The sequence below is a fragment of the Atribacterota bacterium genome, assembly GCA_028717805.1.
GTDB lineage: Bacteria > Atribacterota > Phoenicimicrobiia > Phoenicimicrobiales > Stramentimicrobiaceae > Stramentimicrobium.
Map to the genome: position 1 here is coordinate 1 of JAQUNC010000015.1, position 45,166 is coordinate 45,166.

36 protein-coding genes, 1 pseudogene and 1 riboswitch are annotated in these 45,166 nt (G+C 34.6%); of the genes and pseudogenes, 25 read left to right on the forward strand and 12 right to left on the reverse strand.

All coding sequences use genetic code 11. From position 1 onward, the window contains the following. Positions 1–262 precede the first annotated feature (262 nt). From gyrB to wtpA, 14 genes and pseudogenes are all read left to right on the forward strand, one after another. Positions 263–2,206 (forward strand): DNA topoisomerase (ATP-hydrolyzing) subunit B, encoded by a 1,944-nt coding sequence (gene gyrB / locus PHD84_04705; GenBank protein MDD5637100.1) that lies wholly within the window; start codon positions 263–265, stop codon positions 2,204–2,206. A 54-nt stretch (positions 2,207–2,260) separates the two neighbouring features. Next, entirely contained in the window at positions 2,261–4,780 is a 2,520-nt protein-coding gene (gyrA, locus tag PHD84_04710) for a DNA gyrase subunit A (GenBank protein ID MDD5637101.1), read from the forward strand. Between the two features lie 366 nt (positions 4,781–5,146). After that, positions 5,147–6,448, forward strand: coding sequence for a homoserine dehydrogenase (locus PHD84_04715; GenBank protein MDD5637102.1), 1,302 nt, complete (start codon positions 5,147–5,149; stop codon positions 6,446–6,448). A gap of 117 nt (positions 6,449–6,565) precedes the next feature. Continuing rightward, positions 6,566–7,459 (forward strand): annotated as a pseudogene (gene thrB / locus PHD84_04720) (homoserine kinase). A gap of 30 nt (positions 7,460–7,489) precedes the next feature. After that, entirely contained in the window at positions 7,490–8,710 is a 1,221-nt protein-coding gene (locus tag PHD84_04725; protein MDD5637103.1) for an aspartate kinase, read from the forward strand. A gap of 4 nt (positions 8,711–8,714) precedes the next feature. Continuing rightward, positions 8,715–9,716, forward strand: coding sequence for an aspartate-semialdehyde dehydrogenase (locus tag PHD84_04730; GenBank protein MDD5637104.1), 1,002 nt, complete (start codon positions 8,715–8,717; stop codon positions 9,714–9,716). Positions 9,717–10,028: 312 nt separating this feature from the next. Beyond that, on the forward strand, positions 10,029–10,775 hold the full coding sequence (locus tag PHD84_04735) for a DUF4230 domain-containing protein (protein ID MDD5637105.1): 747 nt from the start codon (positions 10,029–10,031) through the stop codon (positions 10,773–10,775). 398 nt (positions 10,776–11,173) lie between these two features. Continuing rightward, complete coding sequence (locus tag PHD84_04740; protein ID MDD5637106.1) at positions 11,174–12,586, forward strand: ATP-binding protein; 1,413 nt, start codon at positions 11,174–11,176, stop codon at positions 12,584–12,586. A 13-nt stretch (positions 12,587–12,599) separates the two neighbouring features. After that, positions 12,600–13,286 (forward strand): response regulator transcription factor, encoded by a 687-nt coding sequence (locus PHD84_04745; GenBank protein ID MDD5637107.1) that lies wholly within the window; start codon positions 12,600–12,602, stop codon positions 13,284–13,286. Between the two features lie 122 nt (positions 13,287–13,408). Next, a complete protein-coding gene (locus PHD84_04750) occupies positions 13,409–14,854 on the forward strand; it encodes a TrkH family potassium uptake protein (GenBank protein MDD5637108.1) in 1,446 nt (481 codons plus the stop codon). Positions 14,855–15,104: 250 nt separating this feature from the next. After that, positions 15,105–15,317 (forward strand): molybdopterin-binding protein, encoded by a 213-nt coding sequence (locus PHD84_04755; protein ID MDD5637109.1) that lies wholly within the window; start codon positions 15,105–15,107, stop codon positions 15,315–15,317. 117 nt (positions 15,318–15,434) lie between these two features. Then, a riboswitch (molybdenum cofactor riboswitch) is annotated at positions 15,435–15,570 on the forward strand. Positions 15,571–15,709: 139 nt separating this feature from the next. Then, positions 15,710–16,513 carry an ABC transporter permease gene (locus PHD84_04760; protein MDD5637110.1) on the forward strand — a complete coding sequence of 268 codons (804 nt, stop codon included), beginning with the start codon at positions 15,710–15,712 and terminating at the stop codon, positions 16,511–16,513. 97 nt (positions 16,514–16,610) lie between these two features. Continuing rightward, positions 16,611–17,588 carry a molybdopterin-dependent oxidoreductase gene (locus PHD84_04765; GenBank protein ID MDD5637111.1) on the forward strand — a complete coding sequence of 326 codons (978 nt, stop codon included), beginning with the start codon at positions 16,611–16,613 and terminating at the stop codon, positions 17,586–17,588. A 44-nt stretch (positions 17,589–17,632) separates the two neighbouring features. Next, positions 17,633–18,715, forward strand: a complete 1,083-nt coding sequence (gene wtpA / locus PHD84_04770) for a tungstate ABC transporter substrate-binding protein WtpA (GenBank protein MDD5637112.1) — start codon at positions 17,633–17,635, stop codon at positions 18,713–18,715. A gap of 122 nt (positions 18,716–18,837) precedes the next feature. On the opposite strand, the gene PHD84_04775 is transcribed toward wtpA, so the two are convergent. The 4 genes from PHD84_04775 to PHD84_04790 all read right to left on the reverse strand — a co-directional run bounded on the left by PHD84_04775 (position 18,838) and on the right by PHD84_04790 (position 22,967). After that, the gene (locus PHD84_04775; protein ID MDD5637113.1) at positions 18,838–19,572 is read right to left on the reverse strand and encodes a hypothetical protein; all 735 of its coding nucleotides are present in this window, start codon (positions 19,570–19,572) and stop codon (positions 18,838–18,840) included. Then, a complete protein-coding gene (locus PHD84_04780; protein MDD5637114.1) occupies positions 19,565–20,155 on the reverse strand; it encodes a sigma-70 family RNA polymerase sigma factor in 591 nt (196 codons plus the stop codon). Before PHD84_04780 ends, PHD84_04775 begins: the two co-directional genes overlap by 8 nt. Before the next feature lie 480 nt (positions 20,156–20,635). Next, positions 20,636–22,132 carry a TM0106 family RecB-like putative nuclease gene (locus PHD84_04785; GenBank protein MDD5637115.1) on the reverse strand — a complete coding sequence of 499 codons (1,497 nt, stop codon included), beginning with the start codon at positions 22,130–22,132 and terminating at the stop codon, positions 20,636–20,638. Between the two features lie 136 nt (positions 22,133–22,268). Further along, positions 22,269–22,967: an amino acid racemase gene (locus PHD84_04790; GenBank protein ID MDD5637116.1), complete on the reverse strand. Its 699-nt coding sequence runs from the start codon at positions 22,965–22,967 to the stop codon at positions 22,269–22,271. 244 nt (positions 22,968–23,211) lie between these two features. Between PHD84_04790 and PHD84_04795 the strand changes: the two genes are divergently transcribed. Beyond that, a complete protein-coding gene (locus PHD84_04795) occupies positions 23,212–23,994 on the forward strand; it encodes a fumarylacetoacetate hydrolase family protein (GenBank protein ID MDD5637117.1) in 783 nt (260 codons plus the stop codon). Between the two features lie 120 nt (positions 23,995–24,114). On the opposite strand, the gene PHD84_04800 is transcribed toward PHD84_04795, so the two are convergent. The 4 genes from PHD84_04800 to PHD84_04815 form a co-directional block, all read right to left on the reverse strand. Continuing rightward, positions 24,115–25,554, reverse strand: coding sequence for a DUF4129 domain-containing protein (locus PHD84_04800; GenBank protein MDD5637118.1), 1,440 nt, complete (start codon positions 25,552–25,554; stop codon positions 24,115–24,117). Between the two features lie 19 nt (positions 25,555–25,573). Next, the gene (locus PHD84_04805; protein ID MDD5637119.1) at positions 25,574–26,815 is read right to left on the reverse strand and encodes a DUF58 domain-containing protein; all 1,242 of its coding nucleotides are present in this window, start codon (positions 26,813–26,815) and stop codon (positions 25,574–25,576) included. Next, positions 26,812–27,756, reverse strand: a complete 945-nt coding sequence (locus PHD84_04810) for a MoxR family ATPase (protein MDD5637120.1) — start codon at positions 27,754–27,756, stop codon at positions 26,812–26,814. The genes PHD84_04805 and PHD84_04810 overlap by 4 nt, the downstream gene beginning before the upstream one ends. A 161-nt stretch (positions 27,757–27,917) precedes the next feature. Next, a complete protein-coding gene (locus PHD84_04815) occupies positions 27,918–28,565 on the reverse strand; it encodes a cyclase family protein (protein MDD5637121.1) in 648 nt (215 codons plus the stop codon). A 281-nt stretch (positions 28,566–28,846) separates the two neighbouring features. Here PHD84_04815 and PHD84_04820 point away from each other — a divergent pair, with 281 nt between their 5' ends. Continuing rightward, complete coding sequence (locus PHD84_04820) at positions 28,847–29,677, forward strand: MBL fold metallo-hydrolase (protein ID MDD5637122.1); 831 nt, start codon at positions 28,847–28,849, stop codon at positions 29,675–29,677. Between the two features lie 104 nt (positions 29,678–29,781). Here PHD84_04820 and PHD84_04825 read toward each other — a convergent pair whose 3' ends face one another. Beyond that, positions 29,782–30,681, reverse strand: a complete 900-nt coding sequence (locus PHD84_04825; GenBank protein MDD5637123.1) for a LysR family transcriptional regulator — start codon at positions 30,679–30,681, stop codon at positions 29,782–29,784. A gap of 411 nt (positions 30,682–31,092) precedes the next feature. Here PHD84_04825 and PHD84_04830 point away from each other — a divergent pair, with 411 nt between their 5' ends. The 6 genes from PHD84_04830 (at position 31,093) to PHD84_04855 (ending at position 38,317) form a co-directional block, all read left to right on the forward strand. After that, entirely contained in the window at positions 31,093–32,799 is a 1,707-nt protein-coding gene (locus PHD84_04830) for a hypothetical protein (protein ID MDD5637124.1), read from the forward strand. A 113-nt stretch (positions 32,800–32,912) separates the two neighbouring features. Then, positions 32,913–33,959 (forward strand): TRAP transporter substrate-binding protein, encoded by a 1,047-nt coding sequence (locus PHD84_04835; protein ID MDD5637125.1) that lies wholly within the window; start codon positions 32,913–32,915, stop codon positions 33,957–33,959. A 93-nt stretch (positions 33,960–34,052) separates the two neighbouring features. Continuing rightward, a complete protein-coding gene (locus tag PHD84_04840) occupies positions 34,053–34,667 on the forward strand; it encodes a TRAP transporter small permease (protein MDD5637126.1) in 615 nt (204 codons plus the stop codon). 22 nt (positions 34,668–34,689) lie between these two features. Continuing rightward, positions 34,690–35,979: a TRAP transporter large permease gene (locus PHD84_04845; protein ID MDD5637127.1), complete on the forward strand. Its 1,290-nt coding sequence runs from the start codon at positions 34,690–34,692 to the stop codon at positions 35,977–35,979. Between the two features lie 133 nt (positions 35,980–36,112). Beyond that, positions 36,113–36,820 (forward strand): DUF554 domain-containing protein, encoded by a 708-nt coding sequence (locus PHD84_04850; protein MDD5637128.1) that lies wholly within the window; start codon positions 36,113–36,115, stop codon positions 36,818–36,820. Between the two features lie 57 nt (positions 36,821–36,877). Then, positions 36,878–38,317, forward strand: coding sequence for an FAD-dependent oxidoreductase (locus PHD84_04855; GenBank protein MDD5637129.1), 1,440 nt, complete (start codon positions 36,878–36,880; stop codon positions 38,315–38,317). 354 nt (positions 38,318–38,671) lie between these two features. Here PHD84_04855 and PHD84_04860 read toward each other — a convergent pair whose 3' ends face one another. Beyond that, positions 38,672–38,983 (reverse strand): hypothetical protein, encoded by a 312-nt coding sequence (locus PHD84_04860; protein ID MDD5637130.1) that lies wholly within the window; start codon positions 38,981–38,983, stop codon positions 38,672–38,674. A 369-nt stretch (positions 38,984–39,352) separates the two neighbouring features. Here PHD84_04860 and PHD84_04865 point away from each other — a divergent pair, with 369 nt between their 5' ends. The 3 genes from PHD84_04865 to PHD84_04875 all read left to right on the forward strand — a co-directional run bounded on the left by PHD84_04865 (position 39,353) and on the right by PHD84_04875 (position 43,417). Next, the gene (locus PHD84_04865; GenBank protein MDD5637131.1) at positions 39,353–40,666 is read left to right on the forward strand and encodes an NCS2 family permease; all 1,314 of its coding nucleotides are present in this window, start codon (positions 39,353–39,355) and stop codon (positions 40,664–40,666) included. Positions 40,667–40,917: 251 nt separating this feature from the next. Then, a complete protein-coding gene (locus tag PHD84_04870; GenBank protein ID MDD5637132.1) occupies positions 40,918–41,691 on the forward strand; it encodes a sulfite exporter TauE/SafE family protein in 774 nt (257 codons plus the stop codon). A gap of 115 nt (positions 41,692–41,806) precedes the next feature. After that, positions 41,807–43,417 (forward strand): gamma-glutamyltransferase family protein, encoded by a 1,611-nt coding sequence (locus tag PHD84_04875; GenBank protein ID MDD5637133.1) that lies wholly within the window; start codon positions 41,807–41,809, stop codon positions 43,415–43,417. Between the two features lie 141 nt (positions 43,418–43,558). On the opposite strand, the gene PHD84_04880 is transcribed toward PHD84_04875, so the two are convergent. Then, complete coding sequence (locus tag PHD84_04880; GenBank protein ID MDD5637134.1) at positions 43,559–44,002, reverse strand: Hsp20/alpha crystallin family protein; 444 nt, start codon at positions 44,000–44,002, stop codon at positions 43,559–43,561. A gap of 204 nt (positions 44,003–44,206) precedes the next feature. Next, complete coding sequence (locus tag PHD84_04885) at positions 44,207–44,482, reverse strand: RNA-binding protein (protein ID MDD5637135.1); 276 nt, start codon at positions 44,480–44,482, stop codon at positions 44,207–44,209. Positions 44,483–45,166 lie beyond the last annotated feature (684 nt).

Here is a 45,166-nt window from a genome sequence, read left to right on the forward strand (position 1 = left end):
AAAAGAAGGGTATTTGATGTGTATTTTAAGCTATCATAGTCTTTTCTAACCTGTAAGGTAGGTCTACCTGAAACCAGGAACATTTTGGCAGCAGAAAAAAGTACCCACAAAAATTTGACACAGACGAGGCAATTCGAATAATTGACAAAAACCCTTTTATATAGTATCATTTAATATGATTATATACTATATATAATGTTAGAAAGCCGTGGCCTTCAGTCACGGTTTAATTTTGCCTGATGGATTATGGAGCAGATGAAAAATGGCTAAAAATATATCTATTGATAAAATGCAATATACTGCAAAGCAAATTCAGGTCCTAGAAGGACTGGAGGCAGTAAGAAAAAGACCCAGTATGTATATTGGTAGTACTGGTAGTCGCGGTTTACATCATCTAGTAGATGAAGTTGTGGATAATAGCATTGACGAAGCAATGGCAGGATATTGTAATAAAATAAAGGTGATTATTCATACTGATAATAGTGTTACCGTAATTGATGATGGTCGCGGAATACCGGTAGATATACATAGCATTACTAATTTGCCTGCCGTTACTACTGTTCTGACTAAACTACATGCTGGTGGAAAATTTGGCAGTGGCAGCTATCAGGTTTCTGGTGGATTACATGGAGTGGGCATATCGGTAGTAAATGCCTTATCTGAATGGTTAGAGGTTACAGTAAGTAGAGATAAAAAAGTATATTGGCAGAGATTTGAAAGAGGGAAACCAGTTAGCGATTTAAAGGTGATTGATCGTACTACCAAGACTGGAACAAAAATAACTTATCGTTCGGATTCAGAGATTTTCGATGATATTACCATCAATTTTGATATTGTCGCTCATCGGCTAAAAGAGTTAGCCTTTTTAAATGCCGGGGTCAAGATTGAATTAATTGATGAACGAGAGAATGACAAAAATGCCACCTTTAAATATGATGGCGGGATTATTGAATTTGTAAAATATCTTAATAAAAACAGAGATGTTCTTTTTAGCAAGCCTTTTTATGTTAGCGGAAAGAAAGATGATATAGAAGTAGAAATAGCTATCCAATATAATACCGGATATTTAGAGAACATTCTTTCCTTTGCCAACAATATTAACACTGAAGAGGGCGGAACGCATTTAGCTGGTTTTAAAACTGCTCTAACTAAAGCTATTAACGATTATCTTAAAAATGATAGTATTCCCAATTCTAAAAAGTATTCTCTAAAAGGATTAGAACAGGGTCTTTCAGGGAACGACGTAAGGGAGGGATTAACCGCTGTAATTAGCGTAAAATTACTCAATCCCCAATTTGAAGGACAAACTAAAACAAAATTGGGCAATAATGAAGTAAAAGGTATTGTATCTTCTATTGTCAATGACAAACTGAGTACTTTTTTTATTGAAAATCCAGATACCATACAAAAGATACTGGCAAAATCTATCTCAGCTTATAAGGCTCGTGAGGCTGCCAGAAGAGCTCGGGAACTAGTCAGACAGAAAAATGGATTTAGCCTTGGTGCCCTGCCAGGGAAATTAGCTGATTGCTCAGAACGGGATCCATTTCATCGGGAGCTGTTTCTAGTAGAAGGTGATTCAGCAGGTGGTTCGGCTAAACAGGGTAGAGATCGTAAGTTTCAGGCCATTTTACCACTAAGAGGAAAAATTTTAAATGTAGAAAAGGCTCGTCTGCATAAAATTTTGACTAATAATGAAATAAAAGCCATTATTACTGCATCCGGTTTACAGATTGGTGATGATAACGAACTCGATCTATCTCAATTAAGGTACCATAAAATTATTATTATGACTGATGCTGATGTGGATGGAGAACATATTAAGACTTTACTATTAACACTCTTTTATCGTTACATGAGGCCGTTAGTAGAAAAAGGAAAAGTCTTTATTGCCAGGCCTCCTTTATATAAACTAAGCTATAATCAAAAAAACGAGTATTTTTTCAATGAAGAAGAAATGCAAAAAAAGATAAAAGAATTAAAAGGAAACTACACCATTCAACGTTATAAAGGACTTGGAGAAATGAATCCTATCCAATTATGGGAGACCACCATGAATCCTGAAACCAGAGTATTAAAGAGAGTTGAACTGGAAGATGCCTTAGAAGCGGATGAAATGTTTACCATTCTAATGGGAGGAAAGGTGGAACCAAGGAAGGAATTTATTTATCAGCATAGCGCTGAAGTAGTAGAATTAGATGTTTAGTGGCTTACCAAATATTTAAATATAAATACAATTTTACAGCAAGGTTTATTTATTATGAGCGAAGATTTAAAAAGAAATAATCAAGAAGAAAAAGAAAAGATAAAAGTAATAGGACCACAGGAAATTCCTACTGATATTACTGATGAAATTAAAACATCTTATTTGAATTACGCCATGAGCGTAATTGTAGGAAGGGCTATTCCTGATGTACGGGATGGATTAAAGCCGGTACATAGGCGTGTTCTTTATTCAATGTATAAACTGGGGAACACACCTGATAGACCATATAAAAAGTCTGCCAGAATCGTGGGAGATACTTTGGGTAAATACCATCCGCATGGGGATATGGCTGTCTATGATACCATTGTTAGAATGGCACAGGATTTTTCCTATCGTTATCCACTGGTAGATGGACAAGGGAATTTTGGTTCTATTGATGGTGACGCAGCAGCAGCTATGCGTTATACTGAAATTAGAATGTCACATCTTGCTCAGGAGATGCTTGCCGATATAAAAAAGGATACCGTTGATTTTATTCCTAATTTTGATAATTCACTGGAGGAACCTACCGTCTTACCGTCTCCTGTTCCTCAGTTGTTAATCAATGGTGCCTCTGGTATTGCAGTAGGTATGGCTACCAACATTCCTCCCCATAATCTGGGAGAAGTAATTGATGCCTGTGTTCTGCTAATTGAAAGCCCGGAGGCTACCTTAGAAGAAATCATGAAAGTTCTGCCTGGTCCGGATTTCCCTACTGGTGCCACAATATATGGTGTTTCTGGAATTAAAGAAGCCTACCAAACCGGAAAGGGTATTATTACTCTACAGGCTAAGGTAATTTCGGAAAATTTTGAGAAAAAAAGCAAACATGCCCCGGTACTAGTGGTAAAAGAATTACCTTATCAGGTCAATAAAGCTAACCTGGTTGAAGAAATAGCATCACTGGTACAGGATAAAAAAATTAATGACATCATTGCCTTAAGAGATGAATCAGATAGAAATGGGATGCGTGTTGTTATCGAGTTGAGAAAAAACGCCAATGTCAATGTGCTATTAAATAATTTATTTAAACATACTAATCTACAAACAACTTTTGGTATTAATATGCTGGCCATTGTAGATGGAAAACCAAAACAACTCAGTATTCGGGAGGCACTGGTCTATTTTTTAGCTCATCGCAAGACGGTTGTTGAAAGGCGTTCCCGATATGATTTAAAACAAGCCCAGGAAAGAGCTCATATTGTAGAAGGATTAAAAATTGCCCTGGCCAATATTGATGAAATTGTGCAGATTATTAAAAAATCAAAGGATGTTGATTCAGCCCGGCAGAACCTAATAAATCGATTCCAGCTCAGTGAAAAGCAAGCCCAGGCTATTCTAGATATGCGTTTACAGAAACTTACCTCTCTGGAGACCCAAAAACTGGAAGAAGAGTATCTGGAACTGATCAAAAGAATTGCCTATTTACAGGAAATTCTGGAAAATGAGAGGAAATTGATGTTGACTATAAAGGATGAATTATTAGATTTGAAGAGTAAATATGCTGATAATAGGCTTACCCAGATTGTTAAAGAAGAAAAAGAGCTAGAAGTAGAAGATTTTATTGCCGAAGAGGATATCGTTATTACCTATACCAAAGATGGATACCTGAAAAGATTACCCTTAAATACCTATCGGAAACAGCGAAGGGGGGGCAGAGGAGTAATCGGCATGGGAGTTAAACAAGAGGATCTGGTCGATAATCTTTATATTACCACAAACTTACATGACATCTTATTTTTCTCTAACAATGGGACTGTTTATAGGAGGAGAGCATATCAGATTCCAGAAGGGGGGAGAACTTCTCGCGGTATTGCAGTCGTTAATTTATTAGGCATTGGCAAGGGTGAGAGAATTACAACTGTTATTCCTATTCGTGAATTAGAATTTGAAAAATCTCGTGAGACTAATGATTTATTTCTCTATATGGCAACCAAACAGGGGAAAGTTAAGAAGGTTCCTCTTCACGCTTTTGCAAACCTGAGAAATAAAGAGATTATAGCTATCTCTTTAAATGAGGGAGATGAGTTAATCGGAGTAAGGATAGCCAACGTTGATGATAACGTTATTTTAACCACAAGAAAAGGAAAATCTGCTTACTTTTCTGGAAAGAAAATTCGTTCCATGGGTCGAACTGCCATGGGATGTCGCGGAATTTCTCTGGCTAAAGATGATTATCTAATTGACATTAGCTTGGTGAAATCCGATTCTGACGAAGAATTACTGCTGATTACTGAAAATGGGTCAGGTAAGAGAACTCCCATAAAATTTTATCGACTTTCTAAAAGCAGAGGAGGTAAAGGCGTTAAATCAATTCATCTAAGTAAAGAGAGGGGCAAGGTAATTTCTGTTAAAATAGTAAATGACAGAGATGAGTTGGTTGTGATTAGCCAAAAAGGAATTATTATTCGTGTTCCTGTTAAGGAGATAAGCACAACTGGCAGGAATTCTATGGGTGTTAAGGTTATGAATCTGGATAAGGATGACAAAGTAGCCAGCGTAGCTATTGTACCCCAATCTCAGGTTATAGAATAATGTATTTCCAATTCCTTTGTTTAACCAGAAAGCTTCTTTCTCAGAAGAGGTTAATGTTTAAATCCAATATTTTAACAATTTAAAAGATATTATAAAATTTCCTTTGACAAATAAAATTGCTAATGTTAAAATAGCATAAATTTATCCAGAAAGACCAAAGATGGGAAGAGTAGGGTAGATTAAAACACTTTTAGATATCCGAAGACCAGCCCGGAGGTTATTTATAAGATTAAAGAGTTGCTTAAACAATATTTTATTGTTTAAGAAGTAAAGTGGAACCGCGAAAAGAGAAGCCTTTCGTCTTTAGATAGAACGAAAGGCTTTTTTATTATATAGCAATAAATTTATTCGGCGAGGTAGAGGACAATGTGGAATAAAGAGATAGGTATTGGTATTTTGGGACTGGGGAATGTAGGAGGAGGCACTCTGGCAATTTTGGAGATGAATAAAGCTTTTATTGAGCAAGAAATATTTCCCTATAAAATAAAAATAGTTGGTCTGGCTGATTTAGATGCTAACAGGGAGCCTAAGTCTAAAGTGGACTACCTTTTTTTTACTACTGTAGCCCAGGGAGTTATTAAACATCCTGACATCCAGATTGTCATAGAAGCAATCGGAGGCGAGTACCCCGCCTATAATCTGATTAAACAAGCTTTAGAGAAAGGCAAACATGTAGTAACACCTAACAAGGAAGTGGTAGCAAAACATGGATATGAATTGCTCGAAATTGCTCATAAGAATAATGTTCAATTCTTATTCGAAGCCTCTGTGGGAAGTGCTATTCCTATTCTAGAAGTTATTTTGAATATTCTAACATCATGTCCACTTAGTGAGATTAGCGGAATTTTAAATGGCACCACCAATTACATTCTGGATTTGATGTGGGAACAGAATATAACTCAGAAAGAAGCGTTGAAAAAGGCACAGAATATGGGTTATGCAGAGGCAGATCCCAGCAAAGATATTAATGGATTGGATGCTATGTATAAGATGTTTATTCTGGCTACCCTTGGCTTTAGAGGAAGGTTGAATTTGAACCAGATTAATTATTCCGGCATTGGCCATATTGCCCTTGATGATATTCAGTTAGCAAAACAGCTTGGTTATCGTATTAAATTACTAGCCACAGCCAGAAAAAAATATAATGAATTAGATTTCCGGATTAGCCCTGTTTTAATTAAAGAGGATCATCTGCTTTCTAATATTCAGGGTGCCAATAATGGGATATTTTTATCTGGCAATGGCTATGGAGATTTATTCTTTTCTGGTGCAGGCGCAGGGGGCATCGCTGGGGCTAGCATGATTATCAGCGATATTATAAGAATTATCAGAAAGCCCCAGAACTTTGAATATAATTTTTTGCTTAAAGATTTTGAAGAATTGAAGATTGAAAAACTGGATCAGGTTGAGCATTCATATTTTCTGAAAATCAAAATAGGAAATAAGCAAGAAGATAGAGAAAATATAAGGAATGTTTTGTTAAAGAATAGTCTATTAGTGGATGGAGTTTCAGAGATAAAACACAAAGATAATACCTTAACCATAGGCTTTATCATTGATTCAATAGAGGAAAGGAAAGCAAAAGAGGCTATAAGAGAAATAAAAAAAGTTAATTATATTCAAGCAATAGATTATCTCGAGGTATATCAGAAGGCAATACAAAAATAGGTTTTTAACAATAGTTTTTATGACATTGTCCTGATTGTGTCAATCAATAAACCTGATTAGGCAATAATCAAGTTTATCTATTATCTTATGCCATGTTTATCTAAAGGAGAGGAAATAATGGTTAAAGTAAGAGTACCAGCTACAACAGCAAACCTGGGCTCAGGTTTTGATTGTCTGGGAATGGCTTTATCTCTTTACCTGGAAATAGAAATGGAGAAAATTGGGCAAGATTTTGTGTTTCAGGCAGAAGGAGAAGGAATGGAAATGCTTTCCTCTGATAAAAGCAATTTAATCTATAGAGCAGCCAGCGTGGTAATGGATAAAGCTAATATCAACCCGGTTAATAGGGGTATAAGGATTACTGTTAAAAATGAGATACCTATTGAAAGAGGATTAGGAAGTAGTGCAGCTGCCATTATTGGTGGAATCATGGCAACGAACCAGCTCTATGATCTTAATTTAAGCAGGGAAGAAATATTACAAATGGCCTTCAGTTTGGAAGGTCATCTTGATAACATCGTACCAGCACTTATTGGTGGTTTTACCATTTCGTATAGAGATCAGAGGGGGCAGATAAGGTGGGTAAAATTGGATATACCTCATGACATGAGAGCAGTAGTGGGGATACCTTCTTTTACCTTAAGTACAGAAGAGATGAGAAAAGTATTGCCCGAACAGGTTTCTCTTCAGGATGCTGTGGATAATCTAAGCAAATCTGCCTTACTGGTAAATGCCTTACAACAATCGAAATGGGAACTTATTCCTGAGGCAATGCAGGATCGTCTTCATCAACCGTTCCGCCTCCCCTTTATTAAAGGAGCTAAGAATATCTTTACAGAGGTGCAAAAAAGTGGAATAGCTGGTGTGGCGTTAAGTGGTTCAGGTCCTACCATCATTTCACTGGTGAAAGATGGCCTGGAAAACGAGATTATAAAAATCATGAGGAAAACCTTTTCCGCTGCCAGCATTAAAAGCCAGGTAAAAGTACTGGATCCCGATATAGATGGGGCTATTGTAATAAAGGGAGAGAAAGATTGTCCTATTATTGTGCAAAAATATGGAGGGAGTTCTGTTGCTGATATCGAAAAAATTAAAATGGTAGCTCGAAAGATTGTAGAACAAGCAAGACTGGGAAATCGTTTAATTGTAGTAGTTTCAGCTATGGGTAAAACAACAGATGATCTAATAAATAAAGCTCGCCAAATAATACCAAATCCTAGTGAAAGAGAAATGGATATGTTATTATCCACCGGTGAACAGGTATCAATTGCCTTAGTAACGATGTCTATTCAAGCCCTGGGGGAGAAGGCGATTTCATTTACCGGAGCCCAGGCTGGCATTAGAACTAATAATTCTTACACCAGAGCCAGAATTAATAGTATAAATGAACAACGTATCAAGAAGGCTTTGAATCAAGGAAAGATAGTAATTGTTGCCGGATTTCAAGGTATTGATGATGAAGGGAATATTACCACCCTGGGAAGAGGGGGTTCTGATACTACTGCTATTGCTCTGGCAGCCAGGGTGAAGGCGGCGTGTTGTGAAATTTATACTGATGTAGACGGTGTTTTTACTGCTGATCCTGGACTGGTACCCGAGGCAAGGAAAATTAAAGAAATTTCTCATGATGAAATGTCCGAAATGGCTATCTTGGGTGCTAAAGTATTGTATTATCGGGCAATTGATATTGCTCGAAACCATAGTGTAGAGATATTAGTAAAATCAAGTTTTCATAATGGTCCAGGAACAATCATTAGAACAGGGGAGGAGATATTAATGTTAGAGAAAGTAAATGTAAGAGCAGTAACATATGAGGTAAATGTTGGTAAAATAATAATCAAAAATGTTCCAGATATTCCTGGCATTGCTGCTAAATTGTTTAGAGCGCTAGCTAAGGAGGAAATTACTGTCGATATGATTATCCAGAGCGCTGAACATGATAAAGTTAATGACATTGCTTTTACAGTTGCTCAGGACAATCTGGAAAAAGCGCTTAACATAACCAACAAGGTTGAGTCTGAGATTGGTTCTCCAGAGGTACTTTCCGATAATGATGTTGCCAAGATATCCATTGTAGGAGCTGGAATTACATCTGATCCCCTCATTGCAGCTCGCATGTTTGAATCCTTGGCGCGTAATAATATCAATATTGATATGATTAGTACCTCAGGAACAAGAATATCTTGTCTGATTAACCAAAAAGATATTGAGACAGCCGTTAGAGCCGTACATCAAGAATTTCAATTAGAGGAGGAAGGTTAAAGAAATGAAATATTATAATGTAGCAATAATAGGTGCCACCGGAGCTGTGGGCGAAGAAATGACCAGAATTCTGGAACAGAGAAATTTCTCGGTAAATCAACTTTTGCTATATGCTTCACACCGTTCAGTGGGCAAGGAATATTATTTTAAAGGTGAAAAAATTAAAGTGAAAGAACTAAAGGACGATTCTTTTCAGGGTATTGATATTGCTCTCTTTTCTGGAGGAGATGAGGTTAGTAAATATTTCGCACCGCTTGCTGTTCAGGCAGGAGCAGTAGTTATAGATAATGGTAAATACTACAGAATGGATCCCAAGGTACCTCTGGTCATTCCTGAAGTTAATCCGGAAGATGTTAGACAACACCAAGGCATCATAGCCAATCCTAATTGCTCTACCATTCAAATGGTAGTTGCCTTAAAACCAATTTATGATGCAGTTGGAATTAATAAAGTAATTTGTGCCACCTATCAATCAGTATCCGGTACAGGGAAAGAAGCTATAGAGGAGTTAGCAGAACAGACCGATTCGTTTTTGAAAGATGAGAATATTAATATTAGTGTATATCCTCATCAGATTGCTTTTAATGTGCTGCCTCACATTGGCTCTTTTGATGAATATGGTTACTCCTCAGAAGAGATGAAGATGCTGCATGAAACTAGAAAGATTCTTCATGATGATCATATTAATATTTCGGCAACAACGGTAAGAGTGCCAGTTTTTCGATCTCATGCTGAAGATGTGCATATCGAAACCAAAAAAGAGATAAGTCCTGAACAGGCAAGGAAGTTTTTAACTAATTTTCCCGGCATTAAGGTAATTGATCAGCCCAATGAGTCTAATTACCCGCTTTCCTTGACGGCAGAAGGGAAAGACGATGTGTTTGTAGGGCGAATAAGAAATGACCTGGTATTTAATCCGGGATTGGTTATGTGGATTGTTTCTGATAATCTCAGAAAAGGCGCAGCTTTAAATGCGGTCCAAATTGCTGAGGTATTGATTAGATAGACATGGTGGAGTTTTCTTTAGTACAGTTAAAATGAAAGCAATCTCCCACTTTGCTTAATCCAGAACAACTCATTATTTGAAGATTTAGATAGGTAATGGATCAAAATCGTCAAAGGTTAATTATAAATAGTATCTAGTCTATATTTTCAGAAACGATAGGAGTAATTACCATTATTATGGTATACTTAGTTAAGATAGTTCTTATAGATTAGTTTATGAAATTATGGAATATATGTTTATGAAGAAAACTGAATAAGGAAAATGTTTAAGAGCATATCTTTATATAATGTAACAAAAAGGGGGATTTAGATAATGCCAGAAAATTTTATTTTTACCATTCTTGGTTTTTTCTTGGCATTTATTCTTTTTATAATCTTATGGTGGTTATTCTTTCGCCCTCGTGGTTCAGGAAAAGAGGTTCGTATATATTCATCAATTGAACAACTTCGTTCGGTAGGAGAATTGGTGGCTTTTAAGATGGTTACCAAGGAAATTGTTACTGCCTCTCAACATTGGTTTGGTGATACTGGCAAGAGATACTTTCAATGGTTAGTTTCTACCAAGAAGATGGCTATGATTTTTGAATTTGATATTGATTTCCGTTACGACCTGCGTAGTACTGATTTTAAAATCGAACAGTTAAATGAGAATAGATATACATTAAAAATGCCTCCCTGTCTTTATCAAGTGCATATTCGCGATATAAGTTTTTATGATGAACAGAATTCCAAATTCCTACCCTGGTTACTGCCTGATTTACTCAATCGTGCTTTTGGTTCCGGGTTCAGTGAAGCAGATAAAAATCTATTGAAAGAGGAAGCAAAAAATCAAGCTGCTAAGCTGGCTGAAGGAGTGGTTAATAAATTACAATCAGAAGTTGAAAATTCGGCACGGCAGACACTGCTGACTTTAGTTAAAAGCTTAGGAGTAGAAAAGGTAGCCATTGATTTTAGTCAGTCTAAAATTGTTCCCAGTACTGTTCAGACTAATGAACTGGAAGCCAATATGCAAAAAGCCAAAAACAAAATTAAAAGCTTGGTCAGTAAAAAAGAAGAATAGGCTTATAGAAATTTTTATCATATATTAGCAATTTTCAATAACCCCCCAAACTTCTATAGAAAAGCTTTCTAATAACAGCAAAAAACATATTATTTGATTTCTTTAAATTCCAGCTGAATAAAGTAAGAGGTAAGGATAAATTATCAAATATATTATAGGCTACTTTAGAAAAAAAATTATTAGGGTATGGATTGAATTAGTAAAAGTGATGAAAAAAACATGGACAGTAGTGCAGTAGACCTGTTTTTAAAATGTTATAATTATATAGTTTATAGGTAGCATGAACTGAGTTAACTCTTTTTTTAAATGTTTGATTGATATGTTTATTAAGTTACAATAATATATAAAGGTTATACAGTGTTAAACAATTAAAAGGGCAAATATTAAAAAATTTAACAATTACTCTTTTTCTAAATATATCAGCTACACTTTTGTCTCTACTTTTTCAACATTTAGGTTTTAAAGAAGTAAATTTTGTGGTTACATATATTTTGTCTGTCCTGTTAACCTCACGTTATACTATGGGATATGCTTATGGGATTATAGCATCGGTCATTTCCATGTTTTTCTTTAATTTCTTTTTTACTGAGCCCATATATAGCTTTAATGTGGATGATCCCACTTACATTTTTACCTTTATGGTAATATTAATTGCTGCTGTTTTTACCAGTGCATTGACCAGCAAACTAATCTTCTCAAAGGAACTTGCCGATAAACAGGAGAAACAAGCAAAAACGTTATATCAGATTACCAGCTCTCTGGCAAAAACCGGAGGTGTAGAAGAGGTTGCTGTTGTCTCGGTACAATGTTTGGTAGACCTGTTAAAAAGTGATGTAATTTTTATTATAATAAATCAAAAAGATAATACAGTAAAAAAATTAGCACCTGCATTATCTGGATATGGTATTATTGTGAAGGATATTAAACTAGATAATATTGAAGATATAATATTAAATCATTATACTTTCCCCATTATAGTTCGCGAAAGGTATGTCGGTTATATTTGCTTACCTAAAGAATTGGAGAATATAGAAAATGAAAACCGGTTTATTTTGGATTCAGTTATTATGCAAATTACTATTGCTATACAGCGAGAAATGCTTACTGCTGAAAAAGAAGCTGCCAAAGCTGAAACTGATAGAGAAAGGTTAAGGAGTAATTTACTTAGAGCAATTTCCCATGACTTAAGAACTCCACTTACCGGAATTATGGGGTCTGCCGAGATGCTTCTACAACAACTTGAAAGCAAAAAACACATTAAATTAGTACAGGATATATATGAAGAGTCAGGTTGGCTTATTCGTTTGGTTGAGAATATTTTAAGCCTAACTATGATTAAGGAAGGACGTTTGGCTGTTAATATTAAACCAGAGGCAGTGGAAGAAATAGTAGCAGAAGCTGTAAGCCGTGCTTCAAAATATACACCTAATAATAGGATTTCTATTTCAGTTCCAGAGGATGTATTATTTGCACCAATGGACGGGAAATTAATAGTGCAGGTTCTTATTAATATTATTGACAATGCAATAAAACACACAATACCAACTGATGAGATTCATGTATCAGTTCAAGTGGAAGATAAGAAAGCCTGGTTTGAAGTATCAGATAATGGGATAGGAATTAATGAAAAGGATTTACCAAAGATTTTTGATATGTTTTTTACTACTCGAAATTCTCATATAGATGCAAAGCACGGAATTGGACTAGGACTGGCTATCTGTAAAGTGATTGTGAATTTTCATGGTGGGGAAATATTTGCGAAGAAAAATAAAGAAAAAGGTTCTACCTTTAGATTTTATCTCAATCTTTGAAGTAAGGGTGGCAATGTTGTTTTTAATTATTGAAGATGATATTAAAATAAGAAAGTTCATTAATTTTTCACTTAAATTCCAGAAGTATGACTGTATTGAAGCAGCAACAGGAAAAGAAGCCATGAGTCTTTTAGCTACTCAACAGAATCTCAAGGCAATTATCCTGGATTTAGGATTACCCGATATGGATGGGCTTGATATCATCAAGCAGGTACGTGAGTTTTCAGATGTTCCTATTATTGTGGTATCTGCTCGAGATCAGGATAATGAAAAGGTGGAGGCGCTGGATGCTGGAGCTGATGATTATCTAACCAAACCATTCAGTATTAAAGAGTTACTTGCAAGAATTCGTGTAGTCTTTAGACACAGCAAAGATAATAAAAAAGAAGTAGTGACCTCCATTTATAAGATTGCCAATTTAGAAGTAGACTTAGAGAAGCATAGAGTAATATTAGATAGCAGGGAGATACATTTTACACCGATAGAATATCAAATACTCACTTTATTGATTAAAAATGCTGGTAAGGTTTTAACTCATAACTATATCTTAAGAGAAGTATGGGGAACTTACCTTGATACCGATATGCAATCTTTACGGGTATTTATGGCAAACATTAGAAGAAAGCTGGAGGAAAATCCAGCAAAACCTAGATATATTATAACTGAAGTAGGAATTGGATACCGTTTTAATGATGAGTAATGATATAACAAGGGGTAATGAATAACAAGCTAACATCTGATTATTTATACAATCTTTATATGAACCTCGATATAATATGTGTGTTTTGGAAGTAGATATTATCGAGGTGAATTTATTTATATATGAGTTTTAAAGTAATTGGAAATATGCTTGGGAAGTTATTGATGTATTTTAGTACATTAATGATTTTTCCTCTCTTGGCTGCGTATCATTATCATGAAATAATTGCAGTGATAGCATTTATATGGTCTATTATAATTACCTTTTTAACCGGTTTATTTTTACAAGTCTTATGTTCGTTTAAAAATTCTATTGGCAACAAAGAGAGCTACCTTATTGCTACTCTTGGCTGGGTATTTGTCTCTGGATTTAGTACACTTCCTTTTCTTTTCAGTAAAACCATTCCAGATTTTCTTAATGCCTATTTTGAACGTATGTCTGGATATACTGCAACAGGTGCAACGATATTAACCGATATTGAATCAAATCCACTTTCCATTTTACTTTGGAGAAATGAAATTCAATGGATTGGGGGAATGGGAATCATTCTCTTGGTGGTGGCTTTGTTACCTCTTCTAGGAGTAAGCGGAATGAGATTGGTGAAATCCGAATTTCCTGGATTTGAGTTGGATAAAATAAAACCGAGAATATTGGAAACCGCAAGGACTATTTGGCTAATTTATATTTTTATTACTCTTGCAGAGATTATATGCCTATATTTATTTGGCATGCCTTTATTTGATGCAATTATAAATACATTTGGCACTGTTCCTACTGGGGGTTTTAATCTCAAAAATAATAGTATCGCTTATTATAATAATGTTATTTTTGAAATTATTATCATGATTTTTATGTTTATATCCGCTGTTAATTTTAGCTTACATTATCGATTTTTTAGAGGTGATCGAAAAGTATATTATAAAGATCAAGAATTTTTATTTTTTATATCTATTATCTTGATTTCAATATTATTAGTAACTTTACAGTTGAGATTTTCTATTTATGATTCTATACACAATGCTTTAAGATATGCCTCATTTCAAGTTGTATCGATAGTTACCACAACTGGTTTTATAAATGCGGATTATGGTAATTGGCCACACTTTTCACAACTTATTTTAGTGTTATTGATGTTTTTAGGTGGTTGTGTGGGTTCAACTGCCGGAGCCATTAAAAGCGTTAGAATGCTATTGATGTTCAAACAGTTAAAACAAAGCTTTGATAAATTACTCCATCCTCATGCAATAGTGCAAGTTCGTCTGGGAGGTAAAGTTATTTCTGATGATATCATGCAAAGCATTAAATCTTTTTTCCTCATTTATATTTTTGTTTTCATAGCAGGTGTGATGATAATTACTGCTACAGGCTTAGATATTACTAGTGCTATAGGCGCGGTGGCTGCTACTTTAGGAGGCGTAGGACCTGGTTTAGGACTGGTTGGCCCTACTCAGAATTATGCCTTTACTTCTTCTATTGGTAAGATAACTTTAATTATTTGTATGCTTTTAGGTCGTTTAGAAATATACACCGTAATTGTTTTGCTTGTGCCAGAATTCTGGAAAAAATAGCTATCAATCAAAGCTTGATATTTTAGTCTAAAAAATAGGAAAGCTAAAATCAAATCATATTCTCTAGGGAATCTTTTAGATTTAACATTTATAATTTGCTTCCATTCAATTACCTTGGAAAATTAGTAAGCATATCGGTATAATGGGGACGCAAGAATGTTTAGAATATGAGTTATCAAAAAAACATAGAAGGTCTATAATAGATAGATAATAAATACTAGAAGAAAAAACCTGAAGGGAGGAATTTTATATGAAAATAAGCGCCAGAAATATGCTCAAAGGCAAAGTCAAAGCCATTACTGAAGGAGCCGTTAATGATGAGGTGATTATTGGATTACCCAATGGTTTGGAAATTACTTCTGTCATTACCAAATCTTCTGTCCATAACTTGGCATTGGAAGTAGGTAAAGAAGTATATGCAGTTATCAAAGCTAGTAATGTGATGATAGCGGTTGATGAGTAAAATTTGATAGATTTTTTCTTTTATATCATCTTCTGTTGAGTTGACAAAATACTAATATCATTTATAATTTACAGTGGCGTTAGAATGAAATTTCCGTAAAATGATATGTAGTATAATAATAATTAATCTCTTCGATTTGCCTGGTCTAAGGAGTATTCTATGACCGGTAAACACAAGATGCAAAAGGTCTTAAGGGCTTAGATAGAAATGTCAAAGCCTCCCGTGTTTGGAAAGGAGAGAATCATGAAGTTAAAAATATATAGCAGTACTTTTTGATCTAACTTGTTGTTAGAAATATCAAAAGGCGCTGCTATTTTATTTCTGGGGAAAATATTATCTTAGGGAAAGAGTATAAATGTCTATGAAAATAATAAAATGGTTTGCTTATTAAGATGAGAAAAAATATCGATATGTTCTATCTAATTTTTATTTTACTTGGGATCATTACTATCTTGTTTATACTTCTTCCACCACTAAAGACTATTCTCTATACCCCATTGTCTATATTGTGGAATACGATTTTAGACCCGGAAGTAAATTACTCAATCTATTTAACTGTGACAGCTGCATTGACAGCAACGACTATTGGTTTTTTATTGGGAGTGCCCTTGGCTTATCTATTGGCCAGGCATCATTTTTTGGGCAAAAAGATATTAGAGGCAATGATAGATATACCCATTGTAATACCGCATTCTGCAGCAGGAGTAGCTCTTTTATTTGTATTTGGCCGTAATTATTTTCTGGGGAGAGTTTTTAAAATTATCGGTATCGATTTTTTCCAGACCTTTGCTGGGATTGTCCTGGCTATGATGTTTGTTAGTGTTCCCTTTTTAATTGATTCAGCCAAGGAAGGCTTTATAGCCATTAATACTGAATTAGAAGAGATTGCCTATACCTATGGAGCGTCACATTGGCAGGTATTCTGGTATATATCCCTGCCTTTAGCCTTAAAAAGTATTTACTCCGGCTCCATTCTCATGTGGGGACGTGGTGTAAGCGAATTTGGCGCAGTAATGATCATTGCTTATAATGCTTCCTTTTTGGGCAAGAGTGGAAAGGCATTGCCAGTTTTAGTATCTGACCGCTTTAATTTTGGTCTTTCCTATGCTCGTCCTATTGCAGCTCTGGGAGTGTTAATATCGCTTATTATCTTTATAATTTTAAGGATTTTAATAACCAGAAATAAAAACAATTAATGAAAATATTTAATCAGGAAGGGGAGTGAAATTATAGTTTAACTAAAAATAATATGTGTTAAATTTTCAGCAAAATTAATAAATATGGAGGAATAAGTTGAAGATAAATAAATTTAAAGTAGCAATTTTATGGGTAGTGATAACTATAATGTTTTGTACAGTAAGCAGTGTTTTGATAGCGCAGGAAGATATTGCCTTAAAAATAGCTTCTGGTGATACTGTAAAAACACTGACTATGGAGGAGATTAAAGAGTTACCTGCTTTGGAAGGCTGGGGCGGAAGAATGCGCAGCACTGGTGCTATTGAGGGACCTTTTGAATTAAGGGGAGTCTCTATAATAGATCTATGTGATATGGTTGGAGGAATAAATCCTGATACCGCGGTTAAGTTTATCTCCAGAGACGGTTATGCCATGACCTTCAGCTATAAACAGGTAAAAGAGAATGATTTTATTACTTATGACCCAGTTTCTCTCAATGAAGTGCCTCATGGTGATCTACATATGATTCTGGCTTACCAGACTGATGGAGATGAAATGACTTTTGAGCTGGGAGGCCCACTAAGACTGGCTATCCTCAGTGAAAAGAACCAGGTGACTGATGGTCATTGGTGGAGTAAATGGGTTGAGCAGATTGAACTGGTTCCAGCTCCCAAAGATTGGATTTTACAGTTAAAAGGTGCCCGAGATGAAGATATTGATAGAGGTACATTCGAATCCGGTGCCTCTGAAGGATGCCATGGTGTTAAATATATTGACGATAAAGGTAGGGAGTGGGAAGGCATTCCTCTTTGGTTACTGGTAGGACGGGTAGATGATGATAATCCTCATGAAGGTAAAGCCTTTAATGATTCCCTGGTACAGGATGGTTATGAGGTAGAAGTTATTGCTGTAGACGGATTTATTGCTACTTTGCCTATTTCTTCTATCGCTCGCAGGAATCAAATTATTGTAGCTTATAAATTGGACGGAGAATCCTTACCAGAAAATTACTGGCCATTAAGACTGGTTGGAGAAAACTTAACCGGGAAAGAACAGGTGGGGCAAATCAAAGAGATTAAAGTAATTTTCCCATAAAAGGAATTGTGAAAATTCTCTGAATACCTAACAGGGGAGGAATAATGACAACAAAATTGTTCAGAAAAGCTGTTCTAGGTGCCTTTTTGCTTTTGTTAATTCTTGGTTTAGTTTTAACAGGATTTTGTCAGGAGAAAAAAACTGTCAAAATCCAAGCAGCTGGCAGCTTATTAATTCCTTTTGGAGCGATAGAAAAAGCATTTGAGGCAGAAAATTCAGATATTGATGTCCTTGTTGAAGGGCATGGTAGTATTCAGGTTATTAGGCATGTCATTGAACTGCCAGCTTTTTCAGGAGAGCCTATTGCTGATATTGTTGCAGTGGCAGATTATTCGTTGATACCAAAATTGATGTATGAAACAATGCTTCCGGAAAGTAACCAACCTTATGCTGAGTGGTGTATCCAATTTGGTACAAATACTCTAGGATTAGCTTATACCTCTAAGAGCAAATATGCTAAAGAGATAAACGTAGATAACTGGTATCAAATTCTAGCCAGGCCAGAGGTAAAGGTAGGAATTTCGGATCCCCGCTTTGATGCCTGTGGTTATCGGTCTTTGATGGCTTTAAAATTAGCAGAATTATTTTATCGAGAAGAAGATATACTACATAGTATAATTGGAAGATTCTCTTATCCTATCAAAGTGCAAGAAAATGATAGTAGCTGCACAATTCTGATTCCAGAAATTTTGGAAGCGGAAAGGCTTGCTATCAGAGATTCCAGTATCAAATTACTTTTCCCTATTCAGTCAGGCGACCTGGATTATGTTTTTGAGTATAAAAGTGTTGCCCAGCAGCATGAGGTCAACTTTCTGGAGTTTCCACCGGAAATTAACCTAGGTTCTGAGGAATACAAAACATTGTATCAGGATATGAAAGTCAAACTGGCTTTTAAAAGATTTGCTTCAGTCAATCCGGATTATGATATTTTACCTATTATCTATGGAATGACAATTCCCGGTAATTCCCCTCATCCGCAAGAGGCAGTCAGGTTAGTGGAATTTATCCTGAGTCAGCGTGGTCAGGAGATAATGGAAGAATCAGGGCAGGTTGTCATTAATCCACCCATTGTGGATATTTTAGATAATCTTCTCCAGCAATTAGCTGATATAGTAATCGAAAAATAGTAAAGAAATAAAATAACAGAATAGATACCTGTTTTAATGCCAGGTATCTATTCTGTTATAAGATTAGTAGAGTATCATAATAATTAGTTATTTAATTTTTACCAAGAGAAACGAGAGCTTAATTAAATATTAAATCCTGATTTTTTTCCTTTGCCTTGGAGTGAGCCCCTGGGAATCCTGATTTCAGTAGCTTTAAAAGTATCTTCAGATAGTTTCTGTCCCAATATCTTTATTTCTAGATTCTGAGTCAATGTTAACATTCCCTTTACTCTAACCTGACTGATATCAATTTTCCATTCCTTATCAAGATAGTCTCTTAGTTGCAACAAATTATTTTCTAATTCCAGGGAAACAACAATACCACTTAACAAACCCTTTTCAGGATGCATCCATTGATTTTCTCTGCTATAGACTAAATGATGATAGCCCGGTATTCTAATTCTTAGCTGCCTATCAACAGTTTCAGTCCAGCCGTATTGATAAAAGCCCAGTCCCATTAAACCGCTAATGATGAGACTAATAAAAAATATCATTATAAATCGGTAGCGATAACCAGTTCGGGTATGGATAAAATTATAGTAAGTGATAAACAAAAAAAGCAGTAACAAGACAATCCATAGGTAGGGAAGGCTCATTAGTAATGCTTTGGGCAAGCCGATACCAAGATAATGATAAATATCCCAATCCAGATCGCCGGTAATAAACATAATCATTCCAAAAGCAATACCACCCAGCACTGTAGTCAAAGCAAACATTAACCAGAAAAAGTAATTCCTGGTTAAAAAATACCAGCGTGGTTTGGGCTGTACTTTCCCCTTTTTTATTTTTTCTAAAGTATCTTTGCTGATATCAACCATATTTTATACCTGCTTTATACTTTTCAATTTCTTTCAATAGTAACTTTTTTGCACGATTAATTAGAGTACCGACCGTTCCTATGGGTTTTCTTACGATGTCACTAATTTCCTGATAATCCTTTCCTTCTAGGAATTTTAATAATAGTACCTCTTTATATTTTAATGGTAATAAATCGATTATACATAGCAAATTTTCATAATCAATTTTTTGTAAGAAGTTTTTTTCCAGATTAAAATCAGATTGTACCAACTGGTCTAAATCATGCTCATCCCAGGAGATATTCTGGTAGTATCTTGGCTTTTTACGAATCGTACTAATAGTATAGTTATGGGCAATACGATAAATCCAGCTGGAAAATTTGAAATCTTCATTATAATCATTCAAATTTTGATAAGCAAGGATAAAAACTTCCTGTAAAATATCCTGAATATCCGTTCTGTTCATTCCAGATAGTCTATAGATATAGTTCATCAAGGCAGATTCGTATCTTTTCATAAGACAATAGTAATATTCCTGATTTTTTAAAGTCAGGGCAACCAACTGGGAATCTGTTTTTTGCTCACAATCAGAAATATTGATCATAAAATCTTTCTTTAATTTGCAAAAAGTACTTTCTTTCAGAAAATAAAATGGTAAGAATATTAGCTTATCTATTATAATATATTATTATTGTGATTTATTAAATAGTTTCCATAATGCTGGACATGCCATAAAGCATGAAAGATACCAATGAGACCCATGGCCATAGAAAATTCGACATGCCAGAATAAACAATCAAAATTTATCTATTTGAACCAACTAAAATCTCTGATTGGTATCAATGTATCTACCGCATTCACCAGGGAAAGGATCTTTATATTCTTTTTACTGGATAAATGCATATATTTCCTCAATTCTTTAAAAGATTGCATTTTTATTGTCAATTATAATACGATAAAATTCCCATTTTTCTTTCATTCATTTAGTAGGAAAAATAAGAGGTTTATTTCAGGAAGTCATCCTCAAAAATAATTTGTTGGTTTTAAGGATTTACAAAGGAAAAATAGAGAAAAGCAATAGAAGCTAATGATTTTTTATGGGCAGTTCTTGAATGCCTTCTAATAATACCCGCATGGCAATACAGTCATCTTCATTATATTGCAGGATACGCTTTTTAATTTCCGGCCTTTCTAGTTCTAACCAGCGATGGTACCATTCAATGGATTCAGCACCAGAGGGATGTTCGTCCCGCCATCGAAAGCCAAGGTATTGCGCCAGGTCTTTTACCGAATAGCTATAAGTAGGCCATTCCGTATATTTTCTAACAATATCGCTATAAAGATCAATGACCAATGGTGATTTAAATAAAGCCTCTAACTCTGATGATGTTATAATCTCGGGATATTTTTCGTTTAATTTTTTCCAAATAGTCTTCTCATAAGGTGAGTAATAATAAACATTGCAAGGAAAATGTTGCTTAATATAATGCCAGGCATCAATAAATATTCTCTCTTCTTGTTTTTCATCAGCCTTATCAGCAAAAAATGGTACGTACTTTTCAGTTGCTGGATCCCGATGATGTCTTTCTACAAAACCATGCAGGTAGCAAAAATCACGCATGGGATCAGTTTCCACATCAAAGAATAATTCAGTATCTGTCTGGGGTAATTTTATTGTTTTTCTGATATAAGCCTGTTTATCAATGTGCGCCAGTAATCTAGCACGAGCATGATATTTATATAAGGTTGATATACCAATACCAGGGAAAATAGTCTTTTTACCGATAATAAGTTCCTGAAAGGATTTATGGGCAAAATCAGTAAATTTTTTCAATTTTTGATGCATAATTTCTCTTTTCTTACGACCCAGCTCCGGTATTAATGTCAAGTCTTTCGCTGTTATAAGAGATTTAAGACAATACGTTCTCCAGTGACAGAGTTTACAGGCTCCCTGATGCGCCGGTGAGGTAGTAATCTTTTTCTCTAAAACCTGTTGTACTTCTGATAGAGTTTGCAGGTATAGATCCCACCAGTTCATTTGATCACGTTTTCCTATTGATTGTACTAAATCATAGAAGACATCTCTTCCTTTAATATCATGAATAAAAGATGTTTTTGAGGAGGAGTAGTTTAGTTTTTCCAAAATGTCGGTGTATAAACCTAATTGAATAGCATAATGTATTTTTAGTTTTCCTTCCGATTCATTATTTTCCCCTTCTAGTGCTGAACCACTTTTTATATCTCCAGCGATATATCCACCACCCTGTTTTAATAAGAGATCTGGCTCACCAACCAGATTATCAGTACTTATCCGACCGCTATAAATTAATGTGACTCCCTGCCTAAGGGCTTCTCTTGTTCTGGCTTCTTTTTCTAAACCTGTATAAACGCTTAAATCCAGAAAAGGTTTTTTTAATTCAACCATTACCTGTTTTTCAAAATCAATACCTCTTTCCCAGAGCAATTTCATAAAAGCACTTTCTGGATCTCTCTTGCTCGGATCTTCGAAAATATCAAGATATAAACGATGAGGGCATTGAATATAATTATAAAGCATATCAGCTGAAATTATCTGTCTCATTTTACTAACTCCCAAAGATTCCAATATCACAAATCAATTAGCAATATTCTGACCAAAATACCTTTTCATAATAATTTATAACAGTTAGTAAGAATGATTACAAGTATATAAATAGTAAGCACAAAATAGATAGCGGTTATTTCGTCGCTTTTTCAATTGCCTTTTGAGCCAGAATAAAAGTAGGGTCAATAATCGGTATTTCTAGATCACCATCTTTTAATACTAAGGGTATTTCTGTACATCCTAAAATAACGCCTTGAGCACCCTTTCTTATTTGTAAGCGGGCAATTTCAATAATTTGCTTTTTTAAGAGAAAGAAATCTTGCCCTGCCTTAATCCCATAGATGACTTCCATTAATTTATGTTGCTCTTCTTCTTCGGGAATTAATATTTCAATATCAAGAGCATTAAGATAAGTTTGATAAAGTCCAGATTGATAGGTTCCCTTGGTGGCAAATAGGCTAACATTTTTCAGAAAGGGAAAAGTATGATGAATATATAGTGCTGTTTCCTGGATCATGTTTAAGATTGGGATATTAACCATTTTTTGTATTTCATGGTAATAATAATGAGCAGTGTTACAGGGCATAATTATAAAATCAACTCCTGCTTTTTCCAGGGTTCGTGCTGTTTTGATTAATTCTGGCAAGGGATTTTCATTACCATACAAGATTGCTTTAGTGCGATCTGGTATCTTGGGATTATTATCTATAATAATTCTAAGATGTTCTTGATCTTGTTGGGCCGGAGTTAACTGAACAATTTTTTGGAATAAATCTATGGTTGCTTCAGGTCCCATCCCGCCCAGGATTCCAATAATTTTTTCATTTGTCATAAAACACCTTTGATTTTAGTAAATAATCAGTGTAGTATTAATTTAATGTCATTACTATATAATAATTTAAAATATGAAACCTGATGAGTAAATATGTAATTAACATTATTAATTATATACTCATCCCAATAAGATTTATAGTGGTTTTTTAGTTTTAAATATCATAAAATCAATAGAAAAGATCATAATATGGAAATTATTTATTAATACATAATATTAAGTAAAGTTATAAAGGAGTGACAAAATGCGAATAGTAAGGTATCAAACAAATGGTGGAGTATTATATGGAGTGTTACAAGGAGATGAGATCAGGACAATCCAAGGTAATCTATTTGACAAAGTCGTAGTAGGTTCACTAAGAATAAAAAGAGAAGAGGTGAAATTGCTGGCGCCGGTAGATCCTCCTAATGTAATTGCTATTGGTTTAAATTATAAAAAACATGCCGAGGAAAGTGGTAACAGTTTTCCGGATAAACCGGTTATATTCCTAAAATCAACCTCCAGCGTAATTGGACCGGAAGATAATATCATACTGCCAGAAATAGCCCCTAATGAAGTTGATTATGAAGCTGAACTGGTCATTGTCATTGGCAAAAAAGCGAAAAATATAGAAATCGATGATGTTGATAATTATATCTTGGGATATACCTGTGGTAATGATGTATCAGCTAGAGATTGTCAACTCCGTCTCGATCAACAATGGGCTAGAGGTAAGTCTTTTGATACCTTTTGTCCCCTCGGTCCCTGGATTGAGACCGAACTCCCCAATCCCGATCAATGTAGGATTAGATCCAGATTAAATGGGAAAGTTATGCAGGATTCCAATACCTCTGACCTTATCTTTGGAGTAAGGGAATTAGTTAGTTATTGTTCTAAAAACTTTACCCTTTTGCCTGGTTCTGTTATTATGACCGGTACCCCGGGAGGTGTTGGTTTTACACGCAAGCCCCCGGTATATTTAAAACAAGGAGATATTATTGAGATTGGAATAGAAGGAATTGGCATATTGAGTAACAAAGTGGTTTGATAGATTGATGCCTACTTATTTTGTAATCTTTATTGGAAATAATAAAGATTTTTTAAGAAGTTTAACAGTTATTGTATATCAATTTTGACTAATAATTTTTCTAACTAATTGAGATTTTAGTTAAGAATGGGAGGATATTGCTTCTATTAATTTTGTTTTCCGGGAATAGATTATTTTAGTCAGTAATCGTAAAGGCCATTTGGAGGGACTAGATAGTCTTCTCCAGGCTTTTTTGATTTCTTCCAGTTCCTCAGACTGAATTAATTTATTTCCATATCTCTCTTGATTAAAACTATCAATAATTAGTTGTATATCCTGATAGCTGTCAGGAAAGAAAAATACCAGATGTCTACCGTATTCTAAAGGTGTTTGAAATTTTTTTCGTGAAATACCACTATTCTTACCCCAATGGCAAAGCTTCTGAAATAGAGCAGATATATTTTCTTTTCTTCTAGAAGCTATCAAAAAGTTGAACAATTTATCCAGAACTTTCTTAACTCCAAAAAAGATGTGCTTTATCCAGAGCCATAATTCTTCAAAGAACCCTTTTTTTTCAATATCTAGTGTAGTTTTTAAAGAGAACCATTTCCAGAGAGAAAATAATAACCAACCTATTGCTAAGGTAGTCAGTAATATTAGTAACGAGATTCCTCCCCAGGTAAGAATCCATTGAAGTATTTTACTCGACCAGGAAAGTTCATTGCTGTCTAGCAAAGATATTGCTGAGTCAGATGAATGGGTAGGGCTAATATCAGCAGCGCGATAACCGGACCCAAAAAGAAAAATGAGTATTTTTAGGAGGAGCTTCCCAATAGGATTAGAAACCACTTTTAAGATATTATAACTGGCTTGAGCAACAGAAGTCATTTGTGGTAAGAAGAATAAGAGCGTCCAGCTAACAAGGAGCAATACTACTGGAATAAACGTAAATATTAATTTGGTTTTACTAAACTGGTTATCAAATTTTATTTTTGAGCTTCTTGAGTTTTGAGCAAGAATAATAGCTATCATACTGAAAAGAAAATAATAGCTAATTAAAATACTTGAATTAGGGAAGAGTGTATTGGTACTCCCAGAAATTATAAAGGTTAAGACTAGCATGACAATTCCGAGATCAAATTGGGAGGTTATAGCAAAGTAGTCCTTGGAACGATTTGCTAATTTATATCCACAGAACCAAACACAGGAAAACCAGCAAATAAGCAGGAAATAGGCAAATCCATCCAACGGTCCAAATTGTTTATTGACGAGCGTTTGTATCCATCTTAAATTTAGAAATGATACAGACCGATAACTATAATTATATACAGTATAAGTTAATATTAATACATAGAAAAGGAGATGTAGGATAAAAAGTTCAATAATTCTTTTACCCCTTCCTTTTGTTATAGAGGTAATTATTATGGGAATAAAAAAGGCCAGCATTGCCGCCCATATAGGAAAGAGGGGGGCATTTAACATTAAGAAGAATACACAGGCTAAGGCATATAACCAGGTTATTTCCATCATACCGGAAGCAATGATTAATAGCGTTCCATTTCTTGTTAAATTTTTAGCCATTTTATTACTCTTAAGAATATTATAAGTAATTATTTATATATTGACTATCACTTCGAGCAAGATCTATCGCTTCACCATAAATTTCACTAAATAACAATGCTGGAATAGGGGAAAATTTTTTGTGATAAGAAGACTTGGCCAAAAGAAGATATACAGGTGTATTATGTTTTATCAGGAATTGGCTAATTTGAGTATTTTTTTTATTCATACGATAAGCGCAATAAATACATCCTGTTCCAGCAGGTATTTTCATTTCTTTAAACAATATTTCATCCATAGAACAAAATTCTTCTATTGTTAATCTGGCCAGTAATTCCATTGCCCTAGAAACTTGTTCGGGACCAGTACCGAAAGAAAAGTTGGTAGTCATATTACTTCCAGTAACTTTACCATTGGAAAAGATACTATATGGACTTCCTTGTTTATCAAATTCTAATACCATTGCGGCTACTACCTCCAGGATTTTCTCGAATAATTCTTCCTGTCTTTTTTCCCGAAAGGAACTAACATCAACAACTAAAAGTGTTTTTCTTTGAGTGGAAGAATCAAAGATTTTGGATTGAAGGTGATTATAACGAGCACTAGCTTTCCAATGGATGTATTTTGCTGGTTCTCCATGTTGATAGTCATGAGTAGCAATGGGATAGACAGGGTCCTTAACCGGACTATCTATGCCTGTTTTACCGAAGAATTCTTTGATAGGTGTCGAAAGGAAGTTTAAGGATATTGGTCTGGGATAAATGATTACCTCTACTGCTGATTGTGACAAATATCTCCTCTTTTGAAAGAAACCCAGAAGATCGCCAGTTTCTAAAAAAGGAGGTCCAATTTGAAAACAACCCCTTTGTTTGGCAGTTAAATTCCAATTCCACAAGAAATGATCATACCAGAGTAGACTGAATTCTTCACAAAGAAAATTATTTTTCATCTTTATTTCAGGAATAAGTCTTTTATCCATTGGTATCAATAATTTTATCCATATGGGCAGTATTTTGTTGTTGTAGATTTGTGCCTGTAAGGAAATAATTTCGCCAGGGAATCCCTTTTTCGTCTCAGCATCAAAAGAGTAATGAATATTCTTTATACTAACATAACTCCATAGTTTACAAGCATAAAACATGGTCAAGAGTAATATGGAGATTAAGATGAGATTTTTTTGTACCAAGAGTAATGCAATGAATAATAATATCAGTAACAGGAATCGGAAAAAACCGTCAGTAAAAATAGAGGTGAGTGGACGATCATAATTTACATTATTCATTTACTTATTTCCATTGTTGGTATTTCTGTCTGTTCTAATATTTCTTGCAGTAATTTTTGAGGGGAAGTATTTTTTAACCTTTCCTTTGTTTCCATAACAACACGATGTGCCAATACTGGAGTAAAAAGCTCTTTTATATCATCAGGTAAGACAAAATCTCTGCCTCTTAAAGCTGCTAAAGCTTGAGCTGCTCGCATCAGGTGTAGAGAAGCTCTGGGACTAGCGCCAAAACGAATTTGAGAAGAATTCCTAGTAGCATTAGTCAGAGTCACAATATAGTGGTTAATTTCTTTAGAAATATGGACCTTTGCCCTTTCTTTTTGTAAGTGTAATATCTCTTCAGGAGTAGTTACGGACTCCAGTTTCTCTAAGGGGTCAACTTTCTGAAAACGTTCTAAGATTAACATTTCTTCTATATGGGAGGGATAATCCAGTTTAATACGCATAAGGAACCTATCTAATTGTGCTTCAGGGAGAGGAAATGTTCCTTCCAATTCAATGGGATTTTGAGTTCCAATAACAAAAAATGGTACTGGTAGATCCATAGTTATTCCATCAATTGTAACTTGTCTCTCCTGCATACTTTCCAATAAACTGGATTGTGTTCTAGGAATGGTTCTATTGATTTCATCAGCTAGCACAATATTAGACATTACCGGACCTGCTTGGAAAACAAACTTACCTTCTTTTTGATTATAAATATTAAAGCCAGTTATATCTGAAGGAAGCAAATCAGGAGTAAATTGAATACGACGAAAGGTACCACCAATACTTCTAGCCAGAGATCTAGCCAGAAGAGTTTTTCCAACTCCCGGTACATCTTCCAACAAAAGATGTCCCTCCGCTAACAGAGTTGTTAGCGTTAATTCAATTGCTTTATTTTTTCCGACTATGACCTTATTGATATTGTCAGTTATGTTATGACAAATAGAAAAATTCAAATCCTACCTCAAATTTTTATGAACATTTATTCATATAAATAAAAAAAATAAAAAAAATTTTAACAAAGTATAACTAAATTAAAATTATATCAAGGGAATATCAACAAAACAAGTAAAAATTTTAGGAAAATAATTCTTGTAAGAATGAAGATGACTATAATTTATTTACATGAATTTTCAAGAGCAACAGCCCTTACCGGGGAACCATCTGCATTTTTTATCTTTAAGGGGAAAACACAGAACAAAAAATATTCATTTTCAATAGCATCCAGATTAGTTAGGTTTTCAATGATAATCGTTTTTTGGGACAGTAATATTTTATGAACAGCAAAATCAATTGATTCAGATTGGTCGATGGAGATAGCATCAACACCTATGCCTTTTAAATTAAATCTGGTTAGCCATTCTGCACTTTTTTCATTTAGATGGGGATAGCTTGTATAATATTGATTCTTTCCCCAGTGTTGACTCCATCCAGTTTTAAGAATTACAAAATCAACCTTACTTATTTTTTCCTGGTAAGGGAATAAGTCTTGAATGGATATATATAGGTATTTATGATGACAAAAATCCAGCATAGTTGCCTTTCCAAAAAAGTGATTAATATCTAGGTTGTCTAGATTAGGACCAGAATTAATCATATGTGCAGGTGCATCAATATGAGTACCGGTATGTGAATATATAATATATTTTGTTTCTCTGAAGCCATCCCTCTCCAATATATGGGTAATTTGAAAGGAAGGTGATCCAGCTTGGGAATAAACTGGCATATTGGAACACATTAAATGACTCAGGTCAACAACTTTCATAATTTATACCATTCTTATCTTAAATGAAATGAAATAGATAATTTTTCTTTATCTACTTATGATATTATACTATATATAAGTGATTAAGTGCCAAGAATTTTTGCTATGTTTAATTATATAAAAATTACCTTCTAGCGATTTATGGAAGTGCCTGTAATGTGGTGCTAGGTTTGGGAGGACTTTTTGTAATTAAGAAATCCGATGTTGATGAAAAAAGTTAAAAATTTTAGGATATGGTTAAATTTGGAGTAAAATAAAGACACTTTATTAAGGAGGTAATCATGGAAATCAAAGCAACAGTGCTTTGTGAGAATTGTATATATTTTAATAGCGGTGTTATTGCCGAGCATGGGTGGTCAGCATATATTGAAACAAAGTATGGTAATTTTCTTTTTGACACTGGCCAGGGGATAGGCATCATTAATAATGCGCACCATTTCCATAAAGATTTATCCAATCTGCAGGGTATTATTATCAGCCATCACCATCATGATCATACCGGTGGACTGTTGCGAGTACTAGATTATGCCAGGAAAGTAAAAGTCTATTCCCATCCAGCACTTTTTAAGAATAGTTTTAATATTCGAAATGGTGTGGAACGCAATATTGGCATTCCTTATCGTCGTGAAGTTCTAGAAAGCAAAGGAGCAGAGTTTATCTTCAATACCAGTTTTATAGAGATTGCCCCAGGATTGATGTTAAGTGGAGAAATCCCCCGCAGGACGTCTTTTGAGAAAGGCGATCCTGATTTACTGTTGAAAAATGAGCAAGGTTATCTTCAAGATATAGTTATTGATGATCAAACATTAATAATGAATACTAAAAAGGGGTTGGTTATCGTATTGGGTTGTTCACATTCAGGGATTATTAATATTATAAACTATATTATAGAAAAAACCGGCCAGAAACATATTCATACTATTTTTGGAGGAACCCATCTTGGTCCGCTCAGTGAGAAAAGTAAAGCTAAGAGCATAGAAGCCCTAAAAAAGTTTGATATAGAAAGAATAGGCACTTCTCATTGCACTGGATTGGAAACCTCTATGCGCTTACTCCAGGAATTTGGGAAACGCTTCTTTTTCTGTAATGTGGGAACCGTAATAAAAGTGTAGAAACTAACTTAAGTAACTTAACCATGACTTTTATGAAAAAGAAATAATAACATTAGTAATAATCATCATAATCTACTAGAATTTTTATTGAATCACCAACCTGTCTATTTCTTAGTTTTTTGTTTATAGTATTTCTTTGCAAATTGTATAAACTGTTGACCTATTTTGGGTAATGAATCTTTATTTGTTAAAATGGTTAATGTTAACAGTGGTGTTTCTTTTATATTAATTAAGTGAAATTCTTTCTCATAAAAAAAATTAGTTGCTCTAATCCGTGTTTGCAAGGTCACACGCATACCGGCTAGGATATATCTTTTTATAGTTCCCAGACGTACGTCTGATAGGGTAAGCTTGGGCACAAAGCCATTTATAACACATGTATTGTAAAAAAGCCTAAATAAAGCGCTATCTTCTCTTGGGAAACAAAACCTTTCTTCTTTGACAGCTTTTATAGAAATTGATTCATTAATTGCTAGTGGATGGCTATCATGAACGACTAATACTAAATCATCTTTTTTTAGCAGTATTGAATAATAATTAATGTTTTGTGGCCAAAATTCACGGTAACCAATGACAAGATCAGTTTTACGATTATCAAGCAGATCAAGCATTTCTATATGACTACACTCTCTGGATTCAATATAAAAATTAGGTTTATTGTGCTCAAAGGCCACTAATAAATCAGCAATTCCATATTGGGACATTTCATAAAAGGAGGCAATTCTCATTTTTTTTCTTTCGATTTTGATATGTTCCTTTGTTTCTAATATCATCGTGTCATATACATTTAGGATATGATTGACATACACAGAAATACGTTCACCAATAGGTGTTAATTTAATTGGTGAACGATTACGTTCAAATAGTTTTACACCCAATTCATTTTCAAATGCCTTCAATTGTTTTGACAGACCTGATTGAGAAATATACAAGTTTTCGGAAGCTTCAGAAAAATTGCCATATTTCTTTATTGCTTCGAAACATAATAAGTATTCTATTTTCATACGCTAACAAACACCTGCTAATTGTTTATTTGATTATAGAATATAACACCAATACAATAGTTTATTCTAAAATAATTTAATTTGGGTTCATTTTCGTCGGGGTTTAGACCAAATATTTTGTGATTTTATAAATAGTCAGATTTAATGTACAGATATAATTTGTTATGTGTTTTATTATACACAAATTTATCATTATTTCCAACAATATATAAATAGATTGTATTTGGCAGCCCATATGGATCAGTACATACTGTTCTAATATTTTAATTGTAATATATGTAATATAAAGGGGTATTAGAGTTTGTATCTTAAACGGAATTACTGCAATTCCAAAACGGAATTGACAGTGTGAAATAAAATTAAATAAAATTAAAAGTAACATATAAAGTAGATAGATGGAGGTATACATAATTGATTAATCTCAAATCCAAAGATCTGATTGATCCAAGAGGTCAAGTGAAACGGGGAAAAATAGAGCTGGCTAAACGTTTGCGACTTGAAGAATTAAAAAAGGAAAAGATACTCTTCTACAACAACACAAAACTGGATTTTGCCGAATATTACGAGATCTTTACTACTCTCAAAGAAGAGTTTAAAAAGATGGGCCTGTCCAATATTGTTGAAATAAAGGAAACAGTCCGTGGTAAAGGAACAGACGATTTTTATAAGCAAGCCAAAGGCTTTGCAGAACAAGATTTTAAGGCAGCTGTTGTTGTCTTGGGAGACATGGGAACCAGCTCTGCCACGACCATCCTGACGATCCAGCTAGAAAAAGTTGGCATTCCATCCGTCTATATCACTGCACCTCCTGGTGCCGGATTGGTAGAAAGCGTAGCTTCCTTAAGGGCTGGTCATCTGTGTTTATGTCCCATTGACATCTATCAAGCCAGTACCAAAGAAGAAATTCGAAAAGAAATTTTAAATAAAATGAACTTTATCATTGATTCTATTACTTTACCACCTGATCAGATTGAGAAGTGCGCTGAGATACCAACTAAATTGGATCAAACTCCCTCTGATGGTGTTCTAAAATTAGAGGTAATGAGAGAGGTAAAAGATAATGTTATAGAACCAGGACTATTCATGGAGGAAACGATGGATCTTTTTGATTCATTGCATATCACGGATGGCTTACCTATCATTCCTCCTACTGAGGAAAGATTATCCAACATGATGAGTTATTGTCCTTTTAAAAAGGGTGAAGTCCTGGCTCAAAAAATAGGCCCGTCCGGGAAAGACATTACGGTGAAGGATATTGCTGTAGCAGCAGTGATGGCAGGATGCAAACCTGAATATATGCCTATACTAATTACTGCATTTAGATGTATGGCCAATCAAAAATATAATTTTACACAATCAGTGACTACTTCTCATCCTGGTGGAAATTTAGTTCTAGTCAGTGGACCAATAGCACAGGAATTGCATATTCATGGAGGCCAGGGCTGTTTGGGCCCGGGCTTTAGAGCCAATGCTACTATTGGCAGAGCTGTAAATCTTGTACTGATTAATGTATGTCGGTCTGTTCCAGGCATAGCCGATTTAGCCTGTCTCTCTTCTCAAGCAGAATATACTTACTGCTTTGGAGAGGATCCCACATTAACTTCATGGACGACTATTAATCAAGACCATTACGATGCTGAAACCACTGTTGTCTATGTTTTAAAGGCGGAAGGACAACATACGATCATCGAATTTTTAACAAACACAGCAGAGGACTTAATAAAGAGCATCATTGATTGTGCAACGACGTTGGGAAGTAATAATTGTTATTGTACTGGTCCTTTAGTAGTCTGCCTTACACCCGATCATGCGAAGATATTTGAAAAAGACGGATGGAACAAGGAAGTCATTAAGAATTATATTCACCAGACCGTACATTGGCCAAAAGAACAGGTGATTAACAGAGGTTTGGTCCCTGTCCGACCAGCTGGTTTTGAATATTTAGAAGAGATACCAGTGACTAGAAACGCTGAAGATATTCAAGTAGTGGTAGCCGGAGGCAGAGGAGGCCATTCCGCTGTTCTCATACCATGGGCTTTGCACAGCGAAGGCATTATTGAACCGGTGACATTGCCTAATGGGAATATTGCAAAGAGTATTAAAGAATTTATAGTTTAAAGAGAACCAAAAGATTGTACATTGATAATAAAGAATATTATGAAAATTTCCCCCTTGTTTGAAAAACTTTTTAGTATGATTCCTTAAAAAATATTAAATAGGAGGCATTTATTATGAAAAGCAGGTTTATTCCAATAATATTAGTGATTATCAGTTTTGCTGTTAATTTTGGATTTGCTGCTGGAACATCTTCTTTAAATTTCCCTGACGCATCAAAGGATCCAAAAGTCACCCTTTCATGGGGTAATACAGCAGCTGCAGAAGACTTATCTACAAAGGGAATGGAAAGGGTTGCCGAATTAATAAAAGAAAGAAGTGGTGGGTCTCTTATAATAAATACTTTCCCCGCTTCTCAGCTTGGAACTGCTGTTACTCAAATGGAAATGGTAATAGCTGGTAGTATTGATATTTTTACAGAAGGTTCTAATTACATGGCTGATTTTGGTGTTCCTGATCGCAATATAGCTAGCATGTATTTCCAGATTCCAAGTATGGAGCATGCTTTGAAATTTATTAATAGCGATCTTTATAAATCTTGGGAAGATGTATTTTTAGCAAATACTGGATTAAGGACTCTTGCCAGCAACTGGATGCGTCCACCTGTAGTAATTGCATCGAATGTTCCTCTTAACACCTATGAGGATTTTCAAGGATTAAAAATTCGAGCTCTTCCTTCAAAATTTACACTGGCTGCTTTGGAATCAATTGGTACAAACCCCACGGCGGTTGCCTATAATGAAGTGTATTTAGCATTGCAACAAGGTATTATTGATGCGACTATAGCTACACGAGATGCAGTATATAAGATGAATTTTTATCAGGTCTCCAAATATCTTTTAATGTATGAGCTTGGTTATGTAAATTTCTCAGTATGGATGAATGAAAATAAATTTCAGTCTCTGACACAAGCTCAACAAGAAATATTATCCAAAACATGTAAAGAGGTTGGAGATTGGTATGCAGAAACTGTAAGGGAAGAGTTAGATAGCTATGTTGACGAGATGGTTAAGCATGGTATAGAGCTCATTAATCTTCCTGAGGAAGAGATACCAAAATTTAGAGCAGCTACCACCAAACTGATTGAACAATATGAGGAAGATGGAACATTTAGTGCAGGATTGTCTGAGAAATTTTTTAATGCGCTTGGATTGGAAAAATAGGTAGGAAGGATTGCCTACAGGATAAGCCAACCTAATTAGACCATACTATGAATATGAATTTCAAGTTTTTTATTAATAAGGGGGAATTTTAAATTGAGATTGTTGAATTACACAGTCTTCTATATAACAAAAATACTAAAATTCTTAGGAAACATTACCCTAATAGCAATATTGCTTACTATAACCCTCGGTATAGTTAGTCGATATGTATTTAGTAAACCATTTACTTGGACAGAAGAACTTGCTACTTTTTTAATGGTCTGTCTTGGATATATAAGTGCTGCTATAGTAACAGTGGCAAAAAAGCATATTGTAGCTGATTTTTTAATTAAAAGAGTACCACAAAAAATACAAACAATAATGTTGTTTTTAAGTAGATTTATTGCAATTAGTGTATTTGCAATGATTTGTCTAAGTTCATACAAAATGTTAACCACCCCATCTGTTTATAAGAGTGCAGCATTGGGATTGCCGAGGCAAATTTATTACATGCCTCTTTTTTCCATGTCAATATTTATGATTTTTGCGATACTAGTAGATATTCTTAACGATATCTTCCCTGGTTACAATGTCCAAGCGGATGTAAACCGAAAGGAAGAAGAAATGGCTATCAAAGAGGAATTGATAGAGATGAATGACGCCAAAGATAAAATTAACCTGTTCTTACAGGATTCAAAACAGTCTGTTATTGAAGATGAAAAGGATTAATTGAGAAGGGAGTTGTTTATTGTTGGAAAACATATTTATTGTTTTTGGTATTTTTTTATCTTTACTTTTTTTAGGGGTGCCTGTGGTTTTTTCTCTTGGTTTTCCATCATTAGTATGGTTAACAATGAATCCGCATATATCAATTACGATAGCTTCTCAAAATATGATGAGCCAATTACTTTCTTTTACAATAATTGCAATGCCTGGCTTCTTGTTTGTAGGACGCTTAATGAACACCTCGGGAGTTACTGACCGATTATTTCGGTTTTCTATAGCAATGGTAGGAAGATTCCGGGGTGGTCTTGCCCATGCCAATGCCTTTGCCAGCATGCTCTTTGCATCAATGTCCGGTAATGCAGTTGCGGACGCAGGAGGCTTAGGCCTTGTAGAAATGACCATGATGAAGAAAGCTGGGTATAAACCTGATTTTTCTGCAGGAATCACAGCTGCTTCAAGTATTTTAGGTCCAATTATACCTCCTAGTCAAATTATGGTTTTGGTAGGCTCTATTGCTCAAATTTCAGTGGCTTCACTGTTCATTGGCGGAATCATTCCTGGTATTATTATGGCTGGATCGTTAATGCTATTGATTTTGTTTCGTGCAACCTTTACTGCAGAAGGGAAAAGTTGGCCAAGAACTAGAATACCCTGGAAGGAAGCAATTAAAACAATCCCGGCAGCAATACCACCATTGATGACATTTGTTGTTATTATAGGATCAATAATGGGCGGTATTTGTACACCAACTGAGGCTGCAGTACTGGCAGTATGGTGGGCAATATTTCTCGGAATATGTTACAGAAGGCTAACATGGAAAACATTATGGAGGACTCTTGAAGAAACAGTTAGAACTGCAGGGGTTTTTATGCTCATTATGTCTGTTGCCAGTTTCTTTGCTTGGATTGTTACTATTGAAGGTCTTCCCCAAGCCTTAAGAGGCTTACTAAGTATGCTCTCAGGTGGTAGCATTCCAATTATGTTCTTGATTTGTGGTCTGATATTTGTAATTGTTGGTTGTTTTTTGGATACAGCATCAGCAACATTGTTAATAACACCGATTATGATCCCCGCGGTGACACCATTAGGTATCGACCCGATACATTTTGCATTGGTTTTAATTATTGGAATAATAATTGGTGCTATAACTCCTCCTTTTGGATTATGTCTTTTTGTTGTTTCCGATGTTGGTAATGTACCAGTGAGGGATGTTACGAGAGAAGCTTTAAAATATTTGCCTGCTATGATAATCACTTTGATTCTTGTAATGTTATTTCCTCAATTGGTTTTGTGGTTACCTAGTTTATTGGATTAGTTAAAAAATTATTATTCAATTAATATGTATTTTAAGGAAAACATCAGAAATTTTGTATATAACAAATTGATTTAGTCCCAAATTTACCAAACCAAAAATATTCACAGAAAATTTTAGAAAGGGATAAAATAACATGAATGTTCCGATAGGAGTAATAACAAATTTTTTTGCTATATTTTTAGGAGGATTAATTGGTGCTATAAATTATCGCTGGATTCCTGACAAGATTAAGGTCTTACTGCCTTCAATATTCGGAGGTTGTGGGTTAGCTCTCGGTATCACCTTTATTGTGAAGGTGGTCAATCTTCCACCTGTTATCTTGGCATTGATCATTGGCACAATTATTGGACAGAGTCTGAATATTGAAGATAAGCTAACAAACTTTTCGATGCGACTACAAACAAAACTACAAAAAGGGAGCAAGAAAGTAGACGAAGAACTAATAGCACGTTTTGTTACATTGTTAGTGTTATTTAGTGCTGGTAATGGCATTATCTTGGGCTCTCTTTATGAAGGTATGACAGGTGACACAACTCTTTTAATGGTTAAATCTATTCTTGATTTTTTTACTGCCATAATATTTGCCACTTCTATAGGATACTTAGTTATGTTCATCAGTATTCCTACTTTAGTTGTGGGAATGACCTTATTTTATCTCGCTACAATAATTTTACCAAACATTAGCGATGTTATGACTGCAGATTTTGCCGCTGGTGGTGGCATTCTTACTATGTTCATCGGATTACGCATGATGGAAGTTAAAAAACTACCCGTTGCCAATATGATACCGGCGATTATACTATTTATGCCCTTTTCCTATTTATGGACCCTATTTTTTTAAAATATTTGATGACAATGTATATTAATGAATTAAATTAATCAGAAGGAGGAAATAGCAATGAAGTACGAAAAAGGATTTGATGTTATTATTTGTGGAGGTGGGACTTCAGGAGCAGCCGCTGCAATTTCTTCAGCAAGAGCCGGAGCTAAAACCCTTTTAATAGAGAGGCTTGGAGCTTTAGGTGGTCAAATGAATGTTTCTGGACCACCAGGATTTTCATATGCTTGGTTATTCAATCAGCGAGGTGAGCAGATTATTGCCGGCATTGTGGAAGAGACACACAATAGATTACTTAAAGAAGGACATGCCCTACCCCATAATCATAGTAAATATAGAGAGGGATCTGGATATACTTTTTCTTATGTTGATCCTGATTGGTGGGGACTTTTAATATTTAATATGATGGAGGAAAATGGAGTAACCTTATTACTACATTCCTTAGTTGTAGATGTAATAAAAGAAGAGAATAAAGTTACCGGAGTAGTTGTTGAAAACGCTAATGGTAGAGTGGAAATCATGGGCAAAATAGTTATTGATTGTACTGGTGAAGGTTATATTGCTTCTAGAGCGGGAGCGCCTTGGGAGATGGTTCCCAGAGAAGAGATACAACCACATACCTTAGCTTTCACATGTGATGGAATTGATTGGGATGAATTTTTAGCTTATGTTAGAGCAAATCCAAGAGAGTTTTATGGTGTTGAAAATGTCATTGGTAGAACAAAAGATGAGATGTATGAGATTCTTAGTAAAGCAAATAACATCATAGACTTGGGAGAGATGAGAGGCTTCTTCTCAATCTTAAAGAATGTCCTTGCCAAAGGAGAATGGCCTGAAACCACAGGTATGGGTTTCTTCATAATGCCTAAGGGGGATGATCAGAATAGAAAAATATTAGCCCATTTCCAGCATTCATCACAAGTTGCCGGACGTTCTCCCGATGATGCATGGGATCTCACCTATTGTGAAGTTGAGTGCAGAAAACAAATCCAGATGGCTTTCAAATGTTTCAAAAAATATGTTCCTGGTTTCCAAAATATGTATATTACTAGAATTTGCCCTGAGCTCAGAATTCGCGAAGGCAGAAGAATCATGGGTGATTATTATTTAACAAGTGAAGATGTTGGCGATGCTAAGAAATTCCCAGATGTTATTGGTAAGAGTGGTTTTGCAGCTGGAGGACATCATGTTGCTACTACAGATACAATAACAACTGACATTCGCTATCGCCCTAAAGATGGCGGTTCACACGACATTCCTTATAGATGTTTAGTGCCGAAAAAAGTTGAAAATCTGTTGATTGCTGGTAAGGCTATTTCAACTGATAGGGATGCCTATCATCGATTTTTACAACAGACCATGGTAACTGGACAGGCAGCGGGAGTTGCAGCAGCGTTATGTGCAAAATATAGTATTTCACCAAGAAATCTAGAAAAAGATGTTTCTGAGTTACAGAAAATACTCCTGGAGCAAGGTGCAATATTATACGGTACTTACTAATGTAGATAATTTTTGTTTTATAAATCAAACAGAGATAGTGACAGAAAGCAAAGAAATATTTTTTAAAATTATATTTATAGCATATAGGCTGAACAGAGGCTCTTCTTAAATATGTAATTCTGTTCAGTCTATATGCAATCTATAATATCATAATTTATAATTAACATACGAGTTAATATATTATTTTAAATAGCCTATTCAATATAGTAATTAAAATTCATTAATAGAGACAGAACTAAAGGTAATCTATTGAGGAACTCATTATAGCAATAGTTTTTTGAAAAAAAGACTTTTATTGCCACCATTATTTATGAATACTCATTCTTATAGTAGAAGATTAGATTATATAATTATTCAATTACGATTCATATCATATTCTTGTTTAGAGATAAAGCGTCCACCAGTAATGTCTTCTGATAGATGGTTATAATTTTTATCAAATTTAATGGTTAAGCCGATTTTGTTAGGACATGATGCACCTATTAATTCTTTTCTGAAAAGAAAGGCAGGACCTTCTTCTTGATAGGTTGGAGTAAGTTCATGTTTTTTTTGAATTACTGTCCTGAATTTTTCACCACATTGGTCACATTGAGTAAAGATCCATATTAATTCATCAGAATGATTGTTTCTTTTACTAAACATTTTTCTAATAGATAGAAAGCTCATAGCACAAAACACCTCCAGGGGTAAAAATTTTCTATGTTTTATGATTATTCTACCATAGTAAGAAACATTTTATAGATTGTTCTAGAAGCTTATAAAAATGATCTTTTTGTTTAAGCATCAATGTTTATCAATAAGGGATCTATGGTAAAATAAAACCTTTGTTAGTTCATTATAACTTTTTAATGGAGAACTGGTAAGCAAACCAATATTTTTCTTACTTATTAGCATAGCATATTTATTAAAGAGATTTTTTAATAAGCAAATATTTTAATAAAGTGTTGATAATTTTTTATTGAAATACTAATATAAGAATATTATATAATATACATTATTATGAAATATTAAAAGATATTAGAAAAGGAGTAGAAAATGCAGGAATTTTTAGAGAAACAATTTCAGCTTTCTAAAAATGGCACTAATGTAAAAACAGAAGTTATTGCCGGATTTACAACTTTTATGACTATGGCTTACATCATTTTTGTCAACCCATCTATTCTTAGTGATGCAGGTATGCCCTGGAATGGTGTCTTTATTGCTACCATTATGGGTATCATTCTGGGAACAGTATGTATGGCTTTATTAACCAATTATCCTTTTGCTCTAGCCTCTGGCATGGGCTTAAATGCCTTTTTTGCTTATTCAGTCGTGATTGGTATGGGAGTCAGCTGGCAGATTGCTCTGGGTATTGTTTTCCTGGAGGGGATTTTATTTATTATTCTTAGTGTTACCCCCATTAGAGAGATAATTATTAATTGTATACCAATGGGATTAAAATCTTCTATCAGTGCAGGTATTGGACTTTTCATTGCTTTTATTGGTTTACAGAATGCTGGCCTGGTTATAAAAGATGATGCGACACTGGTGGCACTTGGTGATATAATTAGTGGTCCAGGGATAGTTGCTATTTCTGGTTTAGTGATTATGGGAGTTTTGCATACTTTAAAAATCAAAGGTTCAATGCTTTGGGGAATTTTAGGTGCCACTATTATAGGCTATCTTCCTGGATTGAATGTTACCCCACCCTTTCAAGGCTTAGTTGCAGCACCCCAGTTTAGTGACTGGAATGAGGTATTATTAAAAATGGATATTAGGGGAGCTTTGGATTTTTCTTTGATAGCAGTTATTTTCTCCTTCTTATTTGTAGATTTATTTGATACTGCCGGGACTCTGGTAGGGGTAAGTGCTCAGGCGGGATATCTGGATAAAGATGGTAATTTACCAAAAGCAAGCCAGGCTTTATTAGCAGATGCCATTGGAACAGCTGGAGGCGCTATTTTTGGTACCAGCACTGTAACTACTTATATTGAATCAGCATCTGGTGTTTCTGAAGGAGGAAGAACTGGCTTAACCGGCATTGTAGTAGCAATTCTATTTTTATTATCTCTTTTTTTAAAACCTCTGGTAGGAATTGTGCCAGGAGCAGCTACTGCTCCTGCTTTAATTGTTGTGGGTACTATGATGATTGGTAATATCTTGAATATTAAATGGGAAGATTTTTCAGAAGCGTTGCCAGCTTTCGTATGCTTAATTACCATTCCCATGACCTATTCAATTGCTAATGGGATAGCCCTTGGTTTTATTACTTATCCTTTGATTAAGCTGTTAAGTGGGAGAGGGAAAGAAGTGCACAGTCTGGTTTATATCTTGGGCATCCTTTTTGTTCTAAAGTTTATATGGCTCTAAAATAGCTTGATTCTATAATCTTATTATTTATAATTTAAAAAATTAAGAAATCGATAGTTGGAATAAATAAAAGAGTATCTACTTCTACTATAGAAACTCTGCTTTATTCCAACTTATTTTTATTTGAATATTTTAAATAATAAATAAGAAATATTTTCCTATAAAAATAAATAGAAGTGAAACAGTTAAGATATAAATAATTGTAGTAATGTATATTACACCAAAGCATTATTTAAACTGAGGATAATGATATGAATTTATGGCAAATTGGTCTAATTTTAATTACTGGTATAATAGCTGGATTTATTAATACCTTGGGGGGAGGCGGGTCGTTGCTCACCATGCCTATGCTAATTTTTTTAGGATTACCAGCAGCAGAAGCTAATGGGACAAACCGTATTGCCATATTTATTCAAGGGATTGTGGGAATTGGTAGTTTTCGCAGTAAGGGATATTTTTATCCCAAGATTAGTATTATTTTAGGTTTACCAGCAATTCTCGGGTCAATATTAGGTGCAAAAACAGCTATTTCCATTTCTGGAGAATTGTTTGAAAAGATACTCGGTATGGTAATGATTTTTGTGTTAATTATAATATTGACACGTCCTGAAAAAAGATTTATTCAAAAAATTGAAGGTGAAAATTGGAGCAATCTTAGACTAGTTATTGCTATATTAGCTTTTTTCGGAGTCGGTTTTTATGGTGGTTTTATACAAGCTGGTGTAGGCTTTATTATTATTGTAGTTCTGACCCTTATCACTGGTATGTCTTTAGTAAAGGTGAATTGCTTAAAAATTTTTATAACATTTATTTTTACCGTATCTTCACTAATTGTATTTACTATTAATAGTCAAGTTAATCTCTTACTGGGATTAACTCTGGCTGCTGGTAGTGCTATTGGTGCTTATTTCGGGAGCATTGTTGCCATTTCTAAGGGTGATAGATGGATTAGAATTTTTCTGATTATTACTATATTAGCAATGACTGCCCAATTATGGGGACTATTTGACTTCATTAATATATAATTATTTATCATAGTAATTTATTGAAGTTTTCTTATTAGCTTCTTAAATTACCTATATTAAAAGAGAAATGTCAAAAGAACAGTAAATCGAAAAAACTAATATTAAGGAGTGGTTCATGCGACCTTTTGATTCCCAGTCTTATCCATACCCTTCTCAAAGGAGAGTTGTTTTTGCCAGAAATGGAATGGTTGCTACTTCTCAACCCCTGGCTGCACAGGCTGGCTTGGAAATACTTAGACAGGGTGGTAATGCTATTGATGCTGCTATAGCTACAGCAGCTTGCCTTACAGTAGTTGAACCTACTTCCAATGGTATAGGAGGAGATGCATTTGCTCTCATTTGGAGTCAAAATAAACTTCATGGTTTGAATTGCAGTGGTCCAGCACCGAAATCTATCTCATCAGAACTGTTAAGGAAAGAAGGATATCATAATATTCCTGCTTTTGGCTTGATACCGGTAACAGTACCCGGAGTTCCAGCAGCATGGGCTGAGCTTTCCAGAAAATTTGGCAACCTTCCTTTTTCTAAAGTTCTTACACCTGCCATAGCATATGCTGATAATGGATTTCCTGTTTCTTCTTTAGTAAGTTATTTATGGGAAAAATCATATCAGCAATACTTGCCTTATATAAAAGATGAAGTATTTCATTATTGGTTCGAAGCTTTTGCACCGGAAAATAGGACTCCTGAACCAGGTGAATTATGGCGATTACCAGCACAGGCTGAAACAATACAAAAGATTGCCGACAGTAATGCTAAATCATTTTACCGTGGAGAAATTGCTGAGAAAATTGATACTTTTTTCAGTAAATATAATGGATATCTGAGCAAAGAGGATTTAGCTTCTTTTATCCCTCAGTGGGAAAATCCAATTAGTATTTCTTATAGGGGATATGATATCTGGGAAATTCCCCCCAATGGACAGGGCTTGGTGGCTCTGATGGCTTTAAATATATTGGGGAAATTTCACTTTACGAACAGGGAAGAACCGGATATCTTTCATCATCAGATTGAGGCAATGAAGCTGGCCTTTATAGATGGACAACATTATATTACAGATTTTTCCGAAATGCAGATAAGAATTGAAGACTTTCTTTCTTCTAAATATGCTCATCAGAGGAAAAAGTTAATTACTGATAAAGTACTTGATCCTTACTTGGTAAAACCGTTCACCAGTGATACTGTTTATCTGGCAACTGCCGATTGTGAGGGCAATATGGTATCTTATATTCAGAGCAATTATATGGGCTTTGGTTCAGGAATAGTTATTCCCGATACAGGCATTTCCTTACAAAATAGAGGTGCTAATTTTTCTTTAGATCCTTCTCAAGCTAATTATTTGAAACCGGAGAAGAAGACCTATCATACGATTATTCCCGGATTTATAAGCAAAGATGGTCAAGCTATAGGTCCCTTTGGAGTGATGGGAGGGTTTATGCAACCACAGGGACACGTTCAGATAATTATGAATATGATTGATTTTAATCTTAATCCACAATCAGCTCTCGATGCACCTCGCTGGCAATGGATAGAAGGTAAGAAAATTAAGATAGAGAAGAACTTCCCCCAACAGATTATTGAGTTACTGTGTGAAAAGGGACATATTATAGAGATTAGCTTAGATTCAATTGGATTTGGGAGAGGACAGATTATCTGGAAAGATGAGAATGGGATTATGCTTGGAGCTACTGAACCTAGAGCTGATGGTACTGTTGCTGCCTGGTAGGTTTGATTTCTCATTCATTTCATGATTATGGTATATGGAAGTAATTAATATAGAAGTGGATAGTCTGTTTGGGATTTGGAAAGATAAAAGGATAAAAATAGCTCCCATAAAGGGAGCTATTTTTATCCAGTGTGGTATGTATTAATCTGTTTCTATGGTGATTTCTTTTGGTTGAACTTCAGGCTTCTTGGGCAAAGTAATTTCTAGAATGCCATTTGTAAACTTAGCACTTATCTTATCTTTGTCAACTTCAATTGGCAAAGAAATGGTCCGTGTATAATTACCGTGAGCCCTTTCTCGATAATAATAATCTTCTTTCTTTATTTCCTCGTCTTTCTTAATCTCACCCTGAATAGTTAAACTATTGTCAGTTAGGGATAATTTGACATCTTTCTTTTCCACACCCGGTAGTTCCACTTTGGCAATTAACTTATCTTTCTTGTCGATTAAGTCAATCGCTGGTTCCCACATACCACCTTCCGACCAGTTTCTTCTTCCTCTACCAGGACTTTCCATAATATCAAAGAAATCCTCAAAGAAACTTTTCATTAAACTTCTTCTTGGTTCCCATCTAATTAGATCCATAATAACACCTCCATAAGCATTTTTAATTTTAACATTAGTGCTATCAACATAATATGCTAATAGCATATATTTCTATTAACAATTATAATGGAATAAATAGATTTGTCAATAGGTTTTTAAAAAAATTTTATTTTAAAATTTATTGGGGAAAAGAGTGAGGAAATAAAAAACCCTTTGGTATATACCAAAGGGTTTTATTAATTATTAGAAGCGTTTTCTGGGACCAGAATTGAAATCTCTTCTAGGTTTACGGGGACGAGCTTCATCGATTTTTAATGGACGTCCATGAAATTCCTGATCATTCAAAGCTTCCTTTGCTGCTTCTGCTTCTTCGTTAGTAGACATTTCGACAAAACCAAAACCTTTGCCTTCAATGATGTTGACACTTTGCACGGTACCATGATTTTCAAATAGTTCCCTCAATTGATCTTCATTGACGGCGTAGTTCAGATTTCCCACATACAGCTTATTACCTTGCATCTCTTTACCTCCTTCTTTAATACTATATTTATTATTTCTTCAGTAACATTTCTTTAGAGGCAAAGTAGAGCAAAGTCAAAAGCACCGAAAAGCTCTAACAAAAATATCACTGGAGACAGATCTATGATATTTATTATATACCATAGACCACTAATATTATCTTACAAATTTTTTTATTTGTAAATAACCAAAAAACATTATAATTAAAAATAATATGATGTCAAATTTTTCGGTAAAATATTATTTGCTTCTTATTTAATGTTATCAACCTATCGTTATCCTATAACGAGATATTTAATAAATGAAAAAACCTTTACAGATGAAATTATTACTGAATTGGGAAAGGAATAATTCATTTTATTTAATCATAAAGTTTAAAATGGGCAAGTTTGTTATTTTTAACCAAAGAGTTTCCTGAAATACCATATTGCTGGGAAAAAATAGTTAAAAGAGTAAATCGAAGAAAATAAGAGTACTCTTAAAATCCTATTCTATACGATTATGATGTTTATTTATGTTAAAATAATATCATAGCGTTATTTAGATGGTAGTTAATTTTATACTGCTCCCCTTTAACAAAAGGATGATTTTAAGTTAGAATAAGCTCATAATTAGAAAGGAGTCTATTCTAAGATGAAACGGCGTACATGGGAGAGCAGTCAAAAATTAAAGATTGTTCTGGAG

Excerpts from the sequence above, each read along its gene's own strand:
- PHD84_04790 (MDD5637116.1), bottom strand. The coding sequence starts at position 22,967 with ATGACAAATGAAAAAATTATTGGAATCCTGGGCGGGATGGGACCTGAA.
- gyrA (MDD5637101.1), top strand. The coding sequence starts at position 2,261 with ATGAGCGAAGATTTAAAAAGAAATAATCAAGAAGAAAAAGAAAAGATA.
- PHD84_04760 (MDD5637110.1), top strand. The coding sequence starts at position 15,710 with ATGAGAAAAAATATCGATATGTTCTATCTAATTTTTATTTTACTTGGG.
- PHD84_04775 (MDD5637113.1), bottom strand. The coding sequence starts at position 19,572 with ATGGTTGATATCAGCAAAGATACTTTAGAAAAAATAAAAAAGGGGAAA.
- PHD84_04730 (MDD5637104.1), top strand. The coding sequence starts at position 8,715 with ATGAAATATTATAATGTAGCAATAATAGGTGCCACCGGAGCTGTGGGC.
- PHD84_04885 (MDD5637135.1), bottom strand. The coding sequence starts at position 44,482 with ATGCAAGGTAATAAGCTGTATGTGGGAAATCTGAACTACGCCGTCAAT.
- PHD84_04865 (MDD5637131.1), top strand. The coding sequence starts at position 39,353 with ATGCAGGAATTTTTAGAGAAACAATTTCAGCTTTCTAAAAATGGCACT.
- PHD84_04780 (MDD5637114.1), bottom strand. The coding sequence starts at position 20,155 with ATGATCAATATTTCTGATTGTGAGCAAAAAACAGATTCCCAGTTGGTT.
- gyrB (MDD5637100.1), top strand. The coding sequence starts at position 263 with ATGGCTAAAAATATATCTATTGATAAAATGCAATATACTGCAAAGCAA.
- PHD84_04860 (MDD5637130.1), bottom strand. The coding sequence starts at position 38,983 with ATGAGCTTTCTATCTATTAGAAAAATGTTTAGTAAAAGAAACAATCAT.
- PHD84_04785 (MDD5637115.1), bottom strand. The coding sequence starts at position 22,132 with ATGAGACAGATAATTTCAGCTGATATGCTTTATAATTATATTCAATGC.
- PHD84_04800 (MDD5637118.1), bottom strand. The coding sequence starts at position 25,554 with ATGGCTAAAAATTTAACAAGAAATGGAACGCTATTAATCATTGCTTCC.
- PHD84_04820 (MDD5637122.1), top strand. The coding sequence starts at position 28,847 with ATGGAAATCAAAGCAACAGTGCTTTGTGAGAATTGTATATATTTTAAT.
- PHD84_04835 (MDD5637125.1), top strand. The coding sequence starts at position 32,913 with ATGAAAAGCAGGTTTATTCCAATAATATTAGTGATTATCAGTTTTGCT.
- PHD84_04870 (MDD5637132.1), top strand. The coding sequence starts at position 40,918 with ATGAATTTATGGCAAATTGGTCTAATTTTAATTACTGGTATAATAGCT.
- PHD84_04795 (MDD5637117.1), top strand. The coding sequence starts at position 23,212 with ATGCGAATAGTAAGGTATCAAACAAATGGTGGAGTATTATATGGAGTG.
- PHD84_04825 (MDD5637123.1), bottom strand. The coding sequence starts at position 30,681 with ATGAAAATAGAATACTTATTATGTTTCGAAGCAATAAAGAAATATGGC.
- PHD84_04715 (MDD5637102.1), top strand. The coding sequence starts at position 5,147 with ATGTGGAATAAAGAGATAGGTATTGGTATTTTGGGACTGGGGAATGTA.
- PHD84_04745 (MDD5637107.1), top strand. The coding sequence starts at position 12,600 with ATGTTGTTTTTAATTATTGAAGATGATATTAAAATAAGAAAGTTCATT.
- PHD84_04750 (MDD5637108.1), top strand. The coding sequence starts at position 13,409 with ATGAGTTTTAAAGTAATTGGAAATATGCTTGGGAAGTTATTGATGTAT.
- PHD84_04850 (MDD5637128.1), top strand. The coding sequence starts at position 36,113 with ATGAATGTTCCGATAGGAGTAATAACAAATTTTTTTGCTATATTTTTA.
- wtpA (MDD5637112.1), top strand. The coding sequence starts at position 17,633 with ATGACAACAAAATTGTTCAGAAAAGCTGTTCTAGGTGCCTTTTTGCTT.
- PHD84_04880 (MDD5637134.1), bottom strand. The coding sequence starts at position 44,002 with ATGGATCTAATTAGATGGGAACCAAGAAGAAGTTTAATGAAAAGTTTC.
- PHD84_04855 (MDD5637129.1), top strand. The coding sequence starts at position 36,878 with ATGAAGTACGAAAAAGGATTTGATGTTATTATTTGTGGAGGTGGGACT.
- PHD84_04735 (MDD5637105.1), top strand. The coding sequence starts at position 10,029 with ATGCCAGAAAATTTTATTTTTACCATTCTTGGTTTTTTCTTGGCATTT.
- PHD84_04815 (MDD5637121.1), bottom strand. The coding sequence starts at position 28,565 with ATGAAAGTTGTTGACCTGAGTCATTTAATGTGTTCCAATATGCCAGTT.
- PHD84_04875 (MDD5637133.1), top strand. The coding sequence starts at position 41,807 with ATGCGACCTTTTGATTCCCAGTCTTATCCATACCCTTCTCAAAGGAGA.
- PHD84_04805 (MDD5637119.1), bottom strand. The coding sequence starts at position 26,815 with ATGAATAATGTAAATTATGATCGTCCACTCACCTCTATTTTTACTGAC.
- PHD84_04755 (MDD5637109.1), top strand. The coding sequence starts at position 15,105 with ATGAAAATAAGCGCCAGAAATATGCTCAAAGGCAAAGTCAAAGCCATT.